At 62.3% G+C, this 46,206-nt stretch carries 47 protein-coding genes; 27 read left to right on the plus strand and 20 right to left on the minus strand.

Annotated features, from left to right (window positions below; all coding sequences use genetic code 11):
* Window positions 1-211 precede the first annotated feature (211 nt).
* Both katG and VF629_RS05520 read right to left on the minus strand, forming a co-directional pair.
* Window positions 212-2,467 (minus strand): catalase/peroxidase HPI, encoded by a 2,256-nt coding sequence (gene katG / locus VF629_RS05515; RefSeq protein ID WP_331057457.1) that lies wholly within the window; start codon window positions 2,465-2,467, stop codon window positions 212-214.
* Window positions 2,468-2,632: 165 nt separating this feature from the next.
* On the minus strand, window positions 2,633-2,800 hold the full coding sequence (locus tag VF629_RS05520) for a hypothetical protein (protein ID WP_331057458.1): 168 nt from the start codon (window positions 2,798-2,800) through the stop codon (window positions 2,633-2,635).
* 215 nt (window positions 2,801-3,015) lie between these two features.
* On the opposite strand from VF629_RS05520, the gene VF629_RS05525 reads away from it, so the two are divergent.
* Window positions 3,016-3,861: a class I SAM-dependent methyltransferase gene (locus VF629_RS05525; protein WP_331057459.1), complete on the plus strand. Its 846-nt coding sequence runs from the start codon at window positions 3,016-3,018 to the stop codon at window positions 3,859-3,861.
* A gap of 24 nt (window positions 3,862-3,885) precedes the next feature.
* Here VF629_RS05525 and VF629_RS05530 read toward each other — a convergent pair whose 3' ends face one another.
* The gene (locus VF629_RS05530) at window positions 3,886-4,443 is read right to left on the minus strand and encodes a GNAT family N-acetyltransferase (protein ID WP_331057460.1); all 558 of its coding nucleotides are present in this window, start codon (window positions 4,441-4,443) and stop codon (window positions 3,886-3,888) included.
* Between the two features lie 126 nt (window positions 4,444-4,569).
* Here VF629_RS05530 and VF629_RS05535 point away from each other — a divergent pair, with 126 nt between their 5' ends.
* The 3 genes from VF629_RS05535 (at window position 4,570) to VF629_RS05545 (ending at window position 6,164) form a co-directional block, all read left to right on the plus strand.
* On the plus strand, window positions 4,570-5,133 hold the full coding sequence (locus VF629_RS05535) for a Crp/Fnr family transcriptional regulator (protein WP_331057461.1): 564 nt from the start codon (window positions 4,570-4,572) through the stop codon (window positions 5,131-5,133).
* A gap of 45 nt (window positions 5,134-5,178) precedes the next feature.
* Entirely contained in the window at window positions 5,179-5,604 is a 426-nt protein-coding gene (locus VF629_RS05540) for a DoxX family protein (RefSeq protein WP_331057462.1), read from the plus strand.
* Between the two features lie 104 nt (window positions 5,605-5,708).
* Complete coding sequence (locus VF629_RS05545; RefSeq protein ID WP_331057463.1) at window positions 5,709-6,164, plus strand: hypothetical protein; 456 nt, start codon at window positions 5,709-5,711, stop codon at window positions 6,162-6,164.
* A 102-nt stretch (window positions 6,165-6,266) separates the two neighbouring features.
* On the opposite strand, the gene VF629_RS05550 is transcribed toward VF629_RS05545, so the two are convergent.
* The 3 genes from VF629_RS05550 to VF629_RS05560 all read right to left on the minus strand — a co-directional run bounded on the left by VF629_RS05550 (window position 6,267) and on the right by VF629_RS05560 (window position 12,120).
* On the minus strand, window positions 6,267-8,177 hold the full coding sequence (locus VF629_RS05550) for an ABC-F family ATP-binding cassette domain-containing protein (RefSeq protein WP_331057464.1): 1,911 nt from the start codon (window positions 8,175-8,177) through the stop codon (window positions 6,267-6,269).
* A 370-nt stretch (window positions 8,178-8,547) separates the two neighbouring features.
* Window positions 8,548-9,300 (minus strand): acyl-CoA desaturase, encoded by a 753-nt coding sequence (locus VF629_RS05555; protein ID WP_331057465.1) that lies wholly within the window; start codon window positions 9,298-9,300, stop codon window positions 8,548-8,550.
* A gap of 135 nt (window positions 9,301-9,435) precedes the next feature.
* A complete protein-coding gene (locus VF629_RS05560; RefSeq protein ID WP_331057466.1) occupies window positions 9,436-12,120 on the minus strand; it encodes a hypothetical protein in 2,685 nt (894 codons plus the stop codon).
* Window positions 12,121-12,293: 173 nt separating this feature from the next.
* On the opposite strand from VF629_RS05560, the gene VF629_RS05565 reads away from it, so the two are divergent.
* On the plus strand, window positions 12,294-12,794 hold the full coding sequence (locus VF629_RS05565) for a DUF1572 family protein (protein WP_331057467.1): 501 nt from the start codon (window positions 12,294-12,296) through the stop codon (window positions 12,792-12,794).
* Between the two features lie 87 nt (window positions 12,795-12,881).
* A complete protein-coding gene (locus tag VF629_RS05570) occupies window positions 12,882-13,421 on the plus strand; it encodes a 2'-5' RNA ligase family protein (RefSeq protein ID WP_331057468.1) in 540 nt (179 codons plus the stop codon).
* Window positions 13,422-13,574: 153 nt separating this feature from the next.
* Here VF629_RS05570 and VF629_RS05575 read toward each other — a convergent pair whose 3' ends face one another.
* The 4 genes from VF629_RS05575 to ltaE form a co-directional block, all read right to left on the minus strand.
* On the minus strand, window positions 13,575-14,207 hold the full coding sequence (locus VF629_RS05575) for a DNA-3-methyladenine glycosylase (protein WP_331057469.1): 633 nt from the start codon (window positions 14,205-14,207) through the stop codon (window positions 13,575-13,577).
* Between the two features lie 3 nt (window positions 14,208-14,210).
* Window positions 14,211-14,891, minus strand: coding sequence for a metallophosphoesterase (locus VF629_RS05580; protein ID WP_331057470.1), 681 nt, complete (start codon window positions 14,889-14,891; stop codon window positions 14,211-14,213).
* 48 nt (window positions 14,892-14,939) lie between these two features.
* The gene (locus tag VF629_RS05585; protein WP_331057471.1) at window positions 14,940-16,241 is read right to left on the minus strand and encodes a sodium:proton antiporter; all 1,302 of its coding nucleotides are present in this window, start codon (window positions 16,239-16,241) and stop codon (window positions 14,940-14,942) included.
* Window positions 16,242-16,452: 211 nt separating this feature from the next.
* Window positions 16,453-17,544, minus strand: coding sequence for a low-specificity L-threonine aldolase (gene ltaE / locus VF629_RS05590; RefSeq protein ID WP_331057472.1), 1,092 nt, complete (start codon window positions 17,542-17,544; stop codon window positions 16,453-16,455).
* 221 nt (window positions 17,545-17,765) lie between these two features.
* On the opposite strand from ltaE, the gene VF629_RS05595 reads away from it, so the two are divergent.
* Window positions 17,766-18,173, plus strand: a complete 408-nt coding sequence (locus VF629_RS05595; protein ID WP_331057473.1) for a hypothetical protein — start codon at window positions 17,766-17,768, stop codon at window positions 18,171-18,173.
* A gap of 320 nt (window positions 18,174-18,493) precedes the next feature.
* Here the strand turns inward: VF629_RS05595 and VF629_RS05600 are convergent, their stop codons facing one another.
* Complete coding sequence (locus VF629_RS05600; RefSeq protein WP_331057474.1) at window positions 18,494-18,997, minus strand: metallophosphoesterase family protein; 504 nt, start codon at window positions 18,995-18,997, stop codon at window positions 18,494-18,496.
* A gap of 136 nt (window positions 18,998-19,133) precedes the next feature.
* Between VF629_RS05600 and VF629_RS05605 the strand changes: the two genes are divergently transcribed.
* Together VF629_RS05605 and VF629_RS05610 are read left to right on the plus strand one after the other, a co-directional pair.
* Entirely contained in the window at window positions 19,134-19,838 is a 705-nt protein-coding gene (locus tag VF629_RS05605) for an NUDIX hydrolase (RefSeq protein WP_331057475.1), read from the plus strand.
* 16 nt (window positions 19,839-19,854) lie between these two features.
* Window positions 19,855-20,349 carry a hypothetical protein gene (locus tag VF629_RS05610; RefSeq protein ID WP_331057476.1) on the plus strand — a complete coding sequence of 165 codons (495 nt, stop codon included), beginning with the start codon at window positions 19,855-19,857 and terminating at the stop codon, window positions 20,347-20,349.
* Window positions 20,350-20,365: 16 nt separating this feature from the next.
* Here VF629_RS05610 and coaD read toward each other — a convergent pair whose 3' ends face one another.
* The 4 genes from coaD to VF629_RS05630 form a co-directional block, all read right to left on the minus strand.
* On the minus strand, window positions 20,366-20,833 hold the full coding sequence (gene coaD / locus VF629_RS05615) for a pantetheine-phosphate adenylyltransferase (RefSeq protein ID WP_331057477.1): 468 nt from the start codon (window positions 20,831-20,833) through the stop codon (window positions 20,366-20,368).
* A gap of 165 nt (window positions 20,834-20,998) precedes the next feature.
* Window positions 20,999-21,874, minus strand: a complete 876-nt coding sequence (locus VF629_RS05620; RefSeq protein ID WP_331057478.1) for a DUF3822 family protein — start codon at window positions 21,872-21,874, stop codon at window positions 20,999-21,001.
* Window positions 21,875-21,978: 104 nt separating this feature from the next.
* Window positions 21,979-22,485, minus strand: a complete 507-nt coding sequence (locus VF629_RS05625) for an NUDIX hydrolase (protein WP_331057479.1) — start codon at window positions 22,483-22,485, stop codon at window positions 21,979-21,981.
* Window positions 22,486-22,611: 126 nt separating this feature from the next.
* On the minus strand, window positions 22,612-23,205 hold the full coding sequence (locus VF629_RS05630) for a DUF4126 domain-containing protein (protein ID WP_331057480.1): 594 nt from the start codon (window positions 23,203-23,205) through the stop codon (window positions 22,612-22,614).
* Between the two features lie 213 nt (window positions 23,206-23,418).
* Between VF629_RS05630 and VF629_RS05635 the strand changes: the two genes are divergently transcribed.
* The 4 genes from VF629_RS05635 (at window position 23,419) to VF629_RS05650 (ending at window position 26,624) form a co-directional block, all read left to right on the plus strand.
* Window positions 23,419-23,874: a PaaI family thioesterase gene (locus tag VF629_RS05635; RefSeq protein WP_331057481.1), complete on the plus strand. Its 456-nt coding sequence runs from the start codon at window positions 23,419-23,421 to the stop codon at window positions 23,872-23,874.
* Between the two features lie 21 nt (window positions 23,875-23,895).
* Window positions 23,896-24,447, plus strand: a complete 552-nt coding sequence (locus tag VF629_RS05640) for a hypothetical protein (protein WP_331057482.1) — start codon at window positions 23,896-23,898, stop codon at window positions 24,445-24,447.
* 5 nt (window positions 24,448-24,452) lie between these two features.
* Window positions 24,453-25,883, plus strand: coding sequence for an ATP-dependent DNA helicase (locus tag VF629_RS05645; protein WP_331057483.1), 1,431 nt, complete (start codon window positions 24,453-24,455; stop codon window positions 25,881-25,883).
* 195 nt (window positions 25,884-26,078) lie between these two features.
* Complete coding sequence (locus tag VF629_RS05650; RefSeq protein WP_331057484.1) at window positions 26,079-26,624, plus strand: DUF1573 domain-containing protein; 546 nt, start codon at window positions 26,079-26,081, stop codon at window positions 26,622-26,624.
* Between the two features lie 119 nt (window positions 26,625-26,743).
* On the opposite strand, the gene VF629_RS05655 is transcribed toward VF629_RS05650, so the two are convergent.
* From VF629_RS05655 to VF629_RS05670, 4 genes are all read right to left on the minus strand, one after another.
* Window positions 26,744-27,121 carry a DUF423 domain-containing protein gene (locus tag VF629_RS05655; protein ID WP_331057485.1) on the minus strand — a complete coding sequence of 126 codons (378 nt, stop codon included), beginning with the start codon at window positions 27,119-27,121 and terminating at the stop codon, window positions 26,744-26,746.
* A 59-nt stretch (window positions 27,122-27,180) separates the two neighbouring features.
* Window positions 27,181-28,446 carry an aspartyl protease family protein gene (locus tag VF629_RS05660; RefSeq protein WP_331057486.1) on the minus strand — a complete coding sequence of 422 codons (1,266 nt, stop codon included), beginning with the start codon at window positions 28,444-28,446 and terminating at the stop codon, window positions 27,181-27,183.
* A gap of 65 nt (window positions 28,447-28,511) precedes the next feature.
* Window positions 28,512-29,582 carry an o-succinylbenzoate synthase gene (locus tag VF629_RS05665; protein ID WP_331057487.1) on the minus strand — a complete coding sequence of 357 codons (1,071 nt, stop codon included), beginning with the start codon at window positions 29,580-29,582 and terminating at the stop codon, window positions 28,512-28,514.
* A gap of 123 nt (window positions 29,583-29,705) precedes the next feature.
* Window positions 29,706-29,966, minus strand: a complete 261-nt coding sequence (locus VF629_RS05670; protein ID WP_331057488.1) for a KGG domain-containing protein — start codon at window positions 29,964-29,966, stop codon at window positions 29,706-29,708.
* A 269-nt stretch (window positions 29,967-30,235) separates the two neighbouring features.
* Here VF629_RS05670 and egtB point away from each other — a divergent pair, with 269 nt between their 5' ends.
* The 6 genes from egtB (at window position 30,236) to VF629_RS05700 (ending at window position 36,573) form a co-directional block, all read left to right on the plus strand.
* Window positions 30,236-31,531 carry an ergothioneine biosynthesis protein EgtB gene (egtB, locus tag VF629_RS05675; RefSeq protein ID WP_331057489.1) on the plus strand — a complete coding sequence of 432 codons (1,296 nt, stop codon included), beginning with the start codon at window positions 30,236-30,238 and terminating at the stop codon, window positions 31,529-31,531.
* Between the two features lie 104 nt (window positions 31,532-31,635).
* The gene (egtD, locus tag VF629_RS05680; RefSeq protein ID WP_331057490.1) at window positions 31,636-32,616 is read left to right on the plus strand and encodes an L-histidine N(alpha)-methyltransferase; all 981 of its coding nucleotides are present in this window, start codon (window positions 31,636-31,638) and stop codon (window positions 32,614-32,616) included.
* A 16-nt stretch (window positions 32,617-32,632) separates the two neighbouring features.
* Window positions 32,633-33,760 (plus strand): pyridoxal phosphate-dependent aminotransferase, encoded by a 1,128-nt coding sequence (locus tag VF629_RS05685; protein ID WP_331057491.1) that lies wholly within the window; start codon window positions 32,633-32,635, stop codon window positions 33,758-33,760.
* 228 nt (window positions 33,761-33,988) lie between these two features.
* Window positions 33,989-35,365, plus strand: a complete 1,377-nt coding sequence (locus VF629_RS05690) for an MATE family efflux transporter (protein ID WP_331057492.1) — start codon at window positions 33,989-33,991, stop codon at window positions 35,363-35,365.
* Between the two features lie 119 nt (window positions 35,366-35,484).
* A complete protein-coding gene (locus VF629_RS05695) occupies window positions 35,485-36,078 on the plus strand; it encodes a DUF922 domain-containing protein (RefSeq protein ID WP_331057493.1) in 594 nt (197 codons plus the stop codon).
* Window positions 36,079-36,225: 147 nt separating this feature from the next.
* Window positions 36,226-36,573 carry a tRNA-binding protein gene (locus VF629_RS05700; RefSeq protein WP_331057494.1) on the plus strand — a complete coding sequence of 116 codons (348 nt, stop codon included), beginning with the start codon at window positions 36,226-36,228 and terminating at the stop codon, window positions 36,571-36,573.
* Here VF629_RS05700 and VF629_RS05705 read toward each other — a convergent pair.
* Window positions 36,566-37,000 (minus strand): DUF4296 domain-containing protein, encoded by a 435-nt coding sequence (locus tag VF629_RS05705; protein WP_331057495.1) that lies wholly within the window; start codon window positions 36,998-37,000, stop codon window positions 36,566-36,568. The genes VF629_RS05700 and VF629_RS05705 overlap by 8 nt on opposite strands.
* Before the next feature lie 36 nt (window positions 37,001-37,036).
* On the opposite strand from VF629_RS05705, the gene VF629_RS05710 reads away from it, so the two are divergent.
* The 8 genes from VF629_RS05710 (at window position 37,037) to VF629_RS05745 (ending at window position 46,090) form a co-directional block, all read left to right on the plus strand.
* Window positions 37,037-37,939: a DUF58 domain-containing protein gene (locus VF629_RS05710; protein ID WP_331057496.1), complete on the plus strand. Its 903-nt coding sequence runs from the start codon at window positions 37,037-37,039 to the stop codon at window positions 37,937-37,939.
* Window positions 37,932-38,849, plus strand: coding sequence for a hypothetical protein (locus tag VF629_RS05715; protein ID WP_331057497.1), 918 nt, complete (start codon window positions 37,932-37,934; stop codon window positions 38,847-38,849). Before VF629_RS05710 ends, VF629_RS05715 begins: the two co-directional genes overlap by 8 nt.
* Before the next feature lie 235 nt (window positions 38,850-39,084).
* A complete protein-coding gene (locus tag VF629_RS05720; protein ID WP_331057498.1) occupies window positions 39,085-40,107 on the plus strand; it encodes a VWA domain-containing protein in 1,023 nt (340 codons plus the stop codon).
* A gap of 137 nt (window positions 40,108-40,244) precedes the next feature.
* The gene (locus VF629_RS05725; protein WP_331057499.1) at window positions 40,245-40,913 is read left to right on the plus strand and encodes a YggS family pyridoxal phosphate-dependent enzyme; all 669 of its coding nucleotides are present in this window, start codon (window positions 40,245-40,247) and stop codon (window positions 40,911-40,913) included.
* Window positions 40,914-41,176: 263 nt separating this feature from the next.
* A complete protein-coding gene (locus VF629_RS05730; RefSeq protein WP_331057500.1) occupies window positions 41,177-42,322 on the plus strand; it encodes a hypothetical protein in 1,146 nt (381 codons plus the stop codon).
* 172 nt (window positions 42,323-42,494) lie between these two features.
* A complete protein-coding gene (locus tag VF629_RS05735) occupies window positions 42,495-43,469 on the plus strand; it encodes an alpha/beta hydrolase (protein WP_331057501.1) in 975 nt (324 codons plus the stop codon).
* A gap of 247 nt (window positions 43,470-43,716) precedes the next feature.
* Window positions 43,717-44,214 (plus strand): hypothetical protein, encoded by a 498-nt coding sequence (locus VF629_RS05740; protein WP_331057502.1) that lies wholly within the window; start codon window positions 43,717-43,719, stop codon window positions 44,212-44,214.
* A gap of 193 nt (window positions 44,215-44,407) precedes the next feature.
* Window positions 44,408-46,090, plus strand: a complete 1,683-nt coding sequence (locus tag VF629_RS05745) for an AarF/ABC1/UbiB kinase family protein (RefSeq protein WP_331057503.1) — start codon at window positions 44,408-44,410, stop codon at window positions 46,088-46,090.
* Window positions 46,091-46,206: the final 116 nt, after the last annotated feature.

A 46,206-nucleotide genomic window follows, 5' to 3' on the forward strand; every position in this document is an offset into this window, starting at 1 on the left:
GCGTATCGACTCGCGGACTAAAAGTCCGCGCTACTACACACCAATCTCAAACCGCTTTAGTAGCGCAGTAGAGCTGCTTCGACTGTGCGGACGCCAGATGAGCAGGACGGCCTGAGTTAGCATTTGGCATAAAAGAGAAGAGGTGGCCTTTTTCAAGACCACCTCTACTTATCTCACCAGGAAGGCTGTCGCCAGCCTATTAGGCAATAGGTTACGCAGTCAACTCGAAGCGGCCCAGGTTCATCACCTTGGTCCACACGGCGACAAAGTTTTGCACGAATTCTTCCTGGGCATCGGAGCAGCCGTACACTTCGGCCAGGGCCCGCAGCTCAGAGTTGGAGCCGAAAATCAGGTCCACGCGGGTGCCGGTCCACTTCACTTCGCCGGTGCGGCGGTCGCGGCCGTGGAAGGTGTTTTGCATATCGGTAATGCCCTTCCAGGTAATGCTCATGTCGAGCAGGTTCACGAAGTAGTCGTTGGTCAACGCCCCGGGACGGGTGGTGAAAACGCCATAATTCGACTGGTCGAAGTTGATGTTGATGGCCCGCAGGCCGCCAAACAACACGGTCAGCTCGGGCGCGGTCAGCGTCAGCAGATGGGCTTTGTCAATCAGCATTTCCTCGGCCGCGGCGCGGTGGTGCGACTTCAGGAAGTTGCGGAAGCCATCGGCGGCCGGCTCCAGGGCCGCAAACGACACCACGTCGGTTTGCTCCTGCGAGGCATCGGCCCGGCCCGGGGTGAAGGGCACCGTCACGTCGTGGCCGGCATTCTTGGCGGCCTGCTCGACGCCCACGCCGCCGGCCAGCACAATCAGGTCGGCCATCGATACTTGCTTGCCGTCGGCCTGCGCGCCGTTGAACTCCCGCTGAATGTTTTCCAGCGCTTGCAGCACCTGCGCCAGCTGCGCCGGGTTGTTCACGGCCCAGTTTTTCTGGGGCGCCAGCCGCACGCGGCCGCCGTTGGTGCCGCCCCGCTTGTCGGAGCCGCGGTAAGTGGAGGCCGACGCCCAGGCGGCCGACACCAACTGCGACACCGGCAGGCCAGTTGCCAGAATCTGCTCTTTCAGCGTTGCCACGTCCTGGGCATCCACCAGCGGGTGGGTTACGGCCGGGATGGGGTCTTGCCAGAGCAGCTCTTCGGTGGGCACTTCCGGGCCCAGGTACCGCTCTTTGGGGCCCATGTCGCGGTGGGTCAGCTTGAACCAGGCGCGGGCAAACGCGTCGGCAAACTCGGCCGGGTTTTGCTGAAAGCGGCGCGAAATGACTTCATACGCCGGGTCAACCCGCAGGGCGATGTCGGTGGTGAGCATGAAGGGCGCGTGCTTCTTGGTCGGGTCGTGGGCGTCGGGGATGGTGCCGGCGCCGCCGCCGTTCACCGGGCGCCACTGGTGGGCGCCGGCAGGGCTTTTGGTCAGCTCCCACTCAAAGCCGAACAGGTTGTCGAAGTAGTCGTTGCTCCACTGGGCGGGCGTGCGGGTCCAGGCGCCTTCGAGGCCGCTGGTGATGGTGTGCTCGGAGTGGCCCTTGCCGAAGCTGTTGCTCCAGCCCAGTCCCATTTCCTCCAGGGTGGCTCCGGCGGGCTCCTTGCCCACGTGCTGGCCGGGGTCGGCGGCGCCGTGGGTTTTGCCGAAGGTGTGGCCGCCGGCAATCAGGGCCACGGTCTCTTCGTCGTTCATGGCCATGCGGCCAAAGGTTTCGCGGATGTCGCGGGCCGAGCGCAGCGGGTCGGGCTCGCCGTTCGGGCCTTCCGGGTTCACGTAAATGAGGCCCATCTGCACGGCGGCCAGCGGGTTTTCCAGCTCGCGGTCGCCGGTGTAGCGCTTGTCGCCCAGCCATTCGGTTTCGGGGCCCCAGTAAATGTCCTGCTCGGGCTCCCACACGTCTTCGCGCCCGCCACCGAAGCCGAAGGTCTTAAAGTTCATCGATTCCAGGGCGCAGTTGCCGGCCAGTATCATCAGGTCGGCCCAGGAGATTTTCCGGCCGTACTTCTGCTTGATGGGCCACAGCAACAGGCGGGCCTTGTCGAGGTTGGCGTTGTCGGGCCAGCTGTTGAGCGGCGCAAAACGCTGGGCGCCCGAGCCGCTGCCGCCCCGGCCGTCGGCAATGCGGTAGGTGCCGGCGCTGTGCCAGGCCATGCGCACGAAGAACGGACCGTAGTGGCCGTAGTCGGCCGGCCACCAGTCCTGCGAGTTCGTCATCAGCTCGAACAGGTCCTGCTTCACGGCCTGCAAGTCGAGCGACTTGAACTCCTCGGCGTAGTTGAAATCCTTGCTCATCGGATTCGACAGGTCGGCGTGCTGGCGCAGGATGCTTAGCTTCAGCTGGTTGGGCCACCACTCGCGGGTGGTGCGGCCGCCGCCGGCCGTTTGTTTCACCGCGCCTCCGCTAAACGGGCACTGGGCCGCGGGGGTGTTCAGCTCGTAGAGGATGGAGTTATCCGCGGGGAGGTCGTGCAGGTTGGCGCTCATCTTGAAAAAGGTTTTGGTGTGGACCTGTAAATGGTCGGATTGATTAATCGGTTGGCAGAATGGCCCAGGAAGTTGTTTGAAAAGCTCAAGCAATACCACGGTCAACAGCTTTGCACAAAGCTAATCTGTAGCAGAGCATAACCAAAATCGATTTTATTTATAAATTTATAACCAAAGGCTATATTCTCGATTTGCTTTTTCGCTACGAATCTGTAACGACTTGGCTACCTCATGGCACTGGATGCTCACCGCCAGTTTGGCCTTGCCGCCGCCCAGCAGCCCGTATTGGCGTTTGAAAAAAATAGGGAGTAGCGGGAAAACGAACAGCAGCATTAGCGGGAGTTGGCTAACGAATGGAATAGCAGCGGTCGCGAGGGCAACGCCAGTGGCACCCGCCAGCCAACGCCACAAAGCCGGCGGTTAGCAATTAATAATATTTAATAATGTTAATATAAATTAGTAATATAGTCTGGCTCAGAAGCAGGGCGCACACCCGTGGTTTGGGCTGGCAGAAAGTCTGAAGCAGTCACTCTTAAATCCCTACAGCCATGGAACAACAGCTTGAAGAAATTCGCGAACAGCAAAAAGCGTCCTGGAACAAGTTTTCGCCCGGCTGGAAAAAGTGGGACGACCTCACCATGGACTTTCTCAAGCCGATGGGCGACGAAATCATCCGAGCGCTCGACGTGCAGGCGGGCGACGTGGTGCTCGACGTGGCCGCCGGCACCGGCGAGCCGGGCCTCACCATTGCCTCACGGCTGAGCACGGGCCGGGTCGTCATCACCGACCTCGCCGACGACATGCTGGTTGTGGCCCGGGAAAACGCCGCCCGCCGCGGCATTCACAACGTGGAGATGCAGGCCTGCGACGTCTGCGAGCTGCCCTTTGCCGACAATACCTTCGACGCCATCAGCTGCCGGTTCGGGTTCATGTTCTTCCCTGATATGGCGCTGGCCGCCCGCGAAATGTACCGCGTGCTTAAGCCCGGCGGCCGCATGGCCACCGCGGTGTGGAATGTGCCGGAAAAGAACTTTTGGGTAACCGCCGTGATGGGGGCCATCAACCGCAACCTGAACTTGCCCGCTCCGCCGCCCGGTGCGCCCGGGATGTTCCGTTGCGCCAAAGACGGCCTGATTGCCGGCTTGCTGACCGAAGCGGGTTTCCGCAACGTCTCGCAGCAGGAGGTGGCGGGCACGCTAAACGCCCGGACCGCCGACACTTATTGGGAGATGATGAACGACATTGCCGCGCCCGTGGTGGCCGGCCTCAGCAAAGCCGACGACGACACCCGCGACAAAATCAAAGCCGAGGTATACCAGGCCGTGCAGCAGAAGTACCCGCACGGCGACATTCTCATCGATTCCAGCGCGTTGGTGGTCTGCGGTGAGAGGTAGGGCGTTGCGGCCGCCGCCCGGCCGCTACCGGCTGGCGGGGTGCAGCAGCGAGTAAACGGCGCTATCGATGAATTCACCGTTCCAAAACCCGTTTTCCCGGAAGTAGCCTTCCTGCACGAAGCCCGCGCGCTCGAGCACCCGGGCCGAAGCCGTGTTTCGCGGGTCGACGACGCCTTCCACGGAATGCAGGCCCAACTTCTGAAAGCCGAATTTCAGCACCTTTGTGATGGCTTCCTGCATCAGGCCCTTTCCCTGGTGGACCGGGTGCAGCAAGTAGCCAATCTCGGCCCGGAAATTCTCGGGCTGCACGCGGTAGTAGCCAATGGTGCCCAGCACCTCGGGCGAGTCGCGCAGGGTGATGCCCCAGTTCAGTGCCTTATTCTCGCTCACCAACCCGTTGACCATGTCGATGTGCTTGTTGGCATCCTCCAAAGTGCTGAAGAGCAGGCTTGGGATGTACTGCATCACCTGCGGGTCGGCGCGCATGACGAACATGGCCGGCGCGTCGGCAAGGGTGAGCTGCCGCAGCTGCAGGCGCTCGGTGGTGAGGACGGGAAAGGGGGTGAAATCGAAGGTCAGCATGGCGGGCTTCCGAACCCGAGAACGGAGCTGAATGAAAAGAAAGCAGGGGTTGGCGCGAAGGTAAGCCCGGCACTCCTTGCGCAAGAGCGGTTTAGGTCGTTCATTGCCTCCCCGTTACTTCGCTCCATGACCGACCTGCTCCTTTATTTGAACGCTGTTTCACCGCTTAGCCCGGAGGCAGCGGACGACTTTCTCAAGGTTTTTCGGCCCAAGACGTTTGCGAAAGGGGAGCTGTTGCTGCGCGAAGGCGAAGTGTGCCACTACTATTACTACATCAAGTCGGGCCTCACCAAGTCGTGTTTCTACAACGAGGACAAGGAGTTCATCATGCGGTTTTTCAGCGAGAACATGATGTTCACCGAGTTCAGCAGCTACGTCAGCCAGCAGCCCTCCAAGTACATGATTCAGGCCCTGGAGCCCACCGAAGTGCTGCTCATCAAGCGGGCCGACATCGAAAGACTGCGCCAGCGCCACCACTCCATCGAGGCCCTGTTTAGCAAGCTGTTTTCGGGGGTGGCCATGGGCATGATGCGCCGCATCAGCGAGATGTTGGAGGAAAACGCCACGTTCCGCTACGCCAATTTTTTGCACGAAAACCGCACCTTGGCGCAACGCATCAGTTTGCGCGACTTGGCGAGCTACCTGGGCATCACGCAGGTGTCGCTGAGTAGAATCCGGGCCAGCAAATGATTATTTATCATTTGTAAAGAGGGGGCCTGAATGGGGCCGGTAGTTTTGCCCGCATCCAACGCTTCGGCCAAACCCATTCAACATCCTTCCCGCGCCCGCGCCATTGCCTATTGGGCCAGCACCGGCCTGCTCGCCTTCGGCATGGTGGCCGGCGGCCTGGGCCAAGTCCTGGGGGCCGAATTCAACGTGCAGGGCATGGACCACTTGGGGTACCCGCGCTATTTTCTGCCCCTCATTGGCACCTGGAAAATCCTGGGAGCTTTGGTCATCTTGCTTCCGGGCTTTGCCCTGGTGAAAGAATGGGCCTACGCCGGCTTCTTCTTTGCCATGACGGGCGCCGTGATTTCGCACCTTGCCAGCGGCGACACGCTGCCGCAATTTGTTGCCTCGCTGGTTTTTGCCATCTTGACGGTGCTGTCTTGGTATTTGCGGCCGGCTGACCGCAAAATCCCTAGTCGGTTGGCTAGCTAGGACTTGCTCGCCCGCCTTGGGCAGGGGCACGGTGCAGCTTCCGGTGCGCGTTTTGCGTAGAGCCGCGGACCCAATGAGCTTCTCATCTTGCTAATTCCCGCGTTATGACTCTGAATGCATTGAAAGGGCTGCTTGCTGCTACGGCCGTTGCCGCACTGGCTAGCCCCGCGGCCTACGCTCAACCCAAAGTGGCCAACTACGCCTTTGGCAAGCCCGGCACAGCCAGCTACGAGCACCTGAGTTTCTGGGTGAAGGGCGGCAAGCCAACTGACATCTACTACGCCTTCGGCCCCGACCGCAAAGAGTACAAGCTGGCCTACGCCGGACAGGAATTGGTAAATGGCAAGCCCGCCTTCAAAGTGCAGTTTTCGAACAAACACATGCTCTACCTCCAGCCCAGCGGCACTGGCCTGAAAGTGGCCAGTACGAAGACCGATACGCCCAAAACCTACGCCTGGGAATACGAAGGACCCACAAACGGCATCGGCACGTTTTGCCAGCCCTGCGCCGCCGACGAGAAAGAGGCCATGCGCCTCCTACAGGCTGCCTACGTAAGGTAACCGGTTGATAGCATCAGGATTTTGGCTTCCTCCAAACAAGAGAAGGCCCGCTCTAAGCAAGTAGCTTGAGCGGGCCTTCTCTTGTTTGGAGGAAGCTTTTTTCTATACCTCAGCCAGCATTTCCCAACGGGTATTCAGTTGGACTAACTCCTTTTTCACTTGCTCAAATTTCACCGTGGCGTCCTTGAGCTGGGAGGCATTCTCGTAGATTTTGGGGTCAGCCAGCTGTTTTTCGTAGCCCGCCAACTCTTTTTCCAGCGTGTCGATTTTGGCTTCTACTTCTGCCAGTTCCTTGAGGGCTTTTTTCTGGTCGGGCGATGAAGCTTTGGCGGGTGTGGCTTCAGCTTTTTTCTCTTCCTTGGGTTGGGGCTTGGGGGCCGAGGGGCTGGGCAAGCCGGCTTTCTTGGCGGCCTTCTCCCGGTCTTCCTGCCACTGCTCGTACTCGTTGTAGGTGCCGGGGTATTCCTTGAGTTGGAAATCCTCGATAAACCAGATTTTGGTGGCCACGTTTTCCACGAAGTACCGGTCGTGACTGATGACGATGAACGTGCCTTCGTACTGCTCCAGGGCCTGAATCAGGATGTTCACCGACACCATGTCCAGGTGGTTGGTCGGTTCGTCAAGCAGCAGGAAGTTGGCTTCCGAAATCAGGGTTTTAGCCAGGGCCACGCGGCTTTTCTCGCCACCGCTCAGCACTTTGATTTTCTTGAAAACCTCCTCGCCTGTGAACAGGAAGGAACCTAGCACCGAGCGCAATTCCATGTCGTTGCGCTTCGAGCCGGCCTCGCTCATCTCCTGAAGTATCTCGTTGTCAAGCGTCAAGCTTTCCAGCTGGTGCTGGGCGTAGAACGACATAATCACGTTGTGGCCCAGCTGGTGCTTGCCTGCCGTGGGGGCCTCGGTGCCAGCCACCAGGCGCATGAGCGTGGACTTGCCCTTGCCGTTGGCGCCGATTAGCGCAATTTTGTCGCCGCGCTCAATGTGCACGTTCGTGTCGCGGAAGATGAGCTTCTGGTCGTATTTCTTGGTCACGTGCTCCATGCGGAGGATGTGGCGGCCGGGCTCCACCTTGAAGGTGAACTTCATGTTGATTTTGGCCGCGTCCTGGGCCACGTCCTCAATGCGCTCCAACTTGTCCAACGCCTTCACGCGGCTTTGGGCCTGCTTGGCCTTGCTGGCTTTGGCCTTGAAGCGCTCGATGAAGCGCTCGGCCTGCCGAATCTGGGCCTGCTGGTTCTCGAAAGCACCTTTCTGAATGAGGTTGCGCTCTTCTTTTTCTTCGAGGTAGTAGCTGTAGTTGCCAGCGTAGGGCACGAGTTTGCCGCCCAGCACTTCTACGGTGGTGTTGGTGGTGCGGTCCAGGAATTCGCGGTCGTGGCTCACGATGATGACGGCGCCTTCGTAGTCGGCCAGGTAGTTCTCAATCCACTTAATGGACGGCAAGTCCAAGTGGTTGGTGGGTTCGTCGAGCAGCAGGAGGGAGGGCTGCTGGAGCAGGATTTTGGCCAACATCACGCGCATGCGCCAGCCCCCCGAGAAGCTTTTTAGCGGCTTGGTCAGGTCTTCGGTCGAGAAGCCCAGGCCTTCGAGAATCTCCTCGGCGCGGGCCTGCATGGTGTAGCCGCCCAGCGCCTCAAACCGCTCCTGCATGGTGGCCAGCTTGTCGACCAAATCATCGGAATAATCGGTTTCGAACAGCACCAAGATGTCGTCAATCTTCTTCTGCAGCTCCAGCGCTTCCTCGAAGGCCTGCATGGCCACGTGCAGGATGCTTTCGTGCGTGTCGTAGCTCAGCAAATCCTGGTTGAGGAAGCCGAGGCTCACGTCTTTGGCCATCGAAATCGAGCCGCCGTCGGCCTTGTATTCGCCCACCAGCAAGCGCAGCAGCGTCGATTTGCCGGTGCCGTTGAGGCCAATGAGGCCAATTTTATCCTTGGGCTTGATGTGCAGACTCGCGTTGTCGTACAGCGTGCGGGAGCCAAAGTGGAAGTCGAGGTCGGAAATGGAAATCATCTGGTCGGAGGTATTCGGAGGCAAAGGTACGGCGCACGGTTGGGCCTAACGTCCAAAAACATCCGTAGCCACCTTACTTAACACCACTGACGGCCGAGAAATTGCAGAACCATGTTCATTATGGGCATCAGGAAAGCCCTGGTGAAATACCCCCGACCGGGCGTTTTTGCTCCCGTTCCAAATAAAGCAGCACCACGGACGCAGCACACGCCGCATTATCACCTCGCGAGCGTGCCGCTCTGCCGCCTGCCGCTCTTTCGGAGTTGCACTCCGAAAGAGCGACAAGGTGCAACTCCGAAAGAGCGGGAAGCTGGACGAAGGCGAAGGCAAAAGCAAAAGAAGCAGCTCTAGCAGCTTGTCCAAATTGGGTTTAGGCTGTCTCCTGGGCCGCCGCTTTCACGAGTCGCAGCTTGATGACGCCCAATTTATCCAAAGTCCAAATGACCGGATAGGAGGGGTCCAACTCCCATTTTTTCACCCCGAAGTTGACGCGGCTAGGCAGCTTGTGGTGGTTGTTCTGAAACAACTCGCCGCCGGTGAGGAAATCAAAAAACAGCGAGTTGCGGCTCTGGTCGTGGTTGTCGAAGTTCTGGTAGCCGTACTTGTGGCCCGCCCAGTTCACGATGGCGCCGTGCACGGCCCCCATGCTCAAGTGAATGGGCAGCAGCAGGTACTGCCACCACGCGGTGGCAAACTGGACGTAGAACAGCACGTACACCGCGCCCCAGCCCACCCGCGAATACCACTGGTTGCCGAAGTCTTCCAGCGCATTCCACACCGGGTAGTCGCCCTCGAAACGCTGGGCGGCCACCGACGTGCCTTTCACGCATTCCTGGTAGATGCTGCGGGTTTTCCACATCATGGTAAAGGCGTTGGCGCTGTTGTGGGGCGAGTGCGGGTCGTGGGGGGTGTCGGAGTAGGCGTGGTGCATGCGGTGCAGCAGCGCGTAGGCCCGCGGCGACATAAAACTGCTGCCCTGGGCGAAGTAGGTGAGCAGAAAAAACAGCCGCTCCGTCAGCGGCGCCATCGTGAACATGCGGTGGGCGGCGTACCGGTGCTGGAAAAACGTCTGCGTGAAGAGCGACAAATACCAGTGTGCAGCGAAAAAAACCAGAATAGTCATGGGCTTGGCGGTAGAGCGCCGCCGGCCTGGCAGCAGTACAAAAGGCCTAGTGGCTCAACAAGCGTTGGCGGGTCGCTATGGTTCAGCTGCCGGGCCGGGAAGGTACGCCCCAACCAGCCGGGCGGGCGGGCTGCCTTACTTGGGCAGGGGGGCTTCGTCCTTGCTTTCGCTGAGCTTTTGGGCCAGGGGCTGGGGCACGCCCACGTTGTGGAACAAGCCGCTCACAATGCCCTGGCGCCAGAGCGTGAACACCGAAAACCGGGGCTCACGCGTCGATTTCATGTCGCCGGTCACCACCTTGCCGCCCTTGCGCGGGTTCTCGTCGCGGATGACCACCACGTTCACTGCTTTCGACTTCAACCGGCTGAACAAGGTCTTTTTGACCTCTTCTTCCTTGTAGCCAAGCAGCGTCATTTGCAGCCCGGCGTACTCGGTGGTCATCGAGCCCGTCACCCCTTTGCGGTCGGCCTGCAAATCGAAGCGCAGGCTGCGCATGTCGCCGCTCTTGAACTTGACCAGCCGCGTGGGCACGGTCATGGCGTTGAGCATGGCAAACGGCCCCGGCCCAAAGGCTCCCCACACCCGGTGCCGCCCCAGCGGGTCGAGCAAGTACATGGACACCTGCGCGTCGAGCCGGCAGCGGTTTTGCAGGTAGGTGGTGGCGCGGCCGGTGAGGGGCGTGGCGGCGGTTTGGCGCCGGGGGTCGTTGCTTAGGTTATAGAAGCTGCCTGTGAAGCGGTTGATGCTCATCGTGCCCGGGATGGGCGTGAGCGGGCTGCGGTACCGCGAATACAGGTTGCCGTTGTTGATGTCGAGGCGGCGCACGTCCACGACGACGGGCAGCTTCCGCATTTCTTCGGGCGAGATTTTCGACCAGTGCGGGTTGATGGGCCCGCGGCCGTCGGAGGCAATGGTTACCACCAGATTTTGGCCTACCACCCGGGCGGCTCGCACGTCGGCCCGCCGCACCAAGCCGGCAAAATCGAGGCCGCTAAAGGCCAGCGAAGCCAGCTTGATGGTAATGGCCGGGACCTGGTAGCCCTTGCGCAGGTTCAGGCTCACGGCCGAATACTGGGGCGTGAGGGCCATCCGGTCGAACCGGAAGGTTTGGGCGTCGGTATCCAACTGCGCCCGCTGGCTGCTGGCCCGGTAATTCGGCGGGTCGAAGGGCGCGGTGATGAGCCCGGAATTGCCCTGCCAGGACCGCGCGTAGGCAATGCGGCGCGGCTCAAGGGCCGCCAGCGAGTCGATGCGAATGGCCCGGGCCGTCAGGTTCAGGTCGTTGATTTCGGGCGAGTGGCGCAAGCCGCCAATCTGAAAAAAAGTGTCGCGGATGCGCACTTCGGCCAGCTCCGTGCGCCGGGCCGCTACCGCCAGCAGTTTCCACACCGGGGGCGGCGGCTGGGCCGGCGGCGTGAACGTGAGCCTGGCCCCTGCCAGCAGCAAGGAAGCGGCCTTGAAGTGCTGCCGCTGCTGCATGGCCGCCGCATCGAAACCCGTGAGCGCCAGGCGCGGTAACGTGAGGTCGACCTTCACCGCACCCGCGGGCCCTTTTCCCGCAGCGGGTGGCCGAATGCGCACGTCGCGCAGCGCCAGCGTGCCGGCCTGGGTAGAAAGGCGCAAACTCTCCAGCGCCAGGGCGTGCGCGGCTACGGTGGCGGTACTGCGGCCCAGGGCCACGTCCCAGGATTTTGCAAAGAAAATGCGGCCCGCCTGCGGCTTCATCGTCGAATCGAGCTGCACGCCAGTGGCCTGCACGTTGATGCCGCGAATGACGGGCGCGGCGGCCATCCCATTCACCCGCGCGTAGCCCCCGCGTAGGGCTACATGTGCCAGGCTAAATTCCTGCAAATAGCTAGTGGAGGGTTTCTTAGCTTTTGCCGTGGCCGAGGGCAACGCCGCCGTGAGCTGCGGCCCGAGGACCAGCAAAGAGTCTGCCCGGAGGCGACGCTGCCGCAGCAGGACCGGCGCATCGAGCCCAGTGAGCCGGAGTTGCTGCAGCACCAAGTCAACCGCGGGCTCGGTGGGCCGGCGGGGGCCAACCGGACGCACCCGCACGGAATCCAGCCGCACCAGCCGGTTGGCGGTGGACAGATTCAACAGCCCAATTTTTACGGCGTGCCCTTCTGCTAGTCCCTGGCTGTGCCGAAGCTGCAAGTTCCAATCGGCGGCGTAGGCCAGGCGCTGCGTGTCGGCCGCCCCCGCGGGGCTGATGAGCAGGTCGCGCGCACTCAGGTTGGCTTGCCCGATGCTTGCGGCCTTGGGGCTAGTGGGGAGGTATAGGGCTTGGGTGTGCGTCAGCCCAACGTACCCAATTTGCAGGCCTTTCAGCCTCAAAGGGAGCTGCGCGTGCAAGGGCTGGCCGGCGTTTTTGGTCGGTTGCAGGGCCAACGCCAGCACCTCAATCCTGGCCGAATCGAGCACCACGCTGTCGATGGGGACCACGCCTTTGCGCAGCAGCGCCAGCAGGCCCACGCCGGTCACGTGCAGCTGGGCCACGTCGAGGCGAATGCGGGGCAGGGTGTCGGCCACTTGCGCCGCGGGCCGCAGGCGCACCTCCCGCAGCCTGATGGCCCGCTGCCACAGGCTGGTGCGCAGCTCGCCCACCTGCAGGCGGTACTGGCCGTGCGTTTGGGTGGTCACTTGCTTTTCCAGCGTGCGCCGCAGCCAGGGGTCGAGGAAGAGCCGCGCCGCCACGGCCACCAACAGCAGCAACCCCAGGGCGCCCGCCAGCCACCACACCCAGCGCTTGCGGGGCGAGCGGGCTTCTTGCTGCGGGGTTGGCACGGCGCCGGAGTCAACGGGTGGGGTTTCGAGCACGGAGCGAAGGCGAAGGCAAGGCTAGCGTAACGGAAAAATGCGCGGCCAAGGTTGGGCTTGAAGGAAGTAAGTCGATGGCAGCCGCAATTTTCCCGACCAATGAGTCGACAACAAGCACGCGGAGGCGCGGTTGTGTACGGCGGCGACCCCGGCCGGAGTTGCTACTTTTGGCCATGTCCTCTTCCGCCGTTCCCGACCCGCTGGGCGCCGCCGTGCTGGCCTCGTTCCGCCATAGCTTCACCACCTACAAAGCCCTGGCCGACCGCGCCCTGGCCCAGCTCACCGACGCCGAGTGGCTGCGCGTGCCCGCGCCGGGCAGCAACAGCGCCGCCGTCATTGTGCAGCATTTGGTGGGCAACCTGCGGTCCCGCTTCACCGATTTCCTGACCACCGACGGCGAAAAACCCACCCGCCAGCGCGACCGGGAGTTCGAGCAGCCCGCTTCGGTAGTCGAAATTCCGGCCTTGCGGCAAGACTGGGACGCGGCGTGGCGCATCCTGTTTCGGCTGCTGGCCGAGCTGCAGTCGGGGATTTGCTGCGCACCGTCACCATTCGGGGCGAGGCGCACACGGTGCTGGAGGCCCTGCAGCGGCAAGTGGCCCACTACGCCGGCCACGCCGGCCAATTGGTGCAGCTGGCCAAAATTATCCGGGGCGAGAAATTTCAGAGCCTGAGCATCCCGCTCGGCCAAAGCACCCAGTTCAACCAGCAAATGGTTGGCCGCGCCAACCCCGCGCCCACTTCTCCAGTTTAGCCGGTATATGTACGCCATCACCTCGCTGCTCAACCCCCGCAACGCCAACCGCATTACCCGCATTGTGAAGGGGCTGGAAACCCAGTTTGGCCTCGACGACGTGCAGGAAACGCCCGACCCGCACCTGACCTACCTGCTGCTGAGCACCCGCCGCCTCGCCGAGCTAAAGGATATGCTAGAAGAAGTGGCCCGTACCACGCCGCCCTTCTCGGCCTTCACCACGGGCCTGGGCGTGTTTCCCGGCGAAAACCCGGTCATCTACATCCCGGTGCTGCGCTCCAACGACCTGAACCAGCTGCACCAGCGCGTGCTCGACGTGACCGCACCGCTCTGCCGCGCCAGTCCCTACTACCAGCCCGACCGGTGGCTGCCCCACCTCTCGCTGGCCCTGCACGACACCACCCCCGACCTGCTGGGCCCCGTGCTGCGCCACCTCAACCACCAGACCTACAACCTGCGCCTGAACGTGAACAACCTGGCCATTCTCCGCAAGAAAGGCGACTTATTCGTCCGCGAAGAGGTATTTGAGCTCACGGGCAAACCGTGAAGACAACAGAGGCAAAAAGGCCGTCATCCTGAGCGCAGCGAAGGACCTTTTCACCCCAGACAGCATATAGTAGTCATTTTTGGCGCAGACGTGAGAAGGTCCTTCGCTGCGCTCAGGATGACGGCCTTTTTGCCTCTTTTACTTGACCTTTCCTCACACCACCGGCGGAATCTGGGTGCCGTTGTCCAGCGACTGCCACAGGTATTTGCACGCTAGCGTGCGGTAGGGGCGCCACGCTTCCGCAATCACCAGCATGCGCTTTTGCAGGGCCCGGCCGGTTTCTTCCAAGCCGTACAGCTTGCGCATGGCGTTCTGCACGCCCAGGTCGCCTTCGGAAAACACGTCGGGCTGGTCCAGGGCAAACATTTGCAGCATTTGGGCCGTCCATCGCCCCACGCCTCGGATGGCCGTGAGGTGCTGGGTAAACGCTTCTTCCGACAAGCTGGTGAGGTGCTCGTAGTCCAGCAGGCCCCGCTCGTTGTACTCGGCAATGGCCTTGAGGTAACCCGCCTTCTGGCGCGAGAGGCCCACGGCGCGCAGCTCGTCTTCGCTCATAGCCAGCACCTCGCGCGGCTCGGGGTAGCCTTCAGGCGGAAACAGGCTCTGAAAGCGCTTCCAGATGGCCGCCGCGGCTTTGGTTGAAATCTGCTGGCTCACAATGGCGCGCAGCAGGGCCAGGTACAAGTCTTCGTGGGGCCGCGGTGGGATGGCCCGACCCGCGGCAATAACACTGCCCAGGATGGGGTCGGCCGTGGTAAGGTGCTCGATGGCAGCTTGGTTGAGCATACGTTAGGTGAGGTAAGAAAAACGCGGTCGGTCCAACAGGTCGCTGGGGTCGACGGGCTGTAGAACGATGTCGAGCGGCTTGCCTTCCGGGGAGAGGCGCACGCCCGTGAGGTTGCCCCCAAACACGGCACCGGTGTCAATGTATAGGCTGTTGCTCTCTTTGTGAAAAGCGGGCTCGTGGTCTGCCATGGGCGTGTGGCCCACCACCTGCAATTTGCCCACGTTCATGAGCTCGCCGCGGGCCCAAAGCAGCCCCTCCGTAGAATCGGGTTCGAAAGCGTACGGTGAGTCGCTGATGCCGGCGTGGCTCACCAGTACGCGCTCGTTTTCCCAATACAGCGGCCGCTGTTCCAGCCACGGCAAGTGCTGCGCCAGCCGCTCAGGCGCCGCCTTGTACTGCTGCACGGTGCTGCGGCCGCCCCAGTGCAACCAACTCGGGTACGGCCCGGCCGGGCCCAGGTGCTTGAGCATGCCGTACTCGTGGTTGCCCATCAGGAAAGTGGTGGAGTCCGGATACTTCTCGTTAAGCTGCCGGGCCAGTTCCACCGTTTGCGGAATGCGCGCGCCACGGTCCACCAGGTCACCCACCTGAATGAGGCGTTCCGTGGCCGGGTCCCACCGCTTGAGTAACTGGGCAAACGTGTTGAAGCAGCCGTGCACGTCGCCAATAATAAAAAGATTCATGGCCAGAATAACGTGAAACGCGTGGGAATGGGTCGGCCCACAAAACGGTTACTTTTCGGCAGGAGTTGAGGGCACGGGCAGCCCCGGGGCCGGCTCGGCCGCCCGCACCACGCCCAGCCAGCGCACCAGCGGCCCAATGGTGAGGCCCTGCCCGATGATGGAAAACACGACCACGATGTAGGTAATACCCACCAGCAGCTCGCGGCCCAACGACGGCGGCAGGCTCAGGGCCAGCGCCACGGCCAGCCCACCGCGCAGCCCGCCCCACGTCAGCACCGCCACCCCGTGGTCGGAGGGCCGAAAGGAAGGAATGAGTCGCAAAAAAACCAGCGGCACCCACACCGAGGCCAGCCGCGCGGCCAGCACCACCACCACGGCCGCCAGGCCCGCCAGCACCGTGCGCCCCGGCAGGTGCAGCACCAGAACCTCCAGGCCCATCAGCACGAAGAGCAGCGCGTTCAGCACCTCGTCAATCAGCTCCCAAAATTTGTCCACGTAGTCCTGCGACTTATCCGACATGGCCCCGCCCCGGCGGCTGAAGTGGCCCACCAGCAGCCCGGCCATCACCATGGCCAGCGGGCCCGAGGTGTGCAGGTACGTGGCCAGGGCCGTGCCGCCGGCCACCACGGCCAGCGTCATCAGCACCTCCACCTGGTAGTTGTCGATGGTGCGCAGCAACCGCGCCGTGCCCAGGCCCAGCGCCGTGCCCAGGGCCAGGCCGCCCAGGGTTTCGCGGGCAAACACGCTCAGGGCGTGGCTCAACGTGACGTCTTCCGGACCCAGCAGCGCCACTTCCAGCGTCACCACAAACAGCACCACGCCCACCCCGTCGTTGAACAGCGACTCGCCCACAATCTTTGTTTCCAACGACTTGGAGATGTTGGCTTTGGTGAGAATGCTGAGCACCGCCACCGGGTCGGTGGGCGAAATCAACGCCCCAAACAGCAGGCAATGAATGAAGGGCGTGGGCAGCCCCAGCAGCGGCAGCAGCCCGTACATGGCCCCCGCCACCAGCCCCGTGCTGATGGGCGTGCCCACCAGCGCCAGCATGCCCACCGGCCAACGCAATTTGCCCAGCCGCCGCGCATCCACGTGAATGGCGCCCGCAAAGAGCAAAAAGCCCAGCATCACCTGCATCACAATGGTGCTGAAATCGAGCCGCTTCACCAGCTGCGCCAAGTCGAGAACGGGTCGCACGTCGAGCGCGGCAAATCCCACCAGCAGCAGCGACGCCAGCAGTCCCAGCACCATCAGCCCAATGGCTGGCGGCATGCGCAGGAAGCGGTGGTTGACGTAAGCAAACGCAGCGGCCGTTACCAGAAGCAGCGCCAAGGCATTGTAAATTTCCATAAAGCCAAGGCAGAAGTGTGGGAAATGGCGGGGGTGTCATTGCGAGCGGAGCGAAGCAATCCGTTCTCGCTCAGTGACTAATTCAATGAAGTGACACGTCTCAGTGCTGTGCCGGAATTCCGTGTTTAAAACAGCATGTCACAACCTTAAGCCGTTTGCAGGGAGGGAGAGAAAGGATTGCTTCGCTGCGCTCGCAATGACACAGGTTGCCTCACCGGTTCACCAGTTCCCCCACCGCTTGCAGCGCTTCTTCCACGCGGGCCAGGCCCGCGTCGTCCACCTCGAGGTGCGTCACGAAGCGCACCCACTGCGGCCCGAAGCTGCTGGCCCGAATGCCCTGCTGCTGTAGCCCCGCCAGGAACTCGGCCGCCGGCTGACTGTCGTGCAGCCGGAAAATGACGAGGTTGGTTTCCGGGTTCAGCACCTCGGCCACGTAAGGCTGCTGGCGGAGCGTTTCGGCCAGCTGGGCGGCGCGGCGGTGGTCGTCGGCCAGCCGCGCCACGTTGTTTTCCAAGGCGTACAGGCCAGCCGCGGCAATGTAGCCCGCCTGGCGCATGCCGCCCCCCATCACCTTGCGGATGCGCTTGCACTTCTTGATGAACGCCGCCGACCCCAGCAGCACCGACCCCACCGGCGCGCCCAGGCCCTTGGACAAGCACACCGAAATGGAGTCGAACAGCTGGCCGTAGTCCTCGCTGCGCTGCCCGGTGGCCACCAGCGCATTAAAAATGCGGGCCCCATCCAGGTGGCGGGCCAGGCCGTGCCGCTGGGCCACCTCGCTGATGGCGGCCATGTCGTCCCAGCTGTAGCAGCTGCCGCCGCCGCGGTTGTGCGTGTTTTCCAGGCACACCAGGCGCGTGGTGGGATAGTGCAGGTTTTCGGGCCGGATGGCGGCTTCGACCTGCGCCGCGGTCAGGCGGCCCCGGTTGCCGACCAATAGCGCCACCGAGGCGCTGGAGTGAAAGGCAATGCCGCCCACTTCCCACAGGTACACGTGGGCCGTTTGCTCGCAAATGACTTCGCTCAGGGGCTCGGTATGGGCTTTGATGGCAATTTGGTTGGTCATGGTGCCCGAGGGGCAAAACAGGCCGGCTTCGAGGCCGAAGCGGGCGGCGGCGGTTTCCTCCAGGCGGCGCACGGTGGGGTCCTCGTCGTACACGTCGTCGCCCACGCTGGCCGCAAACATGGCCTCCAGCATGGCCGGGGTGGGGCGCGTCACGGTATCGGAGCGAAGGTCGACTATGGGCAGGGCCGAAACATCGGCTGCTGAGGAAGCAGGAGCGGGAAAGGTGCTATAAGACATAAAGTAGGCGGTAGGCGTGGAAACGAAGGTAGACCTTGGGCGCGGCTGGGCGGGCTTCAAGGCAGCCGTAATCGCAAAATTAGCTTCCGAGGTGGGCTCAGGTACGGCCGAGGCAAAGACACAGTTATTCAGCAAAATGCCTCATGGGCTTGCACTTTCAAAATGAAACCGCTACTTTTGCCCTCCGTTTCGTAAGCTTAGTCTTTAACCATCCCGGCACCATGTCCGTTACCCGCCTCAAGCGTAAGCACCGCAAGAACATTGCCCGTGCTAACAACAAGCAGCACATCATCAAAGAATTGCTCCGCACGCCCGTCCTGAAAAACGTGGACATCGAGGAGCTCAAGTCGCGCTTCACCACCACGAGTGGCGTTGCCGGGGCGGTAGAAACCGTGAAGCAGACGGCCAGCAAAGCCGCCGACAAAGTAAAAGAAGTGGTGGCCGACGCCGTTGAGGCCGTGAAGGAAGCCGTAGCTCCCGCCACCGCCGAAACCGCCACCCCCGAAGCCGCTACCACCGACGAAACTGCTGCTAATGCCGAAGCTTTCGACGACGCCGAGGCCGTAACCAAGCCCGTGAACGAAGACGGCCAGGAAGGCGAGCACCCCAAGCCCGAAATCGCGCTGTAAAGCCAACCGTCATTGCGAGGGCGCAGCCCGCGGCAATCCGTCCTGTTCTCAGAGACCAACTTATTTAGAATGTGACAAGCCCCGTTTCCTGCCACGCAGGAAACGGGGCTTGTTGTGTTTTAGGTAGCAAGGTTAAAAGCAGAATAGTCTGGTCGAGCGCAGGCGCTTCGGCCGGATGTAGCGCGGACTCTGTAGTCCGCGTCCCCCGACGGACACTCGAACGATTGGGTAACGGCGCGGGGACGCGGACTACAGAGTCCGCGCTACATCCGGCTGGCCTCGCCTGCGCTCGGCCGGACTCTTGTGGCAATCGGTTTCCCTCAACCGGCCCGCTTGCCCAACTCCACGGCTTGCAGCTCCACCACTTTGCCGGCGGCTATGCCAAACTTGAGCAAGGTGCGCACCTGGTGGAACCCGTGCCGCCCGGCCGCGCCCGGATTCAGGTGCAGCAAGCCCAGCTTGGGGTCGGGCATGACCCGCAAAATGTGCGAGTGCCCGGTGATGAACAGCCCCGGCCGGGCTGCCGCCAACAGCGGCCGGGCGGCGGGGGCGTAGTGCCCCGGGTAGCCGCCAATGTGCGTTATCAGCACGCGCAGGCCCTCAACTTCAAAATCTTGCACCAGCGGCTGAGTGCGGCGCACGTCCGTGCCGTCGATATTGCCGTACACGCCCCGAAAGCACGGCGCTAAAGCCTGTAATTCGTCAACCACGCGGGAATCGCCGAAATCGCCGGCGTGCCACACCTCGTCACAGCCGCGCAAATGATGCGCGATTCGCTCGTCGAGGTAGCCGTGGGTGTCGGAAAGCAAGCCAATGCGCTTCATGCCGCAAAGATGCAGCCGGTCGGCAAATCGGGCCGTTCCCTTATCTTGCAGGCGCGGCCTGGGCTTTTATTACTTCCTATTTCAGACCCTGGCATCAGCCGTTGCCCGTCATCATCATCTCAATTCGCCACTCCCGATGAATATTTTCATCAACGACATTCCGCTGGTCATCAAAAAACTCAGCGAAAAAGTATACAAGCACAAGTTCGACCTGATTCTCAGCCCCGATGATGAGTTCACGTCGAAAGACTTGGTGGGCGATGTGCTGGTGCGCGACGCCGGCCCGCTGTTCCTCGACCGGCTGCTGCGCCTAATGGAGGTGAAGAAGCTAAAGAAGCTAAAGTCGCTGACCATGCTGGTCAAAAAGAAAAAGCACCTCATCCTGCACCTCAAAGACCAGTTCAAAATCGCCAAAGCCGGCGGCGGACTGGTGGTGAAAGGCGACCAGGTGCTGATGATTTACCGTTTAGGTAAATGGGATTTACCGAAGGGTAAATTGAAGAGCGACGAGGACACCGCAGCCGGTGCCCTGCGCGAAGTGGAAGAGGAAACCAACATCAAGTTGGAACTGGGCGAAAAGCTGCCCAGCACTTGGCACAGCTACGCCTACAAGGGCAATAAGATGCTGAAGAAGACCAACTGGTACTTAATGAAGTGCCTGGACGACAGTTTGATGAAGCCTCAGACCGAAGAATACATCGAAGAGGTGCGCTGGATGTCGCCGCAGGAGGCACTGACGAAATTGGAGGAGTCCTACGAGTCTATTGCCTTGGTGGTGCGGCACTACCTGAACAACATGGCGGGCAAGGCAGCCAAGGCCGTGCCCGCGACCGGAAAATAGCAGTATATTGCGGTCTATGCGGCCGTTTCTACTGGTGTTTTTCATGCTGGCAGGGGGCGTGCTGGGCGCTTGCACGCGCACCCACGAAACCCTGACCGACCCTCTCGTTCCGACGGTGAGCAAGGTGGCTGCGCGCAAAGCAGTGCCGAGCACCGATGTGCCCAATCTGCTGGGCCTGACCATCGACGAGGTCAGCCAGCGCGTGGGACCGCGCCTTCCCGTGCCCCCTGACTTTACGGACCCCGTAATCTTGCCGCAAGCCCGCCGGCTTGGAATGCTGGATTCCACAGCCCTCTTCCGGACGCCGGGGGTGAGCATGGTTGCGTCGTACGACCATCAGTCGCGCGAGGTGCACGACTTGCTCCTTCTGGGCGATAATGAGAACGAGCTGATGAAGCGGGCACAACTGCGGTTGGGCGCCGAGGCTTACTTGGTGTTGCCCGTTTTTGAGGCCCGGCAGCCCAACCAATTGATGGGCCTGCGGGTGCTGGCCACTGCGCCCAACCAGTAAAAAGCAATTCGGCCCTTTACCGGGCCGGCGGGGGAAGCGGGAAGGGCACCAGGGCATCCACGTTGCCCCCAAAGCGGTGAATGTCCCGAATGATGGTGCTGCTGACGGCACTCAGGGCCGGGGAAGTGAGCAAAAAGACGGTTTCCAGGTCGACGTTGACCAGTTGGTTGCCGTAGGCAATGGGCTTTTCGTATTCAAAGTCCGGACTGGTGCGCAGGCCCCGCAATAGGTAGGACGCCCCAACTTCTCGGGCAAATTCGGCGGTGAGGCCCTTGAACGTGCGGACCGATACACGGGGCTCGTCTTCAAACAACCCGGCAATGAGTGCCACCATCTGCTCGACCGGCAGGTAGCGCTGTTTGCTGCTGTTGGTGCCAATGGCCACCACTACCTCGTCGAATAATTTCACCCCCCGCCAGACTATGTCGAGATGCCCGTTGGTGAAAGGGTCGAAGGAACCGGGAAAAAGGGCAATGCGGGGCATGTGACGAAGATGAGTTGAAAGTGCGCTAGAAAAATGCCTGTTGCAACAGGAGGCTCAGCACAACGGGCACTCAGTTAAAAGCCGTTTGGGTCACCGATGTTCGCCAAAACGAGTACCCCGAAATTTCATTTCGGGGTACTCGTTTTGGCGAACCCAAACCGCTTTTTAGACATAGTGCAGGCTGAACAAGTCGAAGTATCGGTACTCAAACACGTCGTTTAGGCGGTAGCTGTATTGCACGTCGCCAGGCCGGTTGCCGAAGCGCACATGGCGCACGTAAGTGCGCAGCAGGCTGAAAATGGCCGAATCAGGCGTCAATTCTCCCCACACGGTCAGTTCGTCCTGGTCGGGGTCGAGCCCCAACTCCTGCATCACCAGGATGGTGTAGTACAGCACGTCCTCTGCCGTGGTGCAGGGAAACACGTTGCAGTATTCGAGGTGCTGGCCCCACACCACGAGCGTGAGCTCCTGCTGGCCGGGGTTGATGTACAGCCGCCGCGGGGCAGCCGCCCCACGCTGGTGCACAATGCCGGCCAGGAACGCGCTGGTGTGGTGCAGCAGGCGGCCCGAGGCGCCGTGCACCGAGGCCAACCAGTCGGCCAACGCCGCCTCGGCCGCGAACACGTTCACCAGTTCCTGGGCGGGGTGGGTGGTGTGGCGCACCGTTTCGGTGGGGGCGGGGGTGTGGTGCAGGCGCAAGGCCGCGGCTTCGTCGCCGGGCCGGAACAGCGGGGCGGGCAGCAGCGTGAAGGCGCGGCCCGTCACGGCCAGCCGCACGGCGTTCCAGCCGCGCTGGCCCAGAAAATCGTGCTGCGCAGCGAGCGCCGGCACGCTGCCGGCGGTCAGGGCGTAGTCTTCGACCGCCACAAACTTGCGCCGCTCCACGTCGGCCACCGCCACGTGCAGCCGCGCGGGGCCCGCCAGCAGGTACAGGTTGTAGGCGGCGGGGTTGGTGGCGTCAAAGGTCTCGTCGCGCAAGCGCAAGTGGACTGACGGCCCGGCCGTGAGCGTGGAGGAAGCAGGAACAGCGGAAGCAGGCACGAATCGAAGCTAAACAGGCCCAATGGCCGGGGCTAAAGATAACGCTTTGCTTTTCGAGGAATGAAAAGGTGGCCGAGAGAGTGCGCTCCCGGCTTCGGAATTCCCTAAGCCGCGAAGTTGATTTGCGGCACAAATACGTCGTCGGGGCTCAGCACCATGCGTAGTATGGGGTGCACCTCGGCCGGAGCTTTCTGCAGTAGCTGCCGCGGGGTCAGCCAAGCCAGCTCGGTGAGCAGTTGCCGGTCGGGGGCGTGTTCGGGGTCGTGGCCCAACTGGGGCAGGGCGTCCTCGTCGGCCAGTACTTCGAAGAATAGCTCCAGGGCCTGGAGCTCGCCGGTGCTGAATTCGTGGATGTGCAAAAAGCGCCCTACGCGCACGCGCAGGCCGGTTTCTTCCCAAAACTCCCGCACCAAAGCCGTCCGGATGCTCTCGCCAAACTGCCACCCGCCGCCGGGCGGCGACCAAAAAGGGGCTCCCTCGGGCAACAGGCCGCGGTGCGCCGCCAGGAGCATGGCCCCGTCGCGCAAGAGCAGCCCGCCTACCCGCACCCGCACCTTGCCGGAATACGCCTGCAGCAAGGCCTCGTTGGAATGTTTATCACTGTCAATCATGAGTTGGCGTTAGAAACCAAGAACCAGGGCCCGAGTGGAAAATCAAGCATTGGGTGTACGGCTAACGCTCGGCTACCGACATTGTTTGGGGGCTGGGCGAAAAAATACAGCGCACGTTGGGCGGCGCTACTGTTGAGCTATGTTGCGCCGCCGAGCGCGCCAACGCCGCAGCCGGCTCAGGATGAACACCACCAGGCCCAGCACGAGCCCGGCCGCAACCAGTGGCAAGAGCAATGTGAGCGCCACGCCGCCCACGGCCATGGTGTTCTCCACGGTGGCCAGCACGGGGTTGCCGAGGCCGCCGGTCGCGGCCGTGGAGGCGCCGCGCAGCAGGGCCGTACCGGTTTGCACCAAGCCGGCGGTGCCGCCGCCCACCAGGATGCCTAGCGTCCAGCGCAGGGTGGGGTCGAGATGGGGGAGGGCCGAGGTCATCAGAATAGTGCCGGCCACGAAGGAGGCCGGCGTGGTGAGCGAGTCGAGCACGTGGTCGACCAGCGGGATGTAGTAGCCCGCAATTTCCACGAGGGTGGCCGTGCCCAGGGTGAGCAAAGCCGCCCAGGTGCCCAGCCAGGCAAAGCCCGGCGCGGGGGTGAGGTAGCCGAAATGGTAGGCCAGGCTGGCCGCTAGCAGCGGCACAAATATTCGGAACCCGCTGCACGCCGCTAGTCCTAAACCCAGGGCGCCCGCCACGAGAAGCTGCATTGTTGGCAATTGTTCCATGGGGCTTGAAGAGAAATGCTGGCGCGGCGAAGTGGCCCGGCTACCTGGCCAGTACCTTTGGCCCATCAACGCGAAATAGCGGCCAGGCCTTCCAAAACAACGGATTTAAGCACTAATAAGTCTTAGGTCAGCGCTCATGGTAATAAGAAGTACAAACCATTAAATGCAGCGCAAGCCCCTTCGCATCTTTTCAAGCAAACATATACATTTCCCGTGTCTTACCCTGCTCCAGACCCCACAAATTCAGCGCCTTCGCTCGAGCCCGACGACCTCGAAGCCCACATCCGCCGCAAGCTTACCCGCCAGCGCTTCATGCACCTCGTGGGCGCCGATTTGACGGTAATCACCCCGGGCCGCGTGGAAGCCGAGTTGACCATGGGCGAGCAGCACCAGCAGCAGCGCGGCTTTGCACACGGCGGCCTCATCGCCACCATGGCCGACTTGGTGGCCGGTTTTGCGGGCGTTACCCTCATGCCGGATGACCACGGCTTGGTTACGTCCGACCTGAAAATATCTTATCTGCATCCGGGCGTGGGGCAGAAATTAAAAGCCATCGGTTGGGTGTTAAAGGCTGGGCGCCGCCTTCAATTCTGCGAAGCCGAAGTGTGGTGCGACGACCTGCTCATTGCCAAGGCCTCGGCCACCATGGTGGTAATTGAGCCCTCCTAAGCTTCAGCCTCTTTCAGTTTCATGAACCGTTTTAAAAATCAAAGGCTTTTGTTTATCGGGCTGTTTCTTGGGACGGCTTGCCAACCAAGTGAACGCACCCCAACGGTTTCCCAACCGCTTGCCAGACATTCTGGCAACACAAACACGCCGCATCCAGCGGTTCATGCCGATGGTGTTCTGCCAAATAAAACAGAAGCACAAACGGCGAGCTTAGAAAAAAGTCTTGCTTTAACTCCTGCGCCTCAGCAGTGGAAAATGCTGGATTCGTTGGCATGTTTGGCCGATGGAGCCGGCTCCGAAGCAATAAGTCTGTCGGCGGTGAATCTATGGACTGTTCAGCTTCAGTCGCTTACTGCGTATCTCATGCGGCATCCCAAGAGTTGTTTACGGCGGAGCTTGGTTTGGGGAATGAGCGAGAACCTGACGGTGTTTGTGGGAGAAGCGAGAGCCGCGGCTTTGATTTCATTGAAAAAGGAAACCAGCCAGCGTGCCTCCAAAGACGGCCTTACCCCGGCTGAGCAGCAATACTGCAAAATGATACTGGCCGATGTGAAGCCAGAACTATTCGATTAAACTACATGCTCTCTATCCGCACGCCTTCCGTTCGCGACTACTTTCCCTACGAACCCACGGAAGACCAGTCTTTGCTGTTCACGCAGCTCGATGCTTTCCTAAAAGACCAGCTACCGGGGCGCAAGGTGTTTGTGCTGCGCGGCTACGCCGGCACCGGCAAAACCACGGTGGTCAGCGCCTTGGTGCAGTGGCTGCACAAGCTGCAGCGCAAGTACACCCTGATGGCGCCCACCGGCCGCGCCGCCAAGGTGATGGCGGGCTACGCCGGCGTGCCGGCCAGCACCATCCACAAGAAGATTTACCGCCAAACCTCGGGCTCGCCCAGCGAGCGGCTCAACTTCCAGCGCCAGCCCAACCGCGTGGAGCAAACGCTCTACATCGTGGACGAAGCTTCCATGATTTCGGACGAAAAGGCGTTTGGAGAAAACGGCTTGCTGGACGATTTGATGGGCTTTGTGTTTGAGAAAACCAGCAACAAGCTGCTGCTCATCGGCGACACGGCGCAGCTGCCGCCGGTGGGCCAGCTCCTGAGTCCGGCCCTCGACCCCGAGCTGCTGGCCCACCGCTTCCGGGCCCACGTCGACCACGTGGAGCTGCGCCAGGTGATGCGCCAGGCCCAGGAATCGGGCATTTTGGTGAACGCCACCGAATTGCGCGAAGAGCTTCGCGAAGAAGAGCCCAACATTCAGCTGCACACCAAGGGCTTTCGGGACATTTTTAAGATGGGCGGCGACAAGCTGGAGGACGGCCTGCGCTGGGCCTACCGCCAGTACGGCCACGAAAACACCACCATCATTTGCCGCTCCAACCGCAACGCCAACCAGTACAACCAGCTCATTAGGCGGGCGCTGTTCGACGCGGAGGAGGAGATAGAAGGCGGCGACTACCTCATGGTGGTGCGCAACAACTACTTCTGGCTGCCCAAGGAGTCCGAAATCGGGTTTCTGGCCAACGGCGACTTCCTGGAAATCAGAAAAGTCATTCGGCGCGAGGAGATGTACGGCTTTCACTTCGCCCAGGCCCTGGTGCGGCTCGTGGACTACCCCGACGAGCCCGAAATTGAAGTAAAGCTGCTGCTCGATACCCTGCACACCGAAAGCCCGGCCCTGCCTTCCGACCGCAACAACGCCCTGTACATGGCCGTGAGCGAGGATTACGCCCACCTCAAAACCAAGGCCGAGCGCTACAAGGAAATGCGCAAGGACCCCTACCTCAACGCCCTGCAAATCAAGTTTGCCTACGCCCTGACCTGCCACAAGGCCCAGGGCGGGCAGTGGCAGGCCGTGTTCGTGGACCACGGCTTTTTGAAACCCGACGAGCCGTTGGCGGGCGAGTTTGCCCGCTGGCTCTACACGGCCATCACGCGCGCTTCGGAGCGGCTGTTTTTGCTGAATTTCCAGCAGAAGCTCATCAGCGACGCTCCGGACCCGGAATAAACCAGTGACATAACGGCTCGCAGCTTGTTGAAATAGTTGAGGTCGAGCGAATTTAAACTCCGGGTTTTGGGTTGGAGAGGCTTCACGGTTTCTTCAGGGGCGGGCGCTTAGTTTGGTCATAAATTTGCTGACCTGGCTGAAACCAGTAAATTTGTTAAACGGCACTCTCTCAAATTCTCTTACGTTTCCTCATCCATGAAAAAAACCTTGCTCCTCGCCTTGAGCCTGATGGCCGCCGCCTACACCGCGCAGGCCCAGGCCACGCAAACTCCCGCCAAAGCCGGCCCGGTGGCTGGCCCGGCCATCACCTTCGAAGAGTCGAAATTTGACTTTGGCTCGGTGGCTCAAGGCGGCGTGGTTGACCACACCTTCAAGTTCAAGAACACGGGCACGGCTCCCCTGGTCATTTCCAACATTGGCGTGAGCTGCGGCTGCACCACCCCCGAGTGGACCAAGACGCCCATTCTGCCCGGCAAAACCGGCTCTATCACGGCGCACTTCAACTCGGCTGGCAAAATCGGTATGCAGAACAAGGTGCTGACCATCGAGTCGAACGCCGCCGCTGGCAGCACCACCGTTTCGCTGGTGGGCGAGGTAAAAGACGCTTCGGCCTCGGCCAACGCCGCCCCGACCATGAAAGTGGAAACCGCTACGGCTTCGGCCAGCACCACCGCTGCCACCGACACCAAAAAGGTGAAAGACAAGAGCAACGGCACCAAAATGAAAGCCAAGGTGAAGTAAGTCTTCGCCTAGTATAAGCAAAAAGACCCGCTGCAATTGCGCAGCGGGTCTTTTTTTGTGCGTTCTGCAAGATGGCCTGGGCAGAAACCCGCGGCTGCCTGGCGGCTAGCCGATGGCTGCTACAGCTCCCGGACGGCCAGCAGCAGGCTAATCCAGCCGGCGATGAGCAGCAGGCCGCCGATGGGCGCCACCGCGCCCAGCTTGGTAATGCCCGTGAAGCACAGCGCGTACAACGACCCACTAAACACCACAATGCCCCCAATCCAGAGCCAAGCCGTGGTGCCCAGCGCGCGCAGCTCGGGCCGGGCCGTCCACAGCGCCCCGATGACGAGCAGCGCCAATACGTGGTAGAACTGGTAGCGCACGGCGGTTTCAAAAGTGTCGAAGCGGCCGGATTTGGTGAGCATGTCGCGCAGGCCGTGGGCCCCGAAGGCCCCAATGGCCACCCCAAGGCCACCCAGTAGCGAGGCAAGTTGAAGAAGAAGTCGAGCAGTCATAACGTGAGGAGCAACTGTGCTGTGGTAATGCTGCCCCAAAGGTAGCCCCGGAGTCCGGCTCAGATTTGGCGCTTGAGGCGCACAGTGGCGCTGCGCAGGCTGCCGTCGTTTTTGCGCAGCACCATGAATAGCACGCGGCCATCCTCGGAATGCAGCAGGCGGTCGAGTTGCGTGAGGGTGAAGACGCTGACGGGCAAGAAATTGATGGTCAGCAGCTCTTCGTCGGGCACCAGCCCGGCTTCCGACGCGGGCGAGTTGGGCATGACCCGCAAGATTAGGTAGCGCCGGTAGTCGGGCCCGGCGGCCAGCAGCTCAATGCCGCACATGTCGTGTTCGAACGGGTCGCGAAAACGCGTGTTGGGCCGCATCAGCAAGCGCTGATGGGGGTAGTCAATCACCAGCGAAAACCGTTTGAGCAGCTCATACCCCACGTTGCCGTTGCGGGGCACGTCCACCCGGCTGTGCACGTCGTCGGCGTTGGGGAAGGAGGTGAGCACGGAGCGCAAGCTGTACCGGCCCAGCTTCATGGTGGTGACCCGGCCCAGAAAGCCTTTGACCGTGCCCGTGAGGCCCCGCCCCAGGTCGGTGGGCAGCTGCTTGGGCGGGGGCACCAGGCGGGGGTCCGAATCGAGCTCCAGCGAAAGCGCGTGGCTGGCGCCGGTGTCCAACACCAGCTTCAACGGCAGCTCCAGGGTGTCGGATAGCCGTATCTGGGCCGTGACGTACGCCTTGTTGTTTTGCAACGACAGCGGGACACTGGACCATTGCCTTCCCGTTGGGGCGCGGTAAGAGGCCGCGTCGTGGAGCGTCATTACGTCGAGGTCGGGGCGGAGCGTTACCACAAAACTGCGGAAAATCTCGGAGCCCAAAATGCCATATATCGGAACCCCCACGTAGCCCGAGAGGTCCAGCACGTCTTCCGACAACACCAACCAGGACATGTGCGGGGCCACCACCCCGGGCATGTCTACCCGCACGCTATCGGTTTGGTAAGCCAGCAGCCCGGTGTCGGTGCCACCCGCGCCAACGACGCGAAATTGCTGGCCGTGGCGCAGAACCAAAGAGTCGGCCAGCGCCGAGGAAGTAATGATGGACGTGCTAACGCCCGTGTCCAACAAGAAGTTAAAAGGCCCATAGCCGTTTAGCTTGACGCCGACCACCACCAGGTTGCGCTGCAGCTGAATGGGAACCCGGGCTTTCTTGTGGCGGGATTCCGCAAACCGAAACGGCGTGCTCGTCCCATCCGGCTGGGCGTACGCACGCTGGCCTCCTCCCAGGCAAAAGCACAGGGAAACCAGCAAACATGCAATACGCAAAGCGAACATGGGTGGGAGGGGCTAGCAACCGGTAAATTAAGCGAATATGTCGCTCCTTTTCCTACGGTGTTCGCCTATGCTGGCAGTTCCCACGTCCCGGCCGGGTGGTAATGCAGCGCACCCGCTTCGATGCGCAGCGGCGCGGCCACGTTGTTGTGGTAGAGTTGGCCCGTGCCCAGCCCCTGCGCGAAGCCTTGCACGTCGTATTCGCCCGTGAGCTGGGCCACGGCGCTGAGCCCAACGTTGGATTCGAGGGCTGAGGTAATCCACCAGCCCATGCCACGGGCTTCGGCCAGCGCTATCCAGTGGCGGGTGGCGGCGTGGCCCCCCAGCAGCGTGGGCTTGAGCACCACGTAGCCGGGGCGCACTTCGTCGAGCAGGGCCGCCCGCCGGGCCGGGTCGCCGACGCCAATCAGTTCTTCGTCGAGGGCAATGGGAACGGGGGAGGAGCGGCACAATTCGGCCATGTGTGCCCATTGGCCCGCCGCAAGGGGCTGCTCGATGGAGTGAATGTCGAACGCCGCCAATTCGGCCAGCCGGGCCGGGGCGTCAGCGGGAGCAAAGGCGCCGTTGGCGTCTACCCGCAGCACCAGTTGCTCGGGGCCGGCCACGTCCCTGATTTCGGCCAGCAGGGCCAGTTCGGTGGCAAAGTCCAGGCTGCCGATTTTCAGTTTCAGGCAGCGGTAGCCGGCGGCCAGCTTGTCCTGGATTTGGGTGCGCATGAAGGCCGCGTCGCCCATCCACACCAACCCGTTGATGGGCAGCCCGGCCTGCCCCTGGCTGAAGGCGTTGGCGTAGAGCTGGCGCCGCCCGCCCCGAGCCAAGTCCAGCAGGGCCGTTTCCAGGGCAAAGACCAGCGCGGGGTATTCCAAACCCACAAATGCCGGCGCATCGGCCGCCGTGAAGGTGGCAAATGCGCCGGCATTGAACCGCTCACAGAGGCGGGCCACGGCGGTAGGAAAACCGGGGCCGTAGTCGGGGCTGAGGCCGGCCAATGGCGCGGCTTCGCCCAAACCCACGGTGGCGGGGGCCGCATCGTCGGCGAGGTGCAGGTACCAGGCCGTGTGTTCGGCGAGGTCACCCCGCGAAGTGCGGGCCGGAAAGTTGAAGCGCAAGGTGCGCTGCGAAAAGCTGAGACGAAGCATGGCGCAAAGATGCGCGGCCGCGTCTGTTCGGAAGCCGTTTGGTTTGAGCTTTCGGAACGAGTACCCCGAAATGAAATTTTGGGTACTCGTTCCGAAAGCTCAAACGGTTTTCTTAACCTTTGCTTACTTGTTCGCGGTGGCAGCCGTCTTGCCACGGCGGCTCACCAAGCCGCCTTTGCGGCCGGCGTCGCGGGCTTCTTCGGCGGAGAAACGGTGGCCGCGGCCACTGGCGTGCGAGGCCTTGCCGCCCTCGCTGGCGATGCGGCGCTGGGTTTCGGGGCTCATGGCAGCAAAGCCGCGACGGCTTTTGGTGCCCACGCGGTTGGCAGGGCGGGTAGAGCCTTTGCTGGCTGCGGCGGCGGAGGTGGGGTTCGAAGTTGTCATAGGAGTATGGAAAGAAGTTTTAGTGTGTTGCAATGATACGTGTTGGTGTCTATAAACCTACTCATTGACACGTATTTAGTTGGTTTTGGGCCCCAAAATCACCATAAATACCGCTTTTTACGGAAGAGCTTCTACGTACTTCCTGAAAGCTCCTGCGTGTTTATAGGTGGCACCTGCGGGATTACCGGAGGGCGCCTATTTTCGGCCCGCCGCAACCTGCGGCCTGCTAAGGCGGTTAGTGAAAAAGCTGCTCTTTTCAATCCTCGTTTATGCCTCAGGTCCATTCTTCTCCCGCCCCTGCTACCAAGGCGCACTCCTGGCTGTTCCGCTACCAGCAAGTGCGGGCGCAAAGCCAGGCGCTGTGCGCGCCGCTGCTGCCCGAAGACACCGTGGTGCAGCCCATGCTGGACGTGAGCCCGCCCAAGTGGCACCTGGCCCACACCACCTGGTTTTGGGAAACCTTCCTCCTGAAAGAGTACGCCCCCGGCTATCACCTGTTCCACCCGGAGTATGCGTTTCTGTTCAATTCCTACTACAACTCCCTCGGCTCGCGCGTGAACCGCGCCGACCGGGGCACGCTGTCGCGGCCGCCGCTGGCCGACGTGCTGGCCTATCGCACCCACGTCGACGAAGCCATGGCCCTCTTGCTGGCTTCGGACAAGCTGCTGCCGCCTGCTTTTTTCGAGCTGCTGGACCTGGGGCTGCACCACGAGCAGCAACACCAGGAGCTGCTGGCCACCGACATCAAATACATTTTGAGCACCAGCCCGCTAGCCCCCGAATACCGGCCGGCCGCCGAACTGCCCGCGCCGACCACGGAGGTGGCCCCGGCCGCGTGGCTGGCGGTGCCGGGCGGCATTCAGCCCATCGGCTTTCAGGAAGAAGGGTTTTGTTTCGACAACGAGCTGCCCGTGCACGAGGTGCTGCTGGCGCCTTTTGAGCTGCAAAACCGCCTGGTAACCAACGCCGAATACGAGGCCTTCATCGCGGCGGGCGGCTACCGCGACTTCCGCCACTGGATGGGCGAAGGGTGGGACCTGGCCCAGGCCCAGGGCTGGGAAGCGCCCTTGTACTGGGTGCAGGTGGAGGGCGCCTGGCACCGGTTTACGCACCACGGCCTGCGGCCCGTGGAGCCAGCGGCTCCGGTCACGCACATCAGCTTTTACGAAGCCGACGCTTACGCCAACTGGGCCGGTGCGCGCCTGCCCACCGAGGCCGAGTGGGAAACCGCCGCCCGGCATTTCGGAGCGGCCACCGGCGGCGGCACCTGGCTGGAAAGCAACCTGCTCGACCCCCAGCCCCTGGCCGCCGATGCCGACCCCAGCGCCTGCCATCAGCTGTTGGGCGACTGCTGGGAGTGGACGTACTCGCCCTACCATGCCTACCCCGGCTACTCCCGCGCGGCTGGGGCCCTGGGCGAGTACAACGGCAAATTCATGGTGAACCAGCTGGTGTTGCGGGGCGGCTCCTGCGCCACCCCGGAAAATCACATTCGCGTGAGCTACCGTAATTTTTTCCACGCCGACAAGCGCTGGCAGTTCACCGGCATCCGGCTGGCGCGCTAGCCGCTGCGCAGCTGCGGGCTGTTGCTGCGGCGTGGTTAAGCCATGCCTTGGACAATCCAGCCGTTGCGGGCTCCTCTTCAATTTTGCCGTTTTTAAGCTGCTGCATGAGCAACTCTTCTCTTTTAAGTCCCGCCGTGGAAGACTTGGCGCAGCACGTGGCCGCAGGCCTGAGCCGCACGCCCAAGACGCTCTCTTCGATGTATTTCTACGACGATGCGGGCAGCCGGCTGTTCCAACGAATCATGGAGCTGCCCGAGTATTACCCCACACGGGCCGAATTTGCCATTTTCCAGGAGCACGGGGCGGCCATTGCCCGGGCGCTGAGCCCGTCGGCCGGCGATGAGTTTGCGTTGGTGGAGCTGGGGGCGGGCGACGGCGCCAAAACCAAGCTGCTGCTCAAGGAATTGCTGCGCTCCGGCACCGCTTTCACCTATGCCCCGGTCGACATTTCAGCCGGCGCCATGACGGGCTTGGTGGAGGCGCTCAACCAGGAGCTGCCGGCCTTGCACGTGGCCCCGGTGGTGTCCGACTACGCCACGGCGTTGCGCGAGCTGCGCACCCGGCCGGGCAGCAAGGCCGTGCTATTCCTGGGGTCCAACATTGGCAATTTCGGCCCGGCCGAGCGGCTCGACTTTTTGCGGAAGCTTGCCGCGCCCCTTACGCCGGCCGACCGGCTGCTCATCGGGTTTGACTTGCAGAAGGACCCGCGCCGTATTCGGGCGGCCTACGACGACGCGCAGGGCGTGACGGCGGCGTTCAACCTGAACTTGCTCACGCGCATCAACCGCGAGCTGGGGGCCGATTTCGACTTGGCGCAGTGGCAACACTACACCGACTACAGCCCCTTGAACGGGGCCGTGCGCTCGTTCCTGGTCAGCACCCGGGCCCAGCAAGTACACATTGATGCGCTCGACCAAACCATTGATTTTGCCGCTTGGGAGGTGATTCACACCGAAAATTCCTACAAATTCACGCTGCCGCAACTCGATGAGCTGGCTGCCGCAGCTGGCTTGCGGGTGGTAGCCACGTTCACCGACCCGGCCGCGGACTTTGCCGATTTGGTGCTGGCCACGCAAGAAAACTAACCCGCACAACGCAGCAATGGAGAAGGTGAGCCTGGCATCGGGATACGGAAATTTTGCAGTGCCAGCCGTGGCGTTAGAGGCTGCCACTGCGGCCCTGGCTGCGGCCGGACAACACCAAAAGCCGTTGGCAGTGAGCCCAATAGCAGGATTGCCCGAACTGCGCGAAGCCATTGCCGCGCGCTACCGCCGGCGCGGAGCTGCTACTGTTACCGCGGCGCAAGTGCTGATAACGCCTGGGTCCAAAGTCGGCATTTTTGCGCTGCTCAGCGAGCTGCTGACGCCCGGCGACGAGGTGCTCTTGCCGACGCCCAACTGGTTCGGCTTCTGGGGTATGGTGAGTCGGGCCGGCGGAGTGTTGCGCACCTTGCCACTGGCCGCCGCCAACAACTACGTCCTGACCCCGGAAGCCCTGCGCGCTGCCCTCACGCCCGCCACCCGGGTGCTCATCCTCACCAATCCCAACAACCCGACCGGCCGGGTGTACTCCCGGGCCGAGTGGCTGGCCCTGCTGGCCGTGACCGCCGAATTTCCGCAGCTTTGGGTGCTCAGCGACGAGATTTACGAAGGCATCCGTTTTGGGCCCGCGCCCGTGCCCACGCTGCTGGCAATGCCCGACCCGCGGCATCAGCACGTGGTGGTGAGCGGGTTCTCTAAGTCGTTGGCGCTGGCGGGCTGGGGCGTGGGCTGCCTGGTGGCCCCGCCCGCGCTAGCCGAAGCCGTGGCCGCTCGCCTGTTTGCCACCAGCGGCGCCGTGCCCATCCCCAACCAGGCGGCCGCGCTGGCCGCCACCGAGCACGCCGACGTCATTGGCGCGGCCTTGTGCCGCCAGCTTGCCAGCAACCGCCAGCAGCTGCTTGAGGCACTCAACGCCCTGCCCGACGCCCCGCCCACGGCCGCACCCGAAGGCACGTATTACGTGTTTGCCGACTTCACCCGCTTTCTCGCTCCAGGTATGCCCGCCCCCCAGGCCTCGGCAGAGCTGAGCCAGCGGCTGGCGGGCGCCGGCGTAGAAGTAGTAGACGGCGCCACCTGCGGAGCCCCGGGCTTTTTCCGCCTGTCCTACGCCGTGGAAGAAGCGGTGCTCCAGCAAGCCGTGGCGCGCATGCGCCAAGTGCTGGCCCCACTCGCTGCCCTGAGCGTCTGATTCAGTCCCCAAATGCCTGGAAGCGGTTTGGGTTGACAGAACGAGTACCCCGAAATTTCATTTCGGCCCGGTTGAACACCTTGCTGACGGACGTGCTGGCGGGCCGAAATGAAATTTTGGGGTACTCGTTTTGTCTAGCGCGTTCAACCAGCGCAAATAAGCCCTGAGCCCCGAGCGGGCGGTACCTTTGTAGCCAGCCTGGTTAGGCCGTTGCTATTGTTGAGTACCTTGAAAAACCTTCGTCCGCACCTGCGTCCCACGCTGCTGCTCGCCTACCCGGTGATGCTGTCCCAGCTGGGCCACGTGCTTGTCAATTTCGTCGATTCTGTGGTGGTGGGCCACATTGGCAAGGTGCCGCTGGCGGCCGTGGGCGTGGGCGTGAGCACCACCAGCGTGCTGCTGGTGCTGGGCGTGGGCCTCAGCATGGGCAGCGTGCCCCTCGTGGCGGCGGCCGACGGCCGCCGCGACCTGCCCGAGCTTGGCCGCCTGCTGGTGGCCTCGGTGTGGACCAATGCGCTGGCCGGGCTGGTGCTGGCGGGCCTGGGCCAACTCATACCCCTGCTACTCCCGCTGCTGGGGCAGCCGCCCGAGGTGGTGGACCTGGCGGGCCCTTGGGTGCAAGTCATCAGCCTGTCGCTGTTTCCGTTGATGGTCTTTCAGGGATTCCGCGAGTTTGCCGAGGGCTTGGGCCTCACCCGGCAGGCCATGTGGCTGTCCATCCTGGGCAACGTGCTGAACGGCCTGCTCTGCTACGCGCTGGTGTATGGCCGGTGGGGAGCCCCCGAAATGGGCATGATGGGTTCGGCTTGGGCCACGCTGGTGGCCCGCGGCCTGATGGCGGTGTTCATGGGCGCCTACGTGCTGCGCGCCAAGCGCTTGCGGCAAGAGCGTGCGGCCGTGGTAAGCTGGCTGCCCGAAGGCGTCACCATTCGCCGCGTGGTCGACCTGGGCGCGCCCATTGGCGTGCAGATGGCGTTGGAAGTCGGGGCCTTTGGCTTGTCGCTGCTGATGGCCGGCTGGCTGGGCGTAACCACCGAAGCCGCCCACAAAGTGGCCATCGACGTGGCCAGCATGACCTACATGGCGGCCAGTGGCATTGCGGCGGCGGCCACCATTCGGGTGGGCAACCTGCGCGGCGCCGGCAACCTGGGCGCGGCCCGGCAGGCCGGATTTGCGGCCTACTGGCTCACTTTTGGCTTCATGGGAACCATGGGCCTGCTGCTGATTATGACCCGGCACTGGGTGCCCTACGTCTACATCACCGACCCGCAAGTGGTGGCGCAGGCGGCCACGCTGCTGCTCGTAGCCGCCCTGTTTCAGGTGTCCGATGGCTTGCAAGTGGTGGGCCTGGGCGCCCTCCGCGGGCTGGAAGACGTGAAGGTGCCCTCCGTGGTGGCCTTGCTGGCGTATTGGGCCGTGGCGCTGCCCCTGGGATACTTCCTCGGCTTCAAGCTGCACTTCGGCGCGCCGGGCGTGTGGACGGGGCTGCTGGTGGGCCTCACCATTGTGGCGGGGGTGCTGCTCGTGCGCTTCCGCCGCGAAACCGAGCCCGATTTTATTGCCGCGCCCGCCGATGCCGCCCAAGAGCAGCGCGTGGCCCGTTAAGCCCGGACTAGTGTTGGGCGAAGGGCTTGGTTAAATTGCGTCGGGCAGGCAATTTTTGTGTGGCCCGTTCTGTTCAGCAGCACGGCTGCAAAGCGGCTTTACTCTTATCAATTTCCGCCATGTTTTCATTATTAACCTCGTTTTTAGTTGCCGTGGCGCTGCTGCAAGGCCCGGCCGCCAAGCCCCGTCCGGCTGCTCCGGCGGCCGCGCCGGCAGCGCCCACGCCCATTGTGTGGTCGGCCTCGCGCCCCCTTACCATTGCTGATTTTCAGGGCCGGCCCGGTCCGTCCGATAGGCTGGCGGCACTAACCTCGGCCGAAATCAAAGCGGGGGCGGCGTGCCGGGACTTCGTGTTTTCGGGCACGGTGCAGGCCACCTTCGACCCCAAAACGTCGTGGTTTCGCAACCCCACCACGGCCTCGCCCGCGCTGCTCAAGCACGAGCAAATGCACTTCGACATCACCGAAGTGTATGCGCGCTTGCTGCGCCAAAAGCTGGTCGTTTTCCAAGCCAAAGCCAATTGCAACAAGCTCCAACCGGCTTTCGACAACCTGACCAAAGGCGTGTACACCGAGTGGAGCCGCGAGCAAAACCGCTACGACGCCGAAACCAACCATGGCCTCAACGCCGCCAAACAGGACTACTGGGAAAAGCAGACGCAAATCAAGCTGACCCAGCTCCAGGCCTTCGCGGTGGAGGAACCAGCGAAATAGGCAGCAGGAAGACCTAAGTAATAAGATGTAAGTACCGAGTAGCAAGACCGACTGCGTTCCTGGGATGGCTGGCGGTCAACCATCTGTTACCCGCTACCTGCGTCATGTTGCTTGTGACTTGCTACTTACGTCTTATTACTACTTATTATGTCAGAATCCGCTCCCCTGACTTGGGCCGAATTTGAGCGCGTCGAGTTGCGCGTGGGCACCATCCTGGAAGCCCGGCCCTTTCCGGAAGCCCGGCGGCCGGCGTATCAGCTGCTGATTGACTTTGGGCCCGAAATCGGCCTGAAAAAGTCCAGCGCCCAAATCACGCAGCATTACACGCCGGCGGAGCTAGTGGGCCGCCAGGTGCAGGCCGTGGTCAACTTCCCGCCCAAGCAAATCGGTAAATTTCGGTCCGAGGTGCTGGTCACGGGCTTCGCCGATGCCGACGGCTACATTGTGCTCGCCAGCGTGCCCATACGGGTGCCCAACGGCAGCCGCCTTATTTAGGCGCAGTAGGCGCAGGCGCAGGGGGGAGCGCTGGGGCAGGCGACGCAGCGGGAGCGTCGGCGGGTTCCAGCTTTTTGGCCCGGTTGCTTAGCGTGTCGATGACGGACTGGTAGATTTCGTTCAGGTCCTTGCCGTGGATGCCGTAGTAACGATAGCTGCGTTGGAAGGTCGAGTCCGACACCTCGCGCTGCCAGAGCAGGTTTTTTTGCTGGGCCAGGAACAGGGCCCGGGCCGAATCGGGCATCAGGCGGCTGTTTTCGACGCGCGCTTCCAGCACGTGCAGGTCGGCCAGCAGGCTTATCATTTGCTCCCGCGGTATCAAGTCGGCCGGTTTGGGGGCCTCTTCGGGGCGCTGGCAAGCCGGGGCGGCCAGCAGCAGGAGGGAGGGCAGCGCCCAGCCCAGACAACGACGACGAAATAATTTCACGCCCCAAAGTTACTCCTAAGCCGTAGCTTCGCCGATATGAACCCCTCCGTGCCTTCGGCCCTCACCGACTTGGTGCGCCGCCTGCGTCACCTCGAAATCCGCATCCGTAAGGCGGTGGAGGCCCAGCTGCAGGGTGATTTTCACTCCGTTTTCAAGGGCACCGGGCTGGAATTCGACGACGTGCGCCTCTACCAGTACGGCGACGAAGTGCGCGCCATCGACTGGGCCGTGTCGAGCAAAGGCCACGGCACCTTCGTCAAAACCTACAAGGAAGAGAAAGAGCAGCAGGTGCTGGTGCTGCTCGACGTGAGCGCCTCGCTGGACGTGGGCGACGGCCAGCGCCGCAAGCTCGACGTGGCCCGCGACATTGCGGGGCTGCTGGCCTTGTCGGCGGCCCGCCAGGGCTCGGCGTTGGGGCTTTTCGCGTTTTCCGACCAAAAGGAGCTGTACTTCCCGCCGGGCAAAGGGTCGCGGGCGGCGTATTCCCTCATTCAGCGCCTGTTTGCGCTGGTGCCTGCCTCGCGGCGCACGGGCGTGGGGGCGGCCATTCGGCAAGCGCTGGGCCTGCTGAAACGCCGAAGCCTGGTGGTGCTGATTTCGGACTTCATCGACGGCAACTACGAGCGCGAGCTCACCATGCTGGCCCAGCGCCACGACCTGATAGTGGTGCAGCTGCTGGCCCCGCGCGAGCGGCACTTTCCGGCCGTGGGCATTGTGCCGCTGTGCGACGCCGAAACCGGCCAGGTGCGCTGGGTAAATACCTCGTCGGCTGATTTCCGGGCCGGCGTCGTTGCCAGCGCCGAGCGTCAGGAAGCCGAGCTGGTCAACATTTGCCGCCGCAATCGCACCGGTTTTCTGGCCCTGAGCACCGAGGGCGACTTCGTGCCCCAGCTGGTAAACCTGTTCCGCCACCGCCAACAGTCAGTTCGCCGTGGGTAGCGGGTTTCGCAGTTGGTGGGTGGGCGTGCTGGTGGCGTGGTTGCCCGCGGCGGCAGCAGCTCAGAGCGCGCCGTGGCTCGTGCCGGAGGGCCGGTTTCTGAAGAAGTCCGTGATGGTGGGCGAGCTCGTCGACTACGAGCTGCGCTACGAGCACGCGCCCGACGTGGAAGTGGTGTTTCCGGACTCGTCGGCGCAGTTTGCGCCGTTTGAGTACGTGGGCAAGACGTATTACCCCACCCGCACCCGCCAGGGCCGCAGCCTCGACCGCACGGTGTACCACCTGCGCACTTTTCGCCTCGATTCGGTGCAAAGCCTGGCGCTGCCCGTGGCCGTGCTCCAGGAGCTCGACACGCTGAGCGTGCCCACGCTGCCCAGCCGCGTGCGCCTGCGCCGTACCGCGTCGCCCTTGTTGGCCCAGACCGAGCAGCTGCCGGCCCTGCGCCAAAACCTGGCTTTGGTGCCCATCGAGCCCGCTTTCAACTACCCTTACTGGCTGGCGGGCGGGGCCATTGGGCTGCTGCTGCTCACGGGCAGTGCCACCCTGTTTCGGCGCCGGATTGCGCAGCGCTACCAGGCCTACAAGATGCGCAAAAACCACGTGTACTTTCTGGCTCAGTTTGCGCGCCACGTCGAGCGGTTCGACCTGTCGCGCTCGGCCACCAACGTGGAGCGCGCCGTCACGCTTTGGAAAAGCTACCTTGCCGGCCTCGAAAACAGTGCGCTCACGTCCTTCACCACCCGCGAAATCGTGGCCTACTTCGAGAATGACTCCGACGTGCGGAAAGCGCTAAGCGCCACCGACAAGGTGATTTACGGCAACCTGCAAACCGAAGACGCCGAGGAAGTGGACCGCGCCTTCCAACGCCTGCGCGGATTTGCCGAGCGGCGCTACGCTTCCGTGAGGCAATGAGCGGTGAGCAGGGGGACAACGAGTAGTGAACACTGCACCATAGCAGAACTGCTGGCGCGCATTCGCAACGCAGGCCGACGGGCTTCGAGCCTCTGGCTGGCCGCGTGAACGAAACCCGAACGCCCTAAAACGGCGCGACCGGGGGCGTTGCAAACGCCCAGCTCGTCGGCACACGGGGCAAACGCGCGCCAGCGCCGTCGTTGCCCACTGCTCAAATACTACCTTCGCGGCCGCTGTGAATGAATTTTTCAACCTTTTGCGCTATACCACGCTGGCGGGCTACCAGTGGGAACAGCCGCGCCTGCTGCTGCTCATTGCGGCCGTGCCGCTGCTGTTTGTGCTGCGCTGGCTGCTGGCGCGGCGCCGGGCGCGGGTAGCCGTGGCGTTTGGCCCCGGCCCGGTGGGGCGCGACTGGGTGGCCGCGCTGCGCTTCTTGCCCGACGTGGTGCTGGGCCTGAGCCTGAGCTTCGGCATTGTGGCCCTGGCCCGCCCGCAGCGCACCGACGAACGGGTGGAGCAGTCCGGGCGCGGCATCGACATCGTGTTGGCCCTCGACGTGTCGGGCTCCATGGAAATCCAGGACCTGCGCCCCAACCGCCTGGAAGCCGCCAAGCGCATTGCCGCCGACTTTCTTAAAACCCGGGTAGGCGACCGGCTGGCGCTCATTGCCTTCGCGGGTGACGCGTATTCGCTGGCCCCGCTCACCACTGACTACGCCTTGCTCGGCGAAAGCCTGGCCAGCCTGCGCCTGGGCATGATTAAGCTCGATGGCACGGCCATTGGCACGGCCCTGGGCGTGGCCACCAACCGCCTGCGCGAGTCCACGGCCCGCTCGCGGGTGTGCATTCTGCTCTCCGATGGCGAGAACAATGCCGGCAGCCTCGACCCGCTGCTGGCCGCGCAGCTGGCCCACGCGTTTGGCATTCGCATCTACACCATCGGGCTGGGGCAAGACGGCTTCGTGCCCTACGGTCAAACCGAGGACGGCCGCACCCGCTACGTGCAAACCCGCCTCGACGAAACCACCATGCGCCAGCTGGCCACCGCCGCCGACGGGCAGTTTTTCCGGGCCACCGACGCCGCCGGGCTGCGCCAGGTTTTCCAGCAAATCAACCAGCTCGAAAAGAGCGAAATCAAACAGCTGCGCTTCCGCAACACCAAGGATTTTTACCCGCCCTACCTCTGGCTCAGCATCGGGTTGTGGCTGTTGTGGTTGTTTCTGAAAAGCTCCTTCCTCAGCAACCCGCTGGAAGATTAACCGATGTGCTGATTATTGAATGTGCTGATTGCTGGAATTTTTCAGATAACCTTTTCCGCATCTGAATGCTATGTTTCCAAACAGCAGCGTTCCGAAGCCCAGCACATCAGCACATTCAATAATCAGCACATCAATCCATGTCCATCGCCGAAAACATCCACCGCATCAACGCTGAGCTGGCGGGCAGCGCCGCCCGTCTGGTAGTGGTCACCAAAACCCATCCCGTGGAGCGGCTGCAAGAAGCTTACGATGCGGGTGCCCGCATTTTTGGCGAGAACCGGCCCCAGGAAATGGCCGCTAAGCAGCCCCAGCTGCCGGCCGACGTGGAATGGCACCTCATCGGCCAGCTCCAAACCAACAAGGTGAAGCTCCTGGCGCCCTTTGTGCACACCGTGCAAAGCATCGACAGCCTCAAGCTGCTCAAGGAGCTGGACAAACACGCCGCCGCCAACGGCCGCACCATCAACGGCCTGCTGCAATTTCACATCGCCCAGGAAGAAACCAAGTCGGGCCTCACGCTGGCCGAAGCCAACGAAATCCTGGCATCCGAAGAGTTCCAACGCCTGCGCCACGTGCGCCTGACGGGCGTGATGGGCGTGGCCACCTTCACCCCCGACGAGGCCCGGTTGCGGCAAGAGTTTCAGCAGCTGCGCAGCCATTTCCAGCAGCTAAAAGCCACATATTTTGCCACTGAACCGGCCTTCTACGAAATCTCCATGGGCATGAGCGGCGACTATCAACTGGCCGTGGCCGAGGGCAGCACGCTGGTGCGCGTGGGCAGCGCCATTTTTGGCAGCCGGGGCTGAGGCATGGACGCCTGTGGCTTACTGAAGTAAGGGAAATGAGGAGGCCCGGCGAAGCGGGAAAGCGGCTTGGGCGGCCCAGACGCTCAAGCCACCGGACGGTTCTGTTGCGTTGTAACCGTTCATCATAAAACGGGCTGCATCGCGGGCTCCTGCTTTTCCTAATCGGCTCCGCAACGGCGGAGCCTAGATTAAGAGAAAACGCCTACCTTTCTTTCATGCACGGAAGCCCGGATAATTCCTCGTTCTTCAATTCCCCTTCGTCATTGAATTCCCCCCCGCCGGCCATTCAAGCCAACCAGCACATCTATGATGACTATTTCCGGGAGGAATTTACCCAAACCTTGGATGAAAACATCCTGCAACTGCTCGACCGGGTGTGGTTTCGCTCGAAGCTGGTGGGCTTCGAGAATTTTCCGCAGCGCAACAACCCCGACCGGCCGCTGATTTTCGCCAGCAACCATTCCGGCATGGCTTTCCCCTGGGACGCCATGGTGGTGCTGTCGCACCTGTGGCGCGAGCTGCCCAACACCAGTTCCCTCAGCGACTTGCCGCGGCCCCTCTCGGCGCCCATGCTCTCGCAAACGGCCCTGATGAACCCCTACCTGGTGAAGGACTTCTGGAAAAAATGCGGCTGCGTGGACGCCACGACGCTGAATTTTGAAACCATGATGTACTACCAGGACCACAACCTGATGCTGTACCCCGAAGGAGTGCCCGGCATCGGCAAGGGGTTCAACCGCAAGTACCAGCTCCAGCGCCTGGCCACCAGCATGGTGCGCCTCAGCCTGCAGCACGGCACCGACATCGTGCCTTTTTACACCATCAACGGCGAGTACCTCAACCCCTACGCCTACTCCTGGGAAGCCATAAACAAGTGGTCCAAGAAAATCGGCATTCCGTTTCTGCCCATCACGCTGATGCTGCTGCTGGTCATCATTCAGCCGTGGGCGTTTTACCTGGCTTTTCCGGCCAAGCTCACCTACGTGATGGGCACCCGCATTCGCCCTTCCGACCTCACCAGCAAAGCCCACGACGAGCTCACCCGCGAAGAGTACCTGGAATTGTCGGACAAAATCCGCCAGCAGATGCAAGGCGAAATGGACGCCGCCGTGGCCGCGCACGGCCAGGAGCCCTACCGCTGGCGCGAATTGTGGCAGCGCATCAAAGAAAACCGCCGCTTCTTTCCCTTCTTCCTACCGTTTGCCTGGCCCGCGGTGTTCACCGAGTTCGAGCGGCTGTACGTGAAAGAAGGCCGCCGCCATTTTCGCATGCAGCTCGACCGGCCGGGCGCCTGGTTGCGTATGCTATGGCGTAATCCCATCACGCTCGCCTACTTCATCCCCGTGCTCGGCTGGATTCCGCTGGCCATCAAAGGTTACCGGGGCAATAAGCTGGGCCAAAAGCCGTAGTTTATAGTTTAAAGACCGAATAAAACTGCGTCATGCAGAGCGCAGCGAAGCATCTCGCTCGCAATAGCGAATAATTGAAGCACGCGAGATGCTTCGCTGCGCTCTGCACGACCCTTTCCAATGGCAGTCCACCTGCTTTTTGGCCTACATTCTCCCGCATTCATCCCACCCAATGCCCTCATTCCAACACCTGCTGCTCAAGCAGTTCCTCACGGCGGCGGCGGCGCCTTTGGCCCGTCGGAAGCCCAGTGTGGGCGCCATGCGCCTCGCCATGGAGGCCGGCTCCCTGTTTCAGTTCATGCCGTGGCACGTGCACCTCGAAAGCCTGAAGCTGGACAACCGCCTCGAAGCCGAGTGGCTGCGGCCCCGCAACGCCCACCCCAGCCGCGTGCTGCTCTACCTGCACGGCGGCGGCTACGTGCTGGGCTCGCTCAACACCCACCGCAGCTTGGTGGGCAGCCTGGCCCAGCGTTGTGGCCTCAACGCCCTGACCATTAACTACCGCAAGGCGCCCGACCATCCCTTCCCCGCCGCCCTGGACGATGCCAAGCGCGCCTACCGCTGGCTGCTGCGCCACGGCCACCAGCCCGCCGACATTGTGGTGGCCGGCGACTCGGCCGGCGGCGGCTTGGCGCTGGCCCTGCTGCTGGCCCTGCGCGAGGCCGGCGAACCTGCGCCCGCGGCGGGTGTGGGCCTCTCGCCCTGGACCGACCTCAACCTGCCCATCACGGCCCTGCGCCGCGTAGCCCGCGAAGAAGGCCTGCTCCTGGAAGCCCTGCAGATGCGCACCTGGGGCCCGCTCTACGCCCACAAGACGCCGCTTTCGCACCACCTGCTCTCGCCCGCCCAGGCCGACTTGCACGGCTTGCCGCCCTTGCTCATCCAGATTTCTTCGGCGGAAGTGTTGTACGACGACGCGGTAAAATTCGTGGACAAGGCCCGGGCCGCCGGCGTGGCCGTTACGTTGCAGCCCTTCGAAGGCTTGGTGCACTGGTGGCATTTGTTTTGGCGGGTGGTGCCCGAGGCCCGGCAGGCCCTCGACCAAGTGGCCGCTTTCCTGGAAAAGCTGTGGGCAAACCAGGGCGTCGCCAAGGTGCTGCCGCGAGCCAGCGAGTCTCGGCCAGTGGCGCGCCGCCGTGCTGCCTAGTTGGCACAGAGGTGGTTGCAAGCGGGAAGTGGCGAGGCGGGAATGCCAGTAATTGAAAAAATGTATTCTCAAATCGATGCTTTTAAGCCACTTTTCAAAAAAACCGGCGTACACTGCTCAACTATTGTGCGGACAGTTCGTAGGTTTGCATCGAAAATAGTCGGCTTGCATACTACTTTACGGTGACAACCTCTTTCCTTTCAGCTACTTCCCTTTTTTCATTTCACCCCCAACCTGTTTCTTCATCATGGAAGATTTGTTCAAGAAGTTCGTTAATGCCGGCGTTGGCTACATCGCGCAGGGCAGCAAGTCGTTGCAAAGCACCATCGAGAAGTTGGTGAGAGACAACAAGATGACCCAGGAAGAGGGCAAGAAAATCATTGAAGACCTGATGAAGAGCGGCGAAACCAAGCGCGCCGAGCTCGAAAAGCAATTCCAGGGCCTGACCGAGCGCGTGAAAAGCACCGTGGGTCTGGGCGATTCCAAAGCCAAGGCTCCGGCCAAGAAGCCCGCTGCCAAACCGGCCGCCAAGCCTGCCAGCAGCGCCACCAGCAAGCAAAGCTCGGCGACAGCCAAAGCCGCCGGTGCCACCAAGAAAGTGGCTGACGCGGTGAGCTCAAACGCTGGCTCGGCCCAGAAATCGGCGGCTGCCAAAGCCGGTGCTGCCGCTAAGCCCGCTGCTAAGAAGCCGGCCGCCAAAAAGCCCGCTGCCGCACCTTCTGCCAACGGCGAAGGCCAAGCGTAAGCATAACCAACTTTTGGTTCGGAAAGCCCCGTTTGCGTCGCGTAAACGGGGCTTTCTTTGTTGATTTGAGCCCGGCTACGACCTTGCGGAAGGAACGTAAGCCTGCTTTTTGGCTCCTTGAAGAAGGCAGTCGTTGCGCCGGGGCCGGCCTAGCGTGGCGCTCTACCGCGGCCAGACACTACTTTCACAGTCGATGTTTAAAAACACAATTTCCAACCTGGCCCGCATTCGGCAGGTGGCCGAGGTATTGCTGCGCTACGGCTTCGAGGATGTGGTGACGACCACGCCGTTGCGCCGCCTGGTGAGCCAAGCCCGGCGCCTGAACTGGCAGCGCGCCGACCGGCAAGTGTTCGAAACCACGCGCTGGGAGCGGGTGCGCCTGATTATTGAGGAGCTGGGCCCCACGTTCATCAAGCTGGCGCAGGCCATGAGCAACCGGGCCGACTTGCTGCCCCAGCCGCTGATTGATGAGTTTGAGAAGCTGCAAAGCAACGTGCCGCCGTTTGCCACGGCCATTGCCCGCCAGATAATCGAGGAAGAGTTGGGCCGGCCGATTTCGGAGGTATTCAGTGAATTTGACGATACCACCCTGGGCTCGGCCAGCATTGGGCAGGTGCACCGCGCCCGGCTGCTGACTGGCGAGGAAGTGGTGGTGAAAGTGCAGCGGCCCGGCGTGCGCGAAAAAGTGCGCTCGGACCTGGCCTTGCTGCACGAGTTGGTGCGCCTCACGGCTGGCTTCCTACAGAAGCAGGGCCTTGCCAACCCGCAGGACATCGTGGATGCCTTCGAGCGCAGCATGAGCAAGGAGCTGGACTACACGGCCGAAGCCCGCTCGATGGAACAATTCCGCAAGCTGTACGAGGACTACACCACGTTCTACGTGCCCAAGCCGTTTCGGGAGCTGAGCACGGCGCGCATCCTCGTGATTGAGTTCGTGAGCGGCTGCAAAATCACCGACAAAGCGCAGCTGCTGGAGTGGGGCCTGAGCCCGGCCAGCGTGGCCGAAAACGGCATGGACATCTACTTGACCCAGATTTTTGAGTTCGGGGTGTTCCACGCCGACCCGCACCCCGGCAACGTGCTGGTGCAGCCCGACGGCACGGTGGTCCTCATCGACTTTGGCATGGTGGGCCGCCTCACCAAGCAGCAGAAATACGCCTTTGCGGGCGTGTTCATCGGCATGGCGCGGCAGGATGCGCGCAGCATGGCCCTGAACTTTCGGCGCCTGGCCCTCACCGCCGAAATCCCCGACATGCGGGCGTTCGAATCGGACCTAAGCCAGCTGATTGAGGACTTCGCGACGCTCGACGTGAAGGAAATGAGCATGAGCGACTTGGCTGATGCGCTGCAGGCCGTGATTTACAACTACAAATTGCAGGTGCCCGGCGCGGTGTTTCTCATTCTGCGGGCGCTGGTGATTCTGGAGGGCATTGGCAAAGTGCTGCATCCCAACTTCAACACCTTTGAGTTTGTGCGGCCCTACGGCGCCAAGATTATCCGGGAGCAGTACTCGCGGCAAAACCTGCTGAGCGAGGCCGAATACACCGGGACGCAGCTCCTGGCCCTGCTCCAAACGCTGCCCGCTGACGTCCGGCAGATTGTGCGCAAAATCAGCAAGGGCGAGTTGCGGCTGCGCGTGGAGTTGGTGGGCTACCAAACCCTGCTTCGCAAGGCTGACCAGCTGGTGAGCCGCACCATTTTGGCGCTGCTGAGCGTAGGCGGGCTGATTTTTTCGGGCCTTTCGTTGATGGGCCGCTACTCGCCGGGCATGCCTTACTGGCGCGGCGTGCCCGAAATCACGTGGTGGAGCCTGGGCGCCACCGGCTTTCTCATGTTAATCCTGTTGCTGCTGGGCACCGGGCGGCGGGAAAAGTAGCGTGGGTGTGTTTGCGGATGGAGAAAGGGGGAGAAGCGGTTTCGGCGTTTGTGTACTGGGGCGATGTAGCGCGGAGTTTGTAGTCCGCGTCCCCGGACGACTTTAACGGCGTGGGG

It is taken from the genome of Hymenobacter sp. (genome assembly GCF_036388155.1).
Lineage (GTDB): Bacteria > Bacteroidota > Bacteroidia > Cytophagales > Hymenobacteraceae > Hymenobacter.

What these genes read in the sequence shown, in the direction of transcription:
- VF629_RS05630 (WP_331057480.1), bottom strand. Translation starts at nt 23,205, where the DNA reads ATGGAACAATTGCCAACAATGCAGCTTCTCGTGGCGGGCGCCCTGGGT.
- VF629_RS05520 (WP_331057458.1), bottom strand. Translation starts at nt 2,800, where the DNA reads ATGCTGCTGTTCGTTTTCCCGCTACTCCCTATTTTTTTCAAACGCCAA.
- VF629_RS05610 (WP_331057476.1), top strand. Translation starts at nt 19,855, where the DNA reads ATGCGGCCGTTTCTACTGGTGTTTTTCATGCTGGCAGGGGGCGTGCTG.
- VF629_RS05645 (WP_331057483.1), top strand. Translation starts at nt 24,453, where the DNA reads ATGCTCTCTATCCGCACGCCTTCCGTTCGCGACTACTTTCCCTACGAA.
- VF629_RS05525 (WP_331057459.1), top strand. Translation starts at nt 3,016, where the DNA reads ATGGAACAACAGCTTGAAGAAATTCGCGAACAGCAAAAAGCGTCCTGG.
- VF629_RS05670 (WP_331057488.1), bottom strand. Translation starts at nt 29,966, where the DNA reads ATGACAACTTCGAACCCCACCTCCGCCGCCGCAGCCAGCAAAGGCTCT.
- VF629_RS05625 (WP_331057479.1), bottom strand. Translation starts at nt 22,485, where the DNA reads ATGATTGACAGTGATAAACATTCCAACGAGGCCTTGCTGCAGGCGTAT.
- VF629_RS05535 (WP_331057461.1), top strand. Translation starts at nt 4,570, where the DNA reads ATGACCGACCTGCTCCTTTATTTGAACGCTGTTTCACCGCTTAGCCCG.
- VF629_RS05545 (WP_331057463.1), top strand. Translation starts at nt 5,709, where the DNA reads ATGACTCTGAATGCATTGAAAGGGCTGCTTGCTGCTACGGCCGTTGCC.
- VF629_RS05740 (WP_331057502.1), top strand. Translation starts at nt 43,717, where the DNA reads ATGGAAGATTTGTTCAAGAAGTTCGTTAATGCCGGCGTTGGCTACATC.
- VF629_RS05605 (WP_331057475.1), top strand. Translation starts at nt 19,134, where the DNA reads ATGAATATTTTCATCAACGACATTCCGCTGGTCATCAAAAAACTCAGC.
- VF629_RS05725 (WP_331057499.1), top strand. Translation starts at nt 40,245, where the DNA reads ATGTCCATCGCCGAAAACATCCACCGCATCAACGCTGAGCTGGCGGGC.
- VF629_RS05655 (WP_331057485.1), bottom strand. Translation starts at nt 27,121, where the DNA reads ATGACTGCTCGACTTCTTCTTCAACTTGCCTCGCTACTGGGTGGCCTT.
- VF629_RS05700 (WP_331057494.1), top strand. Translation starts at nt 36,226, where the DNA reads ATGTCAGAATCCGCTCCCCTGACTTGGGCCGAATTTGAGCGCGTCGAG.
- egtB (WP_331057489.1), top strand. Translation starts at nt 30,236, where the DNA reads ATGCCTCAGGTCCATTCTTCTCCCGCCCCTGCTACCAAGGCGCACTCC.
- VF629_RS05650 (WP_331057484.1), top strand. Translation starts at nt 26,079, where the DNA reads ATGAAAAAAACCTTGCTCCTCGCCTTGAGCCTGATGGCCGCCGCCTAC.
- VF629_RS05665 (WP_331057487.1), bottom strand. Translation starts at nt 29,582, where the DNA reads ATGCTTCGTCTCAGCTTTTCGCAGCGCACCTTGCGCTTCAACTTTCCG.
- VF629_RS05580 (WP_331057470.1), bottom strand. Translation starts at nt 14,891, where the DNA reads ATGAATCTTTTTATTATTGGCGACGTGCACGGCTGCTTCAACACGTTT.
- VF629_RS05575 (WP_331057469.1), bottom strand. Translation starts at nt 14,207, where the DNA reads ATGCTCAACCAAGCTGCCATCGAGCACCTTACCACGGCCGACCCCATC.
- VF629_RS05595 (WP_331057473.1), top strand. Translation starts at nt 17,766, where the DNA reads ATGTCCGTTACCCGCCTCAAGCGTAAGCACCGCAAGAACATTGCCCGT.
- coaD (WP_331057477.1), bottom strand. Translation starts at nt 20,833, where the DNA reads ATGCCCCGCATTGCCCTTTTTCCCGGTTCCTTCGACCCTTTCACCAAC.
- katG (WP_331057457.1), bottom strand. Translation starts at nt 2,467, where the DNA reads ATGAGCGCCAACCTGCACGACCTCCCCGCGGATAACTCCATCCTCTAC.
- VF629_RS05555 (WP_331057465.1), bottom strand. Translation starts at nt 9,300, where the DNA reads ATGACTATTCTGGTTTTTTTCGCTGCACACTGGTATTTGTCGCTCTTC.
- VF629_RS05550 (WP_331057464.1), bottom strand. Translation starts at nt 8,177, where the DNA reads ATGATTTCCATTTCCGACCTCGACTTCCACTTTGGCTCCCGCACGCTG.
- VF629_RS05530 (WP_331057460.1), bottom strand. Translation starts at nt 4,443, where the DNA reads ATGCTGACCTTCGATTTCACCCCCTTTCCCGTCCTCACCACCGAGCGC.
- VF629_RS05565 (WP_331057467.1), top strand. Translation starts at nt 12,294, where the DNA reads ATGTCCTCTTCCGCCGTTCCCGACCCGCTGGGCGCCGCCGTGCTGGCC.
- VF629_RS05745 (WP_331057503.1), top strand. Translation starts at nt 44,408, where the DNA reads ATGTTTAAAAACACAATTTCCAACCTGGCCCGCATTCGGCAGGTGGCC.
- VF629_RS05600 (WP_331057474.1), bottom strand. Translation starts at nt 18,997, where the DNA reads ATGAAGCGCATTGGCTTGCTTTCCGACACCCACGGCTACCTCGACGAG.
- VF629_RS05585 (WP_331057471.1), bottom strand. Translation starts at nt 16,241, where the DNA reads ATGGAAATTTACAATGCCTTGGCGCTGCTTCTGGTAACGGCCGCTGCG.
- VF629_RS05685 (WP_331057491.1), top strand. Translation starts at nt 32,633, where the DNA reads ATGGAGAAGGTGAGCCTGGCATCGGGATACGGAAATTTTGCAGTGCCA.
- VF629_RS05735 (WP_331057501.1), top strand. Translation starts at nt 42,495, where the DNA reads ATGCCCTCATTCCAACACCTGCTGCTCAAGCAGTTCCTCACGGCGGCG.
- egtD (WP_331057490.1), top strand. Translation starts at nt 31,636, where the DNA reads ATGAGCAACTCTTCTCTTTTAAGTCCCGCCGTGGAAGACTTGGCGCAG.
- ltaE (WP_331057472.1), bottom strand. Translation starts at nt 17,544, where the DNA reads ATGTCTTATAGCACCTTTCCCGCTCCTGCTTCCTCAGCAGCCGATGTT.
- VF629_RS05710 (WP_331057496.1), top strand. Translation starts at nt 37,037, where the DNA reads ATGAACCCCTCCGTGCCTTCGGCCCTCACCGACTTGGTGCGCCGCCTG.
- VF629_RS05640 (WP_331057482.1), top strand. Translation starts at nt 23,896, where the DNA reads ATGAACCGTTTTAAAAATCAAAGGCTTTTGTTTATCGGGCTGTTTCTT.
- VF629_RS05660 (WP_331057486.1), bottom strand. Translation starts at nt 28,446, where the DNA reads ATGTTCGCTTTGCGTATTGCATGTTTGCTGGTTTCCCTGTGCTTTTGC.
- VF629_RS05695 (WP_331057493.1), top strand. Translation starts at nt 35,485, where the DNA reads ATGTTTTCATTATTAACCTCGTTTTTAGTTGCCGTGGCGCTGCTGCAA.
- VF629_RS05570 (WP_331057468.1), top strand. Translation starts at nt 12,882, where the DNA reads ATGTACGCCATCACCTCGCTGCTCAACCCCCGCAACGCCAACCGCATT.